Origin of the sequence: Nocardia sp. NPDC020380 (assembly GCF_044386975.1) — a bacterium.
Lineage (GTDB): Bacteria > Actinomycetota > Actinomycetes > Mycobacteriales > Mycobacteriaceae > Nocardia.
This window is the reverse complement of the sequence record NZ_JBIRVQ010000005.1, coordinates 227734-284403: the sequence shown is the minus strand read 5'-3', so window position 1 is coordinate 284403 and position 56670 is coordinate 227734. Positions and strand designations below refer to the sequence as shown.

Here is a 56670-nt window from a genome sequence, read left to right as displayed (position 1 = left end):
TCCGATTCCGTGATGCATCATCATCTCGGTCCTCCACACCCGCACGTGAGCTCTGGCGATGAAGAGAATGGTCCGTCCACGGGGGCACGGGAACCAGTGGGCCGCAGCAGAATTAGCACAGGATTTACACCGCGCCGGCTAACTCGGCGAACCGGTTGGTACTACTCGGCCCGCGCCAACAGGCGCGGGCCGAGTGGCGGGGGTGGAAGGTCCCGGTTATCCCGTTACGCTGGACCGATGACCGATTGGAAGGCTTTCGACGTCGAGAGCAAGGACCACGTCGCACAGGTGACGCTCACCGGCCCCGGCAAGGGCAATGCCATGGGCCCGGACTTCTGGCGCGAGCTGCCGCTCATCTTCGGCGAACTCGACGCCGACCCCGAGGTGCGGGCCATCGTCCTCACCGGAGCGGGCAAGCACTTCTCCTACGGCCTCGACCTGCCCGCCATGAGCCCGCTGTTCGGCCCGCTGCTGGCCGACAAGGCGCTCGCCGGGCCGCGCACCGATTTCCTGCGGCACGTGCGCACCATGCAGGACTCGGTCACCGCGGTCGCGAACTCGCACAAGCCCGTCCTCGCCGCCATCTCCGGCTGGTGCATCGGCGGCGGACTCGACCTCATCGCGGCCGCCGATATCCGGCTGGCCAGCGCGGACGCCAAGTTCTCGCTGCGCGAGGCCAAGGTCGCCATCGTCGCGGACATCGGCTCGCTGCACCGGCTGCCGGGCATCATCGGCGAAGGCCACCTGCGCGAACTCGCCTACACCGGCAAGGACATCGACGCCGCCCGCGCCGAGAAGATCGGGCTGATCAACGACGTCTACGCCGACCAGGAGGCCGTGCTGGACGCCGCGCACGCGCTGGCCCGCGAGATCGCGGAGAACCCGCCGCTGGTGGTGCAGGGCATCAAGGACGTGCTCGACCAGCCCAAGGCGGGCAAGGTCGCGGACGGGCTGCGGTATGTCTCCGCCTGGAATGCGGCCTTCCTGCCGTCCGAGGATCTCACCGAGGCCATTCAGGCGGTCTTCGAGAAGCGGCCGCCGCGCTTCCAAGGGAAGTAGCAGCTCGGAGTCGGTCGCTCGCCCAGCGTAAAAGGACCACGGACCTCCGCTTATCGGCCTATCGTGAGGCGGGTAAGGCTGGAGGTTTGGGCCATGGCTACTTCAGAAGTGGGCGAGTCGACCGAAACCGGTGACTTCAGCCACCGGGAAATATTGGTGATACTCAGCGGTCTGCTGCTGGGCATCCTGCTCGCCGCCCTCGATCAGACGATCGTTTCCACGGCGATCCGCACCATCGCGGACGATCTCAACGGCTACTCGCTCCAAGTCTGGGCGACCACCGCGTACCTGATCACCGCGACGCTTGCCACCCCGCTCTACGGCAAGCTGTCGGACATGTACGGGCGCAAGCCCTTCTATCTGGCAGCCATCTCGCTGTTCCTCGTCGGCTCGCTGCTCTGCACCACCGCGCAGTCCATGTACGAGCTCGCCGCCTTCCGCGCCCTCCAGGGCCTCGGCGCGGGCGGACTCATGTCCCTGGCCCTCACCATCGTCGGCGATATCGTCAGCCCCCGCGAAAGATCCAGGTACCAAGGATATTTCCTGGCCGTCTTCGGCACCTCCAGCGTGATCGGACCGGTACTCGGCGGACTGCTCGCCGGGCAGCACCATATTCTCGGCATCGCAGGGTGGCGGTGGGTGTTCCTGGTGAACGTGCCCATCGGGCTGTTCACGCTCGTCGTGGTCACCCGCGTGCTGCGGCTGCCGCCGCGCGAGCGATCCACCGATCGCGTGGATTATTGGGGCACCGCCATTCTCGCCATCGGCATCACGCCATTGCTCATCGTCGCCCAGCAGGGCCGCGAATGGGGTTGGCTCAGTGCGCGATCCATTCTCTGCTACGTGGTCAGCGTGGTCGCCATCATCGGATTCGTGCTGGTGGAAGCCGCGCTCGGCGATGCCGCACTGGTTCCATTACGCATATTCAAGAATTGGACGTTCGCGCTCGGCGTGGTCATTTCGTTCGTCGTCGGCGCGGGCATGTTCGGCGGAATCCTCTTGCTGCCACAGTATTTGCAGGCGGTACGCGGTGCGTCCCCCATGCTCGGCGGCCTGCAAATGATCCCCATGGTCCTCGGCATGATGATCGGATCCATCCTGTCCGGCCAATTGATCTCCAAGACGGGCCACTATCGCGCCTACACGCTGATCGGCGCGGCCATGATCACCCTCGGTCTGTTCCTGCTGCACTATCTGAAGGCGGACACGGACTTCTGGATAGTCATGCTGTTCATGCTCTGCGTCGGCTTCGGGCTCGGCAATCTCATGCAGCCGCTGATCGTGGCCCTGCAGAATGCGCTGCCGCCCAAGGACATGGGAGTGTCGACCGCCGCCGCCACCTTCTTCCGGCAGATCGGCGGCACCCTCGGCGCGGCCGTATTCCTGTCCGTACTGTTCGACCGCCTCACCCCGAATATCAGCTCGCAACTGCGTGCGGCAGGACAGAATCCGGCGTTCCTGCAAGCCGTGGCCAAAGGCGCGCACGACGGTAATCCCGCGGATATGGCGCTGTCGCAAGGCTTCCTTAGCCACAATCTGTCGGCGGTGCAAGGCGTCCTGAACGACAGTTCGGTAATTCAGAAGCTGAATCCCGTACTGGCACATCCGTTCAAGGTCGGATTCGCGGAATCCCTGTCCACGGTATTCCTGATCACCTCCGGCGTGACCCTGCTGGCCTTCGTGCTGGTGCTGTTCTGGAAAGAAGTGCCGCTGCGCACGACGGCCGGACTCACGGCCGCCGCCGCGGAAGGCTGAGAAACCGTCCGCGTAATCGAAAGCGGGTGGCGCGCAAGAGCGCACCACCCGCTTCGCGGTATCGGGGACCTCAGTGGCCGCCCTGCTCCTTCAGGCGTGCGTACGCCTCGTCGACCAGGGTTTCCGCCTTCTCGCGGCCTTCCCAGCCCTCGACCTTGACCCACTTGCCGGGCTCCAGGTCCTTGTAGTGCTCGAAGAAGTGCGCGATCTCCTTGCGCTGGAACTCCGGAATGTCCTCGACATCCTGAATGTGGTTCCAGCGCTTGTCACCGGCCGGTACCGCCACGACCTTCTCGTCGCCGCCGGCCTCGTCGCTCATGATGAGCACGCCCACCGGACGCGCCTCCACCAGCACACCCGGGAACACCGACTCCGGCAGCAGCACCAGGCAATCCAGCGGATCGCCGTCGGAACCCAGCGAATCCTCGATGTAGCCGTAGTCGGCCGGGTACATCATCGGCGTGTACAGGTAGCGGTCCAGCCGCACGCGCCCGGTCTTGTGATCTACCTCGTACTTGTTGCGCTGACCCCGGGGGATCTCGATGGTGACGTCGAACTCCACGTCATCTCCTTCTTCGGTGGGCGGTATGGCTGCCGACTCGCCAGCTCGTTCGGGGGAACGACTGCGCAACGAGGATAGTGTGGAACCCGGGCGCGTGGGTTCGGCAGGGACGCCCGGGCCGTCACCAGCCGAGGTGCCGCCCCCACCACACGGTATTCAGGAGACAGCGGCAGGTGTTTGGTCGGAACAAGCAGAACATCGGTGGTCTGGAGGCCAGACGGCGGCGCAGAACCTGGATCGTGGTCGCAACAGGCCTGGTCGTGGTGCTCGTCGGGGCGACAGCGGTCGTCCTCACCGTGAAACCGTGGACCGAGGAATTCCGGCACGGGGGGTTGACCATCGCCGCCCCGCCCGCACCCGTGAAGGCCATGCCACAGGTCGTGCCCGCACCCGCGTCCGCGCCCGCGGCCGGCAAGAACGGGCTCGCCGCAGCGCTGGGACCGGTCGTCGGCAACCCCGATCTGGGCGCCTTCGCGGCCTCGGTGACCGACGGCGACTCGGGCAAGGTGCTGTGGACCCAGGACGCCGACAAGCCGATGATCCCCTCGTCCACCGGCAAGATCCTCACCATGGCGGCCGGACTGCTGGTCCTGCCCGCCGACCACAAACTCACCACCAAGGTGGTGGCCGGATCCGCACCCGGTGAGATCGTGCTGGTCGCCGCCGGCGACCCCACCCTCACCGCGCAGCCCGACGGCAACGGCTACTACCCGGGCGCACCGAAACTCTCCGACCTGGTCGCGCAGATCAAGGCCACCGGGCAGCAGGTCGACTCGATCAGCGTCGACACCTCCGTCTACAGCGGCACCAACTTCGCGCCCGGCTGGGATCGCTCCGACATCGCCGGCGGCTCCATCGCGCCCCTCGACCCGATCATGATCGACGGCGGCCGCATCGACCCGCTCGTCGAATACTCACCGCGCGTGGACGATCCCGCCCTCGACGCCGGCCGCAAACTCGCCACCGCCCTCGGCGTCGACCCGGCCCGCGTGAAACTCGGCACCGCACCGGCCGGCGCCACCCAGCTCGCCGCCGTGCAATCCGCGCCCCTGCGCGACCGGATGCTGCAGGCCATGGTGCACTCCGACAATGTGGAAGCCGAGGCCATCGGCCGCGAAGTCGCCATGGCCACCGGACAGGAAGCCTCCTTCGCCGGCGCCGTCAAGGCCACCGCCACCGCACTGCAGGCCGCCGGCTTCGACCTCACCGGCCTCAGCATGATGGACTCCAGCGGGCTATCCACCGACGACCACATTCCGCCGCGCCTGCTCAACCGCATCCTCACCGTCGCCGCCCTCCCGGACAACCCTGCGGCACAAGCCAATTCGAGCGTCGACCCGGCCGCCACCGGACCCACCGGCTCCCCGCTCACCCCCATGCTCGACTTCCTGCCCATCGCCGGCGCCACCGGCTCCCTCGCCGACCGGTACACCGTGCGCAACCACGACGCCGCCGGCTGGGTGCGCGCCAAGACCGGAACTCTTTCCGTCTCCAGCGCGTTGGTCGGATATGTGCTGGACCGTGACGGGCGCGTACTGACCTTCGCGCTCATGTCGAACGATCGGCCGCCGGAAGTGAGCCGGCCGGCGTTGGACGCGGTCGCGGACGCACTGCGCAACTGTGGATGCTCGTGACGGGTGGATGAACATGACCGGACCCGAAAACCCCTCGGCCCCAGCCGATCCGCACGGAACCGACCTGTCCCGGCCACGGGAACAGGTGCTGGTCGACCCGGCCACCGGTGAACTCACCCGGAAACCGCGCACCCCGCTGACCGGCGCCGTCGACTGGAACATGGCCGCCCGCACCGGTTCCGCGCTGGTCCCCGCCGGACCCCGCACCAGCCGGTACTCCGCCGAACAGGCCGTCGCCGAACTCGCCGCCGCCTCCAAGCACGCCGAAGGACCCGTGCGCGAGGTGAGCCGGCTCGTCGACGGATCCGTCGTGCCCGAAGCGCTCATCGTGGACCGGCCCGGCTGGATCCGCGCCGCCGCCGACTCCATGTCCCAGCTCACCGGCAGCGGCGTCGACGACGCCACCGACCGCGGCAAATTCGCGGGCAAACCCGCGGGCCTGCAGGCCGGGGCCATGCTGGCCTTCCTGTCCACCGCCATCCTCGGCCAATACGACCCCTTCACCGGGCCCAACGGCACCCTGCTGCTGGTCGCGCCCAACATCATGGCCGTGGAACGCGCACTCTCGGTGCCGCCCAGCGACTTCCGGCTCTGGGTCTGCCTGCACGAGGTCACCCACCGGGTGCAGTTCTCCTCCGCGCCCTGGCTGTCCGACTACATGAAGAGCAATGTCGAAACCCTGGGCGACACCGGCGACGAACCGCTCGCCGACATGCTCGGCCGGCTCGTCGAAGCCGTCAAGGAACGCCGCCGCGGCATCGAGGACCCGGCCGGCGGAGTCATCGGACTGCTGCGCGCCACCCAGGCCGAACCACAGCGCGACGCCCTCGACCGGCTGCTCATGCTCGGCACCCTGCTGGAAGGCCACGCCGACCACGTCATGGACGCGGTCGGACCCGCCGTCGTGCCCTCGGTCACCCGCATTCGCGCCGCCTTCGACCAGCGCCGGAAACGGCCCGCCAACCCGATCCAGCGGCTGCTGCGCGCCCTGCTCGGCATGGACGCCAAGGTCGCGCAATACGTGCGCGGCAAGAAGTTCGTCGACGAGGTCGTGGGCACCGTCGGCACGGACCGCTTCAACACCGTCTGGACCGACGCCGAAACCCTGCCGCGCACAGACGAAATCGCCGACCCGCAACGCTGGGTGCGGCGCGTCCTCGGCTAGCGCCGCGTAACGCCTTGCGGCGTGAGTGTTCTCGGACGTGCGGGCACGCCCGGCACCGGTCGCTGGGACGGCAGCCCGCGCGTGCGACGATCGGGGGCGTGAACGATCGGCCCAGGCTGCCCGAGACGCGCGCCGCGCTGGAGATGCGGCATGCGGTGCGGGAGTGGCTGGGTGCGTACGCGTCTGCCGGAGTGGTGGCGGTCGGGCTGTCCGGGGGCGCGGATTCGCTGGCGCTGACCGCGGCCGCCGTCGCCGAGGCCGATGCCGTGGACGCGCTCGTCGTCGATCACCGGCTGCAGGACGGGTCCGAGGTCGTCGCGGCCGGTGCCGCGGCCGCAGCGATGCGGCTGGGGTGCCGGAGCGCGCGGGTGCTGACCATCGAGGTCGGCGGGGAGGGCGGGCCGGAAGCCGCTGCCCGGCGGGCCCGATACGCGGCGCTCGATCAGGCGCGGGACGGGCTGCCGGTGCTGCTCGGGCACACCCTCGACGATCAGGCCGAAACCGTGCTGCTCGGACTCGGCCGCGGATCCGGGGCCCGATCCATCCAGGGCATGGCCGAATTCGACGAACCATGGGGACGGCCGCTGCTCGGGGTGCGGCGGGCGACCACCCGGCAGCTCTGCGCGGACCTCGGAGTGGACCCGCACGAGGACCCGCACAACAGCTCACCCGAATTCACCCGGGTACGCCTGCGCACCGAAGTGCTGCCGCTGCTCGAGGACGTACTCGGCGGTGGTGTCGCGCCCGCGCTGGCGCGCACGGCAGCCCACTTACGCGAGGACAGCGCGGTCCTCGATGAGCTCGCTGAGAAGTTGCTGGACAGTGCGCGAGACGATGACGGACTGCGGGTAGAGACGCTCGCCACTGCCGCGCCCGCACTCCGCCGCCGCGCCCTGCGCGCCTGGTTGCTGGAACGTGGCGCAAAATCATTGACGGACAGCAATTTACGCGCGGTAGAGGCCCTCGTCACACACTGGCGCGGACAGGGCGGGGTCGCGGTGGGCGGTTCGCTCAACGGGACCAGGTTGGTTGCCGCGCGTGAACATGGCAGGCTCATACTGGGCTCGGACCGGACCGGACCCGCACGGGGACGGCATCACTGAAGGGAAACCAGCGGACGTGTACGGGGACGACATCGCGTCGGTGCTGATCAGCGAGGAACAGATCTCGGACAAGGTCGACGAGCTCGCGGATCTGGTCGCCAAGCGTTATCCCGCCGATGCGCCCGAGGGCGATCTGCTGCTGGTGGGAGTACTCAAGGGCGCCATCTTTTTCATGACCGATCTGGCGAAACGGCTCACCGTGCCGACCCAGATGGAGTTCATGGCCGTTTCTTCCTACGGATCCTCGACCTCGTCCTCGGGCGTGGTGCGGATCATGAAGGACCTGGACAAGGACATTGCCGGGCGCAATGTGCTGATCGTCGAGGACATCATCGACTCGGGGCTCACGCTGTCCTGGCTGCTGCGCAACCTCTCCAGCCGCAACCCGGCCTCCCTCGAGGTCGTCACCCTGCTCCGCAAGCCCGACGCCCTGCGCACGCAGGTCGACGTCATGGCCGTGGGCTTCGACATCCCCAACGAATTCGTGGTCGGCTACGGCCTGGACTACGCCGAGCGCTACCGCGACCTCCCCTACATCGGAACCCTCGACCCGAAGGTCTACGGCGGCTAAGACAACTCTCGTAACTCGCGGCTCCACCTCCCTGCGCCGGGGCAAGCCCCTGAAACCCCACAGGATCGGGGCGGGGCGGAAGCCCTGAGAGTCGCCGGGGTTTTGGGGCGTGAGCGCCCGAGAGGGGGTTCGGGGGCTTGCCCCCGAGAGCCTCCGAGAGTTGGTCCAAGCCGCCTTTCCTGAGTGGGGGAGGCGGCTTTTTCGGGTCGTTGTGACGAAATTCACTCATCCCTCTGTTTAGGTGTCGGGGCCTGGGAGGGGGTGTGTTGCTGGATGTTCGGTGCGGGGAAGGTGTTGTGGGGGTGGGGGTTCGGGGTGATTGCAGTTACTGCTGGTCACATGTCCGTATCAATGGGCGGACGGCGGGGCCGAGGCAGAAGCGGGAAATTCGCGGATCCGGTTAACGGAAAGTTTCGGGGCCGTCCTATGCTGTGCTTAACAAACCTGACGGCTGTTTTCCGACTTCGTTGCAAACTTTCGGGTCGGATACGGCTGGTAAATCAAGACCGATTCTGATAGCAAGGGGCTATGGACCCGCATTTGCGCGACCTGCGGTATTTCGTCGCCGTCGCTGAGGAACTTCACTTCACCAATGCCGCCCAGCGGCTGCACATCGCACAACCCACCTTGTCACGACAGATCCGTCAGCTGGAACGCCAGCTCGACGTCGTGCTGTTCGACCGCAATCAGCGCAGCGTGGCCCTGACCGTCGCCGGCAAAGAACTCCTCGAAGGCGCCCGGAAGATCCTGGAACTGTGGGAGGTGACCAACGTCGCCCTCCAGGAGGCGGGCGAGGTGCTGCGCGTCGGCATCCAGTCCTCCATCGGGCGCGGCCTCATCACCGACCTGGAGAGCGCCAGCGGGCACCGGCTCGCCCTGCACTCCGCGTCCTGGACCGACCCGTCCAGCGGCCTCGCCGGCCGCCAGGCGGACCTGGCCCTCATGTGGCTGCCCGTCCCCGACACCAGCCGCTACCGGTGGCAGGTGCTGCGCACCGAACCGCGCTGGATCCTGCTCCCCGAGAACCACGCCCTCGCCAACCACGAGAGCATCGACTTCGCCGACCTGGCCGATGAACCGTTCATCGCCATGCCCGCCGAAGCCGGTGCGGCCCGCGACTTCTGGCTGGGCGCCGACGCCCGCGGCGGCCGTCAGGCCCGCATCGGCGCGGAAGCGGCCACCGCCGAGGAACGCCTCGAGGCCGTCAGCCTCGGGCTCGGCGTCTGCCTGCTCGCGGAGAACAATGTCCCCATGTACCGCTGGCCCGGCCTCACCGCCCGCCCGCTGACCGGCCTCGCCCCGTGCGAACTCGCCGTCGCCTGGCGTGCCGACGACGACCGGCCCACCATCCTCGAGTTCGCCGCCCGCGTCCTCGACGGCGGTTTCGCCGACACCAAGGAACCGGTCGCCGCCGCACAGTAACCACCGGGCGGCGGCACGGGTCGGAGGGTGCCGCCACCCACCGCGCACGCACCCGCCGGGTGCCGCACGGTCCTGCGACAGCAGCCCCGCATCACGAGTGATGCGGGGCTGCTTCGTATTTCACCGGTCTGCGCGGCGGCCATGGTCGCCGCTGCGCGGATTCCGCACGGGGGGCAGGTCGATTGCGTGATGCGTCCGCTTCCGAGCAAGGCCGGTCCGGGATGCCGTGCAGTCCGGCCGCGCGTCGCGGGCCGGCCCGCCAGGAACGCTCGTCAGGCCGCCGAGGAGTCTCGCTGCCGAGCCCGGAAGGCGTTGCCGCCCAGAGGCGCCGCTACTGGGGGATCGGGGCGATGCGTTGCCAGGGGTGCGCGGCCTCGATTTGAGCGGCCAGGCGGAGCAGGGTGGATTCGCTGCCGGGCGGGCCCGCCAGCTGCGCGGCGACCGGGGTGCCGGTGCGGGGGTGGATGCCCATGGGGATGGAGAGGGCGGGCCAGCCGATCAGGTTCCAGAGGGGCGTGAAGGGGGAGAAGCGGGCATTCGCCGTGACATTCGCCAGCCACGGGCGACGGTACCAATGGCGGGCGCGCAGGGCCGGGGTGGCCAGCGTGGGCGTGATGACCACGTCGTAGCGGTCGAAGTAGTCGAGCAGCCTGGCCTCGACCCGATCCACCTGGGCGGGGCGCAGCAGGCCGGTCTTCAGGACCCACTGGCCGAGGGCGATATGGGTGCGGGTGCGGCGTTGCAGCCGATCCGGATGCGCGACGGCCGCGGCCTCGCGCGCCGCATTGCCGAGCCAGCGCAGCAGCAGCGCGAATGTCGCACCCTGGTAAGGCAGTTCGGCCAGACCCACCGTATGCCCCGCGGTCACGGCGGCGGCCGCGGCCTTGTCGGCGGCCGCGGTCCAGGCCAGGTCCACCCGGGTGCCGGGCAGCGGCGGGCGGGTGGCCAGGCCGATGCGCAGCTGCTTCGGCGACTCCAGTTCGGCCAGCGCCGGACGGTCGGCGAGCACCGACAGCATGAGGGCCGCATCCGCGACAGTCGTTGCGAGCACCCCGTTTTCGGTCATGCCGCCCCACGAGTCGACGCCCACCTCCGCGGGCACCAGACCGCGGCCCGGCTTCAGGCCGACCACGCCGCAGCAGGCCGCCGGAATGCGCACCGACCCCAATCCGTCGTTGCCGTGCGCGACCGGCACCATGCCCGCCCCCACCGCCGCGCCGGAACCGCCCGACGACCCGCCGGCGCTGTACCGCGGATTCCAGGGACTGCGGGTGATGCCCGCGGGCGAATCGGTGGCCCCCCACAATCCGAATTCCGGAACCGTGGTCAGGCCGACGACGATCGCGCCGGCCGACCGTAGCCGGCGCACCACCGGATGATCGGCGGTGGCGGCCTCGTCGGAGCCGGCGAGCGAACCGGCGCGGGTCACCTCACCCGTCACATCGATATTGTTCTTCACCACCACCGGCACCCCGGCCAGCGGCAGCATGTCCAGGTCGGGCCGTTCGGCCATGGCCCGCGCCTCGGCGAGCGCGGCCTCCTCGCGAACCACCGTGAACGCGTTCACCTTCCGGTCACGGGCGCGGATCCGGTCGAGGGCCGCGGCGACGGCTTGTTCCGGGGTGAGCAGCCCGCTCTGTACCGCCGCCGCGGTCCCGCCGGCGGTGCCGAGGTCCGGGCGGGTCCCGGCCGTGTCGTCGGTGTCCACCGCCACCTCCGCCGCCATGTCGTCGGTCAGCGTGCTGCCCTCGTCGTACATGCTGGTCTGTCCCCCGTCGCCTCGTGTCGAAATCGGGTGATCCGGTCGTGAGCCGCAAGTTATCATTCCGGCAATTGGTCGGGGATGATGGTGTCGGGTGTGGCGGATTTTCTCCGTCGCATCCCCGGATCGAGAGTGCGGATTCCACGGTATCCGTGCCGAGCCAGATGGGTGCGGACATGGCTTCTGGTTCCGACCACCGCTCCGGGCCTTACTCGGCCGGAACGGAATTCAGCGCGGTCACGGCCTTCACGGCAGCGTGGGACGCGGGTGGCTCGCCGCCGCGCATCGCCGATTTCCTGCCCGACGCCACCACGCTGCGGCTGACCGCGCTGATCGAACTGATCCGCGTGGACATGCGGCATCGCTGGCTGCGCCGCCCCGGCCTGCCGCCGGGCCGTAGTGGCGTCCCGCCCGGCCGCTCGCAGCCGAAACGGCTCGGCGACTACTGCACGGAGTTCCCCGAACTCGCACCCCACGAGCTGCCCGCTGGGCTGGTGTACGAGGAATTCGTCATCCGCCGGCACAGCGGCGAACGCGTCGACCCCCGCGACTGCCTGCGCGAATACCCGCGCCAGGCCGCCGAGCTGCGCGAACTGCTGAACGCCGACGACGAGGACCAGAGCACCCGGCGCAGCCACTTCGACGAATCCACCCGCAGCGGCAGCACCGTCACCGACGAAACACTCGGCCGCAGCGCGGCCGCACCGGACACGAGCACCGGTGCGCGGTTCGACGAGACCATCCGGCACCCCTCCGGCGACACCGCCACCGGTGTCGGCGAGACCACGCACGTGCCCTCGATCGGCGAGCTCACCGTGCACGCCGACGCACTCCAGCAGACCGGTCTCGCCGCTCCCGCCACCACCGGCAAGGCCGCCGACGAGGTCGGCGATCTGCTCGACAGCATCGAGATCGGCCAGCGCATAGACGATTTCGACCTGCTCACCAGCCTCGGCAGCGGCGCCTTCGCACGCGTGTTCCTGGCCCGGCAGCGCTCCCTGCAACGCCTGGTCGCGGTGAAGATCTCCGCCGACCACGGCACCGAACCGCAGACCCTGGCCCAGCTGGACCACGATTACATCGTGCGCGTCTTCGACCAGCGGCTCATGACCGGCGGGCACACCGACTCCGGGCGCCGGCTGCGGCTGCTGTACATGCAGTTCCTGCCCGGCGGCACGCTGCTGGGCGTGTTGCGCTGGGTGCGCGCCACGCCGCCCACTGAACGCAGCGGGCAACTGCTGCTCGACGCCGTCGACGCCGCCATGGAGGAGAAGGGCGAGATCCGGCCCACCGATTCCAGCGTGCGCGCCGAACTCGCCGGACTGTCCTGGCCGGAAACCGTTGCGTGGCTGGGCCGCCGGCTCGCCGAGGCCCTCGACTACGCGGACGGGCACGGCGTGCTGCACCGCGATGTGAAACCCGCGAACATCCTGCTCACCGCGGAAGCGGCGCCCAAACTGGCCGATTTCAACATCAGCTTCAGCCGCACCCTGGACAGCGCCAGCCCCGTCTCCTACTTCGGCGGATCCCTGTCCTACATGTCGCCGGAACAGCTGGAGGCCTGCCATCCCGGGGTCGCGCGCACCGCCGCCGACCTGGACACCCGCGCCGACATCTTCTCCCTCGGCGTGGTGCTGTGGGAATTGCTCACCGGCGCAAAACCTTTCGACGACAGCACCGCCGGACCCGGCGATCACGGCGACCGCACCACCCTGGAAGCCATGCTGGAACGCCGCCGCGGCGGCGTGGAAGCGGCCGCCCTGGACCGGGTGCCGCCCGATTGCCCGGCCGCGCTGCGCCGCGTCCTGCTCACCTGCCTGGCGCCCGACCGCGAGGACCGCTGGGCGGACGGCGCCGCGCTCGCCAAGCAATTCGAGCTGTGCCTGGACGCCCGCGCCCGGGACCTGGTCGACCCGCCCCCGCACAGTTGGCGGCGGCGCCTGCGGCCGTGGATGATTCCGCTGGTCGGCCTGGCCATCGCGGTACCGAACGTACTGGCCTCGCTGTACAACATCGCGCACAACCGGGCGTTCATCATCAGCCATCTGTCCGACGGCGCCATGCACACCTTCGCGCTCACCACGGCCACCGTGAACCTGGTGTTCTTCCCGCTCGGGGCCATCGCCATCACCTACCTGTGCCGGTATGTGCTGGTGGTGCCGCGCGGCCTGCGCCGGGGCCGCGACTACGACCCGGGCATGCTACGCCGCGCCCGCGCCGACGTTCTCCTTGCCGGAGAACGGATCTCGTTCGTGGTGTTCTCGCTGTGGGTGCTGGCGGGCATCGGGTTCCCGCTGGTGCTGCGGCTGACCGCGAAGGACCTGCCGACCAGCGGCGTCGTGCATTTCCTGGTGTCGCTGGTGGTGTGCGGGGCGATCGCGGTCGCCTACCCGTTCTTCCTGGTCACGTTCTATCTGGTGCGGTGCATCTATCCGATGTTCCTGCGGCACGGCGATATCAGCGCCGAGGACGCGGTGTGGCTGCATCGGCTCGGCCGCCGCTGCAACAACTATCTGGCGGTGGCCGCGGCGGTGCCGCTGCTGGCGGTGGCGGGCGTGACCTTCCTGCCGCCGGAGGACATTCCGCGGGTGATCGTCGCCGTGCGCGTGCTCAGCGTCGGCGGCATTCTCGCGTTCGTGGCCGTGTACATCATGTTCCGGGCCCTGGAATCCGATCTCGCCGCCCTGGAACGCGTGGTGTCGCCGGGCCGTCCGGTGCGCGATGACACAGAATCGCTGACTGTGCACGAGGACAACGGGACCGGTGCCGGATCGTGAGTGAACTGCCGGAGGAGGCCGTCGCCCGGTTCACGGCCGACTGGGAATCCACGCTGCGCGGCGACCGCACCGAACCGCCGCGCCTGGACCGCTACGTCCCCGACGGCCGCGAGGCCCGGCTCACCGTCCTCGCCGACCTGGTGCGCGTCGACCTGCACCGGCGGTGGCGGCGCGCCGGCCTGGAGAAGCGGATCACCGAATACCTCCGGGAATTCCCGGAGGTCACGCAGAGCCCGCAATTCGCCGACCTGGTGTGTGAGGAATACCTGGCGCGCAGCCGCTACCGGCCCGTCGACGTGGACGACTTCACCGCCGAATACCCGGACGTCGCCGCCGAGATCCGCCGCCGCCTCACCGGCGACGCACCCCTCCCCGCACCACCCACCCTGCCGGACGGTATCGAAATCGGCCGCCGCCTAGACGATTTCGACCTGCTCACCGACCTCGGCGGCGGCGACCACAGCCGCATGTTCCTGGCCCGCCAGCTCTCCATGCAACGCCTGGTCGCGGTCCGGGTCGAAGCCGGCGCCGACAGCGATACCGACACCGTCGCCCAGCTCGACCACCCGCACATCGTCCGCGTCTTCGACCAGCGCCTCATCGCCGACGGCAGCACCGGAAAACCCTTGCGGCTGCTGTACATGCAATACCTGCCGGGCGGCGCCGTCCAGGAACTGCTGGCCGCGTTCGAGGACGCCGGCGACCCGCGACCGCGGAGCGGCGAACTGCTGCTGCGCGCGGTGGACGCCGCCATGGAAGCCCGCGGCGAGATCAGGCCCTCCGGCTCCTCGGTGCGAGCCGAGATCGCCGCCCTGAGCTGGCCGGAAACAGTGGCCTGGGTGGGGCGGCGACTGGCCGGAGCATTGGATCACGCGGCGCGGCAAGGGGTGCTGCACCACGACATCCGGCCTGGGAATGTGCTGTTCACGGCCGAGGGCGTGCCGAAGCTGGCGGATTTCATGCTGGGACCGGTGTATTGGACAGCCGGGAACCTGAACGGGCACGGCGCGGTCGCCGGCGATCCCGCCGCACTGCGGTACCGCTCACCGGAAGTGCTTGCGGCACTGCTGAACCCGAACTCCGCCATGCCGGACGAACGCAGCGACATCTATTCGCTCGGCCTGCTGCTGTGGGAAATGCTCACCGGCACATTGCCTTTCGATGATTCCTCCGGCGCGACGGGACAGTCTGACGCGGCGACCGGCGTCGGGCAGCGCCGGCCGGAAGATCTGGAATCCGACCGTTCGGCGGTAGCGGACATGCTGGCCCAGCGGCAAGCCGGAGTACCACCGAAAGCCCTCGAACAACTGCCCGCCGATACGCCCGCGGCCCTGCGCCGGGTACTGCTCGAATGCCTGCAGCCCGATCCCGGCCTCCGCTGGCAGCACGGCGCCGACCTGGCCGGTCAGCTGGATCTGTGCCTCGACCCACGGGCCCGGGACCTGGTGGATCCGCCGCCGGGCCGCTGGCAGGCGCGGCTGCGCGGCTGGCCGGTGCCGATCGCGGCCATGTGTGTCGGGTTGCCGAACGCGCTGGCCAGTCTCTACAACATCCGCATCAATCAGAGCCTGATCGTGGACGAGTTGTCGGTGGCGGATCAGCACCGGTTCGCGACGGTCGCACTGGTCAACAATGTCGTCGCCTTCCCGCTGGTGGCGGTGCTGTTGCTGTGGCTGGCGCGGCGGCCGCTGACCGTCTCGTACCGGCTGGCGCGCGGACATGCGTACAGTCCCGCGGAACTCGCGCGGGCCCGCGCGGACACGTTACTGATGGGGGAGCGGGCGGTCTGGTTACCGTTCGCGGCGTGGGTGATCGCGGGTGTGGCGTGGCCGCTGACCCTGCAGGCGATGGGAGCGGACCTGCCGCACAATGCTTTCCTGCATTTCTTCACCGCACAGCTGGTGTGCGCGGCGATCGCGCTCGCGTATCCGTTCTTCCTGATCATGGTGTACGCGGTGCGATCGCTGTATCCGCAATTGCTGGCGCGCGGTTCCGTCGGCCCCGCGGATCGGCGGCAGCTGGCGGCCTTGGCGCGGCGCAGCAATTTCTATCTGGCCGCGGCCGCATTGGTGCCATTGCTGGGCGTCGCGAGTGCGACCTTGGTCGATCAGCACGACCTCGGCCTGGTGATCGTGCCGCTGCGATTCCTGAGTGTCGGCGGCATTCTCGCGTTCGTCCTCACCTATCGATTGTTCCGGCTGCTGGAAGCGGATCTGGACGCGCTCATGCGGGCGATACCGCGGGCGCCAGGTAACCGTTAGGGCGCGCCCGCAACGAATCCCGGTGCGAGTCCGTAGGGTTGATGCGGTGGCGACCCGCGGCAGTGTCGAAACCTCCCTGGCGGAGCTGGCGGCGCGCGTCCGCCGACGTGCGAACGGACAGCACGGCCGGTTCGTCCTGGGCATCGCCGGCCCGCCCGGCGCGGGTAAATCCACGCTCGCCCGCGGCATCCGCGACGAACTGAATCTGGCCGCCGGCCGCCGCCTCGCCGAGATCGCCCCGATGGACGGATTCCACCTCGCCGGCGAACGCCTGCGCGCCGACGGAAATCTCGAACGCAAAGGCGAGCCCGACACTTTCGACGTCACGGGCTATGTCGACGCCCTGCGCGAAGTCCGCTACACGCCACCCGGGCAACCCGTGCCGTGGCCCACCTATTCGCGCGAGCTACACGAACCCGTCCCGGCCGGAGTGGTGTTCGAGGAACAGACCATCGTCGTCACCGAGGGCAACTACCTGCTATTGGACGATCCGGGCCACCCGGGCTGGTCCGCCGTCCGGCCCCTGCTCGACGAAACCTGGTACCTCGACGTTCCCGAACTCGTCATCGAACAACGCCTGATCCGCCGCCACATCCGCGGCGGCCGCACCCCCGCCGCCGCGAAAATCAAAGTCGCGCACAGCGATATGCGCAATGCCCGGCTGGTCGAAGCCACCCGCCCGTTCGCCGATCTGATCATCAAGAAGGCCGGGCGCGGCTACCGCATCGACTGATCGCGCCGCTTCCGCAGATGCCGCATCCATTCCCTGGTGCCGACAAAACCGCAGGACAGCGTCGCCACCTCGGCCGCATGCGTGAGCGCCGTCGCGAAATCCTCGCCACCGGCATGGAAATGGCAGAACGCGCCGTGCAGAATATCGCCCGCAGCCAGCGTGTCCACCGCCCGGCTCGCGCGTACCGCGATCTCCCCGCGCCCCGCCGGCGCCGAATAGGCGATCGGATGATCGCCCCGGCTGATCGCGACCCGATCCGGACCCGCCGTATGCAGGAAATCGAAGACCGCAGCGAGTGAATCCGACTGCACACCAGGCGGTTCGAAAGCCGCGGAGCAAATCGCGATATCCACCAGCGGCAGCAATTCGGCATGGAGGGGCCGCCAGCGTCCCGCATCGAGCACCACCGGAATACCCGCCGCCCGGGCAGCCGCCGCCATCCGCAGCGCCGGCTCGTCGTAGTGCCCGTCCACGAGAACCATTGCGGCACCAGCCAACTGACCGGCAGCATCCTCGAGCACCGGCCGGATACGCGAACCGTCCAGCGACACAATGGTTCGCGTCGCCGCCTCCGTCGCCACGATGATCGACGACACCGGCGGCTGCCCATCCGCCTCGGGCGTGAGATCCACCGCCTCCACCCCGCACCGGTGCAGATCATCGCGGATCAGCTCGGCCAGCGCGTGTTTGCCCAGCGCCGTCACCAGTCGCGGCGTCCGCCCGGACAGGAACGCGTACGTCACCGCCGCATTCGCGGCCGGGCCGCCCGCACCCAGGAACAGGTCGTCGGCCTGGGTCTTGCTGTCCTCCGCCGGATAGCGGCCGACGGCATAGGACAGGTCGAGCGTCGCCAATCCGACGAATACCGCACTCGCACTGCCCATGCCGCCGACCCTACCTACGGCGTCACCCGCTAGTCGCGCACCCGCGACTCGTACGCCTTGCGCGCGTCGGAGTCCACATCGTCGAGGAACGCGGACTGCGCGCCCAGCGCCCGGCCCAGCGCATCGCTCACCGACTCCGGTAACAGGCCGAACAGCTGCGAGATGATCCCCGCCACCGCGGTCACCCGCACCTTCGACCGCGGCTGCACGATCAGCTTGACGATGGCGTCCGCGATCTCCTCCGGCTCGGCCGGTTTCAGCAACCGCGTCGGCGAACTCACGCCCGAACCCAGCTCGGTCTTCGTCAGCGTCGGCAGCACCGACGAGAACCGCAGGCCCGTCCCGCGATACTCCTCGCGCAGCGTGTCCGTGAAACCGAGCACCGCATGCTTGGACGCATTGTAGGTGGCCAGACCCGGAATATGCGTCTCACCCGCCAGCGACGCGATATTGATGACCTGCCCGCGCCCGCGCGGCAGCATGCGCGCGATCGCCAGCTTGGAACCCAGGATCACGCCGTACACATTGATGTCGAGAATGCGGCGGGTGATCTGATCCGGCTCGTCCACCAGCCGGCCCGTCGGCATGATCCCGGCATTGTTGATCAGCACATCGATCGGGCCGAGCCGGTTCTCCACCTCGTCGAGGAACCCCTCGAACGACTGCTGATCGGTCACGTCCAGCTTGCCGAACACCGCGAAATCGTGTGCCGCACCGGACTCTTTCACCGTCGCCTCGTCGATATCACCGATGGCGATCTTCGCGCCCAGCGCCTGCAGCGACTTCGCGGTGGCCAGGCCGATGCCGCGCGCACCACCGGTGATCACCACCACCTTGCCCGCGATCGAGCCGAAATCCGGCATCACAACCCCCGGACGGTCTTGATGATGGCCGGCACATTGATCCGGCGGATACCCCGCGTACCCGCCGCCCGCATGGCCGCCATGGCGAAGGTCAGCTTCGGCGGCGAATACGGGAACCACAACGGCTCCTTCGTCTGCGTCGGCAGGATCGGCTTGGTGATCGCCTGCTGCCGGCAGTACTTCCGCACCCCGTTCGGGCCACCCCAGCGCGCACCGGTGCCGGACAGGCCCCAGCCACCCATGGGCAGCGCGAAACTGAACATGTTCGCGAACACGTCGTTGATATTGACCGCGCCCGCATTCAACTGCCGCGCAATGCGTTCCGCACGATCCTTGTCACCGCTCCACACCGACGCGGACAGACCGTAGATCGAATCATTGGCCAGCCGGACGGCTTCCGCCTCATCGGCCACCTTCATGACCGGCAGGGTGGGACCGAAGGTCTCCTCGGTCATACAGGACATGGTGTGATCGACGTCCGCGAGCACGGTCGGCTCGAAAAGCGTTCCGACACCGGTGCGTTTGCCGCCGGTGGTGATCCGCGCGCCCGCCTTCACGGCCTCTTCCACGTGCCGCTGCACGATGTTCGCCTGGTTCTCGTTGGCGAGAGCGCCCATGTCGTACTGGGGTTTCCGGCCGTCGACGCCCTGGCGGACCTCCTTCACGGCGGCGGTCAGCTTCTTCAGGAACTCGTCGTAGACCGGCGCTTCCACGTACACGCGCTCCACGGAGATACACACCTGACCCGCATTGAACAGGCCGCCGAAGGCGATACCGTGCGCGGCGCGATCCAGATCGGCGTCGGCGAGCACGATGGCCGGATCCTTGCCGCCCAGTTCGAGACTGAACGGGATCATCCGCTCGGTGCACGCCGTCGCGATCCGGCGACCGGTCGCGGTGGACCCGGTGAACTGGATGTAATCGGCATTCGCGACCACCGCCGCACCCGTCTCACCCGCACCCGTGACCACCTCGAACACCGGCGGCGCACCGATCTCGCGCCAGCCGCGCGCCAGTTCGAGCGCCGAAAGCGGCGTCACCTCGGACGGTTTCAGGATCACCGCCGCACCCGCGGCCAGCGCCGGAATCACATCGATGACCGGCATGGCCAGCGGGAAATTCCACGGCGTGATCACACCCACCACCGGGTACGGCCGGAACACGGTGGTCAGCGACTTCACCCGGGCCAGCGGGCTGTGCGGCGAAGGATGCTCGTCCGCAAGGAATTTCGCGGCGCGACGCGCGTAATAACCGGTCAGATCCACCGAGAACGCGGGATCGATGAGCGAATCCACCCGCGCCTTACCGGTTTCCGACTGCAGCACGTCCGCCAGGTGATCGGTATTGTCCACCAGCCAGTCCTGCAGCTTCAGCAGCCATTCCTTGCGGCCCTCGGGGCCGATGGCCTCCCACTCCGGCTGGTACAGGCGCAGTTCCCGCACCTTCGCCGCCACCGTATCGGCGGAATCGATCGGCACCGTGCCCGCGAGCGCTCCGGTCGCGGGATTGCGCACCTCGATCTCGGTCGGCGCCGCGGGCGGCTTCGGAGCCGCCTTGGTCGCGGCGGGCTTACGGGTCCCGGTCTTGCGGGGTGACCCCGCGGCAGGTTCGGTATTGGTCACGACGGCCTCTCCCACGTGCGCTGCATTGCGAACGGCGAGCTGTGCTACAGCTCACTGGTCTATGATCGTGACACAATTCCGGAACCACATTCTTGGCATATCGGGTCAATTGTTCCGGCCGGTTTTGTGCTTCGAGTACAAGTTCGGAGGAGTCAGTGGCGCCCACCGCACCCACCGCGGAAATCCGGCAGTGGATCGCCGACTTCGTCGCCGAAACCCTGCACACCGAAACCCTGGAACAGGTCGTCACCCGCCTCGACGAGGCCATCATCGCCCGCATCCCGGAACTCCGCGACCGCGATATCCGCCGCGACCTCGCCGCCAGCAGCCGCGCCCACGCCCTCGAAGTCCTCAGCGGCCTCACCCAGGACCGCTTCGACTACCCGGTTCCCGAGGAAGCCCACGCCTTCGCGCGCACCCTCGCCCGCCGCGGCCACGACGTCCGCCTGCTCCTGCGCGTCTACCACTTCGGGCAGGAAGCCGTCATCGACTACATGAGCGAAATCCTCGAGGAACGCCAACTCCCGCAGGACATCGAACGCGCCGTCCTGCTCCGCCTCTTCGACCGCACCACCCGCTGGATCAGCCACTCCGTCGAAGCGCTCACCGACACCTACATGGAAGAACGCGAACGCGGACTGCGCGCCGCTCTGGAACAACGCGCCGAACTCGTGCGCGGCATCCTCGACGGCCTCGACCCGGACCTCGAAAGTGCCTCGGCCAGGCTCGGATACCGGCTCACCCAGCGGCACCTGGCCCTCGTCCTGTGGACCGACGAGGACACCACCCCGCTCCGGCCCGACGGCAGCGGCCCCCGGCCCGACAACAGCGGCGACGCGGCCGGACTCCTCGAACGCGCAGTCTCCCGCTACACCGCCGGCCTGGGCAACGGCAGCGCATTCACCATGCCCGCGGGGGCTTCCGCCCTGTGGGCCTGGATCGGCGTCGACGGCGAACCACCGGACGCCACTGACGCGGCATGGTCGGTCGAGGCGCCCGTCCACGTCGCCATCGGCACCGCGGCCGCTCACCTCGCAGGCTTCCGCGACAGCCACCGCGAAGCCGTCGCCGCCCGCCAGGTCGCCGAACGCGCCCGGCCGGAACTCGCCCGCGCCGTGCACTATCCCGAAGTCGAAGTCGCCTACCTGACCGGCCTCGACGAAACCGCCATGCGGGCGCTCATCACTCGCGAACTCGGCGCACTCGCCACACCCGACCCGCACTCCGCGCGACTGCGCGAAACCCTGCACGCCTACCTGCGGGCGGGACGCAGCCCCGACGCGGCCGCGAAACTGCTCGGCGTGCACAAGAACACGGTCCGCTACCGCATCCAGCGCATAACGGAACTACTCGGTCACTCCATCGACCACCGCGGTCCGCGACTCGACATCGCACTCGACTGCGTGGCCGTCTACGGGGTCTGAACCGCGCTCTCCGGACCGCGGTTCCGCACCCGCGAAACCCTCAGCTCGCGTCTTCGACCACGGCCGTGACACGCGGCCTGCGCGTCGGCGGCTCGGCCTCGGAGGGCAACCGGCGTTCCGGCAACTCCGACAGCAGCTGCGTGGTGGCCGCGGCGATCGCCGCCACCGCCTTGTCCACAGCCGCCTTGGTAGTCGTCGTGAAACCGGACACCCCGCCGATCTTCCGCACGTATTCCTGTGCGGCGGCGTAGATTTCCTGCTCCGTTGCGGGCGGCTCGAGCCCACGCAGCAGGGTGATGTTCCCACTCATACCCGCACAGGTTAGCGCCCGATTACCTTGTGTGACAGGGCAAGATTCAGACAGTTGCTCGAGTAGGCCGCCGGCGCTCGCCCGAGCCCGCCGCCGGAGTTCGCCGTGCCTGCCGCCACACGGCATCGGCGAATAGTGGGCCACTCCAAGATCGATGGGGAACAATCGGTTGTATGCCCGCTCGCGACGTGCCATCGCTGACGACCTTCCCCTACCCGGAGCTCGATCAACGCGAGGAAGACCACTGGTCGGGTGCGCAGGTGAACGACGAGGAACTGCGCGCCCTCGCGCTCGGCGGCTTCTACTCGGCGCGCTGGGACGCCTTCCACGACGCCCTGCTGCTCGGACCGGAACGCCAGCATCCGCTCGGCGACCGCCGGGAACTCGCCATCGACACCCTCACCGGCGCCTGGGGCATCACCGACGGCACCGAAGCCATGGCCTCCATGGAACAACTCCTCGACGGCATGCACTCACCGCTCTACGCGCTGGTGCACCCGCTGGTCATGGCGGCCATCAACTCCTCCGAACGCGACCGCTTCGGCGAACGCGCCGACCGGCACCGCGCCTTCCTGCGGCAGGTCGGCTCGTTCCGCGGCATGGAGAATCCCGAAGCTCTGGTCCGGGACTACGACATCTGGTCGCAGGCCATCAAACTCGGCCTCACCGACCATCTGGTCCGGCCGCTGCCCACCGATATCCAGGCCTGGGACCTGGCCCGCGTGGTCGCCGTCGCCCGCATGGCCTACACCGCCGGCTACCTGGACGCCGATATCGCCTGGGACTACCTGCTGCGCGCGTTACCCCCGGCCCAGCGCAAATACCGCAACTGGCGGCAGTTCGGCGACGCGTATCTCGCCGGCTGGACCTACTGGCAGGCCTGCGAGGACCTCGCCGAACTCAAAACCGGCGGCGTGGACCGGCGCATGGAACTGCTGCGCCTCTGGACCCGCCCCACCAGCCCGTGGCGGCGCGTGGAGCTGCAACCCGACGAACCGGCCGTACCGACCGCCTGACGGCGCCTGCGCGCCGCACAACGGCCCGGAACGAGAAACGGCCCGCCTCACGAAGAGGCGGGCCGTTTCCCGATATCCGTCCTGGGCGATCCGCCGACTGATCAGTCCGGCAGCGAACGCAGGATCCCGCGCCCGTACCGCTGGAATTGCGCATCGTCCACCATGCCTAGGGAATGGCGCTCGACCAGCAACTCCCATTCCCCGTACAGCTTCGACACACCCGGATCGGCGGGCCCCGCGGAACCGTCCGCGGTTTCCCGCTGAATTGCGAAATTCAGTGCGCCCGTTACCCTTTCGGTGTCGGCGCGATCGGTTCCGCTGAAATACCAGGTGAGGTTTCCGTCGTTCAGCTCGACCCCGAATTCGCCCGGAGCGGCCGCGGACTCGTCCGCCGTACGCGCCCACAACAGCGCCGCGATCGGCAATTCGTGCGCGAATTTCTTCGACGTCCCGGTGGAAATGAAGATCAGGCGATTCGTGGTGATCGCCAGCAGGCCCGGCGCCTTCGGGGCAGGCGGCTGCGCGGTGACGAGCGCCGTCTCCAGCACGTACTCGTCCACGGTGGCGAACCGGTGCAGCGCGGCGACGGCCGCCTTGGCATCGCGCTTGGGCGACATCCGCCGGACCGCGCGATCCACATCGGCGCGCGTCGGACCGGTGCGGCCCCAGGACGGCGTCGGCGGTGTGAGATCGGGCGCACCGACCTCCAGGCGCTGGGTGGCCAGAATCTGATTGTTGATCCGCTCGACGATCACCGTCGCCGCGGGCACATCGTGCTCGGCGATCAGCACGGGTAGTGGAGTCCGATCGGCGGGAACACCGGTGAGCACGGGCGTCGGGTAGCGGAGATAGATCTCGATGACGACGGCGTCATCGGCGCGTCGGTTCAAGCGGACCTTCAGCAGGTCGCTGACCGGCACGTCGAGCACGCGCTCGCCGTCCGTCCCGGGCCGCAATACCGTCAACCGCCCGTTACCGTGACGCACAATCGCTGTGGGTGTCCGTAGCTCGACTATGTCCATACCCCCTGCGCTCTGTTGTGTCGTCACTCACGATAGGACGACCATGCCATGATTGTGACCACTCGGTCCGACACCAGGGGGTGATCGACCCGACGTGTTGCCGCAGATGGTCGGGGAACCACCCGCGTTCTCCAGCCGTTTACCTGTTGAACTGCACCAGCTGCCGAACTGCGCGATGTAACGACTAGACCGTACGCGGTAACGTGGCATGTCCGCATCCAATCGATGCGAACGGGCGAGCCCGTCACTCGATTGGTAACGACAAAGCATCGCAGGCAAACCGGATACACCCCCCGGAAAGGATTGGCCGCCGGCCGACGCTCTATGAACCGCAAGACTGTGTTCCGCAACCTGGCCATAGTCGCGGGCTTCCTGCTCGTGATCTACCTGGTCAGCTATTTCAGCAACGACACGCGCGGCTGGCATAGCGTCGATACCTCGGTGGCGCTCTCCCAGCTTCAAGACAAAGGCAATGTCTCGTCGGTCCAGATCGACGACAAAGAGCAGCAGCTGCGCATCACGCTGAACAAGGGCAATGACGCCACCGGCGGCGATACGAAGATCATCGCCAAATACCCCGGTGGCGGCGAAGTGTCCCAGCAGGTGTTCCAGGCCGCGCAAGCCTCCGGCGCCAAGGTCAACACGACCGTCAAGCAGGACTCCTGGCTGAGCCAGATCCTGCTGTTCATGCTGCCCATGGTGGTGCTGCTGGGCTTGTTCATCTTCGTGATGGCCCGCATGCAGGGCGGTGGCCGCGGCGGCATGATGGGCTTCGGTAAATCGAAGGCCAAACTGCTGTCCAAGGACATGCCCAAGACCACGTTCCAGGATGTGGCGGGCGCCGACGAGGCCATCGAAGAGCTCTACGAGATCAAGGACTTCCTGCAGAACCCGGCCCGCTACCAGGCGCTGGGCGCGAAGATCCCCAAGGGCGTGCTGCTCTACGGCCCGCCCGGTACCGGTAAGACACTGCTGGCGCGCGCGGTCGCGGGCGAGGCGGGCGTGCCGTTCTTCACGATCTCCGGTTCGGACTTCGTGGAGATGTTCGTGGGTGTCGGTGCCTCCCGCGTGCGTGACCTGTTCGATCAGGCCAAGCAGAACAGCCCCTGCATCATCTTCGTGGACGAGATCGACGCGGTCGGCCGTCAGCGTGGCGCCGGCCTCGGCGGCGGCCACGACGAACGTGAGCAGACGCTGAACCAGCTGCTCGTCGAGATGGACGGCTTCGGTGAGCGCACCGGCGTGATCATCATCGCCGCCACCAACCGGCCCGACATCCTGGATCCGGCGCTGCTGCGCCCGGGCCGTTTCGACCGGCAGATCCCGGTGGGCAATCCCGACCTCGCGGGCCGGCGCGCGATCCTGCGCGTGCACTCGCAGGGCAAGCCCATCGCACCCGACGCCGACCTGGACGGTCTGGCCAAGCGCACGGTCGGCATGTCCGGCGCGGACCTGGCCAACGTCATCAACGAGGCCGCCCTGCTCACCGCGCGTGAGCACGGCAACCTGATCACGGGTGCGGCGCTCGAGGAGTCGGTCGACCGCGTCATCGGCGGCCCCCGGCGCAAGTCCCGCATCATCAGTGAGGAAGAGAAGAAGATCACCGCCTACCACGAGGCGGGTCACACCCTCGCCGCGTGGGCGATGCCGGACATCGAGCCCGTCTACAAGGTCACCATCCTGGCCCGCGGCCGCACCGGCGGCCACGCCATGACCGTGCCCGAGGACGACAAGGGCCTGATGACCCGCTCGGAGATGATCGCCCGCCTGGTGATGGCCATGGGCGGCCGCGCGGCCGAGGAGCTCGTCTTCCACGAGCCCACGACCGGCGCGTCCTCGGATATCGATCAGGCCACCAAGATCGCCCGCGCGATGGTGACCGAATACGGCATGAGCGCCCGCCTGGGCGCGGTCCGCTACGGCCAGGAGCAGGGCGACCCGTTCCTGGGCCGGTCCATGGGCATGACCCCGGACTATTCGCACGAGGTGGCCCGCGAGATCGACGAGGAGGTGCGCAACCTCATCGAGGCCGCGCACACCGAGGCGTGGGCGGTGCTCAACGACTACCGCGACGAGCTCGACTCCCTCGCCACCGCGCTGCTGGAACGCGAGACCCTGCACCGCAAGGATCTCGAGACCGTCCTGGAAACCGTCGAGAAGCGGCCGCGCATCACGGCTTTCAACGATTTCGGTGATCGCATCCCGTCGGATCGCCCGCCGGTGAAGACGCCGCGCGAGCTGGCCGCCGAACGCGGCGAGCCGTGGCCGGACGAGGTTCCCGAGGCCCGGCCCGTGCCGCAGCCCGCCAATGGCGGTTACCCGGTCGAGCAGCCCTACGGCGCCCCGCAGCCGTACGGCGCGCCCGGACCCTACGGTTATCCGGCGCCCGCACCGGCCGGTTATCCGGCGCAGCCGCAGCCCGGTTACCCGCGGCACGGTGGCGGCGGGACGCACGGTTCGCGCCCGGATTACGGCGCTCCGGCCGGTTGGTCGGCTCCGGGCTGGCCGCCGCAGGAAGATCAGCCCGAGCAGCAGCCGCAGGCGCCGCGAGGGGGAGCGCAGTCCTACGGTGGCTGGGCGCCTGCCGGTGGGCAGCGCTATCAGCCGGGTGGGCAGCCCGAGTACGGCCGTCCCGGTTACGCACCGGGTCAGGGGCCGGCGCGGGACGCGCAACCGGCGGCCGGGAATGACGAGGACGACAACAACGGTTGGGACGGACCGAACGGTCGTCGCTGACGACCGCACGGATACGCTCGAGGAAGTTCGCGGCCCCGGCTCGGGACCCGCTCGATTCGGGATCGTGCCTGCTCCGGCGGGTGTGATCCCGGGTGGCGGGCCCGGGCCGAGGGCGTCGCGAGCCGCCGCCCCACCGCGGCGTTTCAACACAGGAGGTGTCGATTGTCGGCCAACAACAGTGTCGTCTCCGGCCCGATCGCGCTCGACACCGGTCGGCCGTTCGATCAGGCGCGCGCGGAGGCTGCCGTGCGCGAGCTCTTGATGGCGGTCGGCGAGAATCCGGATCGCCCGGGCCTGGCGGATACGCCGGCGCGGGTGGCGCGGGCCTATCGCGAGATGTTCGCGGGCCTGTACACCGATCCGGCCGAGGTGCTCAACACCACGTTCGACGAGGGCCATCAGGAACTGGTGCTGGTGCGCGACATTCCCATGTACTCGACCTGTGAACACCATCTGGTGGCGTTCCACGGTGTCGCGCATGTCGGCTACATTCCGGGCGTGCACGGCCGGGTGACCGGCCTGTCGAAGCTGGCCCGCCTGGTCGATCTGTATGCCAAGCGCCCGCAGGTGCAGGAGCGGCTGACCTCGCAGATCGCGGATGCGGTGATGGCGAAGCTGGATCCGCGCGGCGCGATCGTGGTGATCGAGGCCGAGCATCTGTGCATGGCGATGCGCGGCATCCGCAAGCCGGGCGCCAGCACCACCACCTCCGCGGTGCGCGGTCTGCTGCAGTCCAGCGCGGCCTCCCGCTCCGAGGCCCTCGACCTGATCCTCCGGAAGTGAGCTGTGCTCAACTTGCCTCCGCTTCGCTACGGCGGGTTCGCGGCCCCGAAGTCTCGATTCTTCCCTCCCTCCGCTCCCCCGCTTCGCTCCTCCGCTCCACTCAGTCCAGAATCGAGCCGGCCGCGAACCATGTGGTGTGGAAGTGGAGGAACGCCGTGACATCACGCCTGCTGGAACCGCGTGGGGGGCGCTCCTGCGTGGTGATGGGTGTGGTGAACGTCACCAGTGATTCTTTTTCCGACGGCGGACGGTATCTGGACGCCGGTCTGGCGGTGGCGCACGGGCTCGAGCTGTACGAGCTGGGCGCCGACATCATCGATATCGGTGGTGAGTCCACGCGGCCGGGTGCGGTGCGCATCGATCCGGAAACCGAAGCGGCGCGGGTGGTTCCGGTGATCCGCGCGCTGTCCGCGGCGGGCGTGCCGACCAGTGTGGACACCATGCGCGCGAATGTCGCGGAGGCCGCGATCGAGGCGGGCGTGACCATGGTCAACGATGTCTCCGGTGGGCGCGCCGACGCCGATATGGTGAAAGTCGTTGCGGCCGCCGGGGTTCCGTGGATCCTCATGCATTGGCGGGCGGCGGCGGACTACCGCCACGCCGGTCCCGCCGAACAGTACGACGATGTCGTCGCCGATGTCTGGTCCGAACTGCGCGTGCAGGTCGACGCCGCGGTGGCGGGTGGCGTCGACCCCGCCAAGCTGATCTTGGATCCGGGTCTGGGTTTCGCGAAGAACGCGGAGCACAACTGGGATCTGCTGGGCGCCTTGTGTTCCGGTCCCGCCGGTATGCGCGAGGCCGGGTTCCCGGTGCTGATCGGTGCGTCCCGGAAGCGTTTCCTGGGCGCCCTGCTCGCGGACGAGCAGGGTCCGCGCCCGCCGGACGGCCGCGAGGTGGCGACCGCGACCATTTCCGCGCTGGCCGCCGAGCACGGTGCGTGGGGTGTGCGCGTGCACGATGTGCGCGCCTCGCTGGACGCCGTCGCGACCGCCGACGCGTGTATGCGTGCGGTGAACCGGATGCGGGAGAAGCAGATTCGTGTGCGGGAGGGAGATTTCCGGTGAATCCGGTGAGCACCGATCGGATCGAGTTGCGCGGTCTGCGTGTCTTCGGTCATCACGGCGTCTTCGATTTCGAGAAGCGGGACGGCCAGGAGTTCGTGGTGGATGTGACGCTGTGGACGGATTTCTCGGCCGCGGCGAAGTCCGACGACATCGCCGATACGGTGCATTACGGCGAGCTGGCGGATCAGGTCGCGGCGATCGTGGCGGGGGAGCCGCGGGATCTGATCGAGACGGTGGTGTCACAGATCGCCGACGAGGTGATGAACGATCCGCGTATCCAGGCTGTGGAAGTGGTGCTGCACAAGCCTTCCGCGCCGATCCCGCATACCTTCGAAGACGTCCGCGTAGTCACGTCCCGTCGTCGCGAATCGGAGGAGTAGGTGACCCGCGTAGTCCTGTCGATCGGTTCCAATCTCGGCGATCGGCTCGCGCATCTGCGCAGTGTGGTGGAGGCCTTGCGCCCGCGTCTGCTGGCGGTGTCGTCGGTGTATTCGACGCCGCCGTGGGGTGGGGTGCCGCAGCAGGATTACCTGAATGCGGTACTGGTGGCGGAGGATCCGGGGCTGGAGCCCAGTGACTGGCTGAAGCTGGGCCAGCAGCTGGAGCAGGCGGCCGGGCGGGTGCGCGAGGTGCGCTGGGGTGCGCGCACGCTGGATGTGGATGTGGTGTCGGCCACGCGCCGGCGGCCCGCGGGTGAGGTGGTGGTGCGCAGTGCGGATCCGCTGCTGACGCTGCCGCATCCGCAGGCGCACAATCGGGCGTTCGTGCTGATTCCGTGGCTGGAGGTGGATCCGGGCGCGGTGCTGGAGACGGCCGAGGCGGCGCATTCGCTCGGAGAGTGGTTGTCCGCGTTGGATGCCGGCGAGATCGCGGGTGTGCGGCGTACCGAACTCACCCTGGGGTGGACGACGGCATGAAGCCGACGCGGATTCTCGATCTGTGTGCGAATGTGCTGCTGGCGGCGGTCGTGGCCTGGTTGGTGACGAACGCGGCGTATTCGAGTTTTCCGGCGATCTCGGTGTTCTCGGGTGCGTCGCTGCTGCCGGTGGCGCTGCTGGAAGTGGTGCTGGCGTTCATGATTCGGCAGCGGGTGGAGAACCGGGGGATCGGCGAGGGGCCGCGGCAGTTGCATCCGATCACGGTGGCCCGGGCGGTGGCGCTGGCGAAGGCGTCGGCGCAGGTGGGGTCGCTGGTGGGTGGTATCTGGCTGGGGTTCCTGGTGTGGTTGCTGGCGCAGCGGTCGGATCTGCGGGCGGCGTCGTCGGATACGCCGGGTGTGGTGGTGGGTCTGATCGCGGGTGCGGCGTTGGTGGCGGCGGCATTGTGGCTGGAGTATTGCTGCCGGGCGCCGATCGATCCGCCCGATGACGCAGCTACCTCTTAGCTAACAGATTCATGATGATCGTTTACAAGGTGGCCGCCCTGGTCGCTAGTTCAAGCTACGCTGGCGGACATGGTTTCACCCGCCCGTAGCAGTACTTCCCGTCGACGGCGGGAGGACGCGGGAAAGTTCTTCACCGGCGCGCTGCTCCTCCTCGGTCTGATAGCCAGTGTTTTCCTGGTCTTCAGCGATAACGTACATATGATTCGCGTGGGTCTGGTCGCGGCGCTCTGGGCGGCCGCGCTGGGAGCCCTCGCCGTGACGCGTTATCGCAGGGAAGCGGCCGTCGACAAGGCGAAAGTCGGTGACCTTCAGAAGGTCTACCAACTGCAGTTGGAGCGCGAGGTTGCTGCCCGCCGCGAATACGAGCTCGGCGTCGAGGCGCGGCTGCGCCAGGAGGTCGGCGCGGACGCCGCGGAAATGGCCGCCCTGCGCGCCGAACTGACGGTCTTGCGCGAGAACCTGCAGCGTCTGTTCGACGGTGAATTGCCCTTCGAACGGCCCGCCCTGCGTGCGGATGCCGTCCGGGTGCAGGAACTTCCCGGTCGTGACCCCGCCATCAACCCGCCTGCGGCGAACGATAACTGGGATGACGCCGAGCCGTGGGATCCGTGGTCCTCCGCGGCCGACGACGACCCGCGCAGCCGCATCACCCCGGTCTTCGAACCCGATCACCCCGCGCCCCCGGCCTTCGCCACCCCCTACGACGACCCGGTGACCGCCGAAACCTCGGTGGTCACCGACGCGATGCGCCTCGACTACGAGCGCGCCGAGGCTCTCAAGGCCGAATCCCGCACCGCGCGGCCCGCTCCCGCCGCCTCCGCCGCGGAACCGCCTGCCGCCGAACCGGATTCGACCCCCGCCGCGCCGGCCCCGAACCCCGCGCCGGAACCGGCCTCGTCCGTCCACACCACCAAACTCACCAACCTGTCCGAGCCCGTCGGCTTCGGCGGCGACCCGCTCGGCGCGGACCCGCTGAACACGGTCCCCTGGTTCGAAACCGATCTGTCCCCGGCGGGCAACACCCCCACCGATCCCACCCCGCGCCTCACCCCGCCGGCCGCACCGTCCACGCCCATCGGCACCGCCAGTTCTCGCCGCCGTCGCCGCGCCGACGAATCCACCGACGACTCCGCCCCTCGCCTCTCGGTAGCCGAGATCATGGCGAATCTCCGCTCCGAAACAGACCGCTGACGAGAGTTCGCATCACTGACGAGAGTTGGATAGCCCACAGAGAATGGCTGTCGCGAATGGGTGGCGATATTCTCGGCGGGTAACGTCCGGTACCCGCATGGCGGGACTGGAACGACTTTCGAGAGGACGAAGTGACCTCGGACAAGGATGTCTGCGGAACGGATCCTGCGCCTGCACGGTTGACGGTGGGAATCGTCTCGGCGGGACGCGTCGGTTCCGCCCTGGGTGTGGCACTGGAGCGTGCCGGTCATGTGGTGTTCGGCGTATCCGCGATTTCGGATGCGTCGGTGCGGCGTGCCTCGACGCGGCTGCCGGATTCGCGGATCCTGCCGGCCGAGCAGGTGGCGGCGCGCAGCGAACTGCTGATCCTGGCTGTTCCGGACAGTGAATTGGCCGGGCTGGTGGCCGGTTTGGCGGCCGCGAACGCGGTGCGCCCGGGCACCATCGTGGCGCACACGTCGGGCGCGAACGGGGTGGCCGTGCTGGCGCCGCTGACCGCGCTGGGTGCGCTGCCGCTGGCGATTCATCCGGCCATGACGTTCACCGGGCACGACGAGGATGTGGCCCGGCTGGCGAATGCCTGCTTCGGCGTGACCGCCGCGGACGATATCGGCTACGCCATCGCGCAGTCGCTGGTCATCGAAATGGGCGGGGAGCCGGTGCGGGTGGCGGAGGAGAACCGCACCCTCTATCACGCGGCGCTCGCGCATGGCAGCAACCATCTGGTGACCTTGATCGTGGACGCGGTGGACGCCCTGCGCGCGGCGCTGGCCGGTCCGGGCTTGCTGGGTCAGCAGACCATCGACGAGCAGCCCAACGGCTTGGCCGAGCGCATGCTCGCGCCGCTGGCCTCGGCGGCCCTCGACAATGCGCTGCGGCGTGGGCCGGCCGCGCTGACCGGTCCGGTGGCGCGTGGCGATGTGGCCGCGGTGGCCGCGCATCTGGCCGCGTTCGAGGCCTTGGATCCGCGGCTGGCGGCGGGTTATCGCGCCCAGTCGCTGCGGGCCGCGGAACGCGCGCAGACCAATCCCGACTTGCTCGACCTGCTGGAAGGACCCTGATGGACCCGAAACTGCGTGGCAGCTACAAGCGCGGTGAGCTGACGGTGCTGCACGATCCAGCGACCGTGACGGCGGTGTCCAAGGCGCTGCGGACGGTGGGCCGTAAGGTCGCGCTGGTGCCGACCATGGGTGCGTTGCACGAGGGTCACCTGGAGTTGGTGCGGCAGGCCAAGCGCACCAATCAGGTCGTGATCGTCTCGATCTTCGTGAATCCCTTGCAGTTCGGCGCGAACGAGGATCTCGGCAAATACCCGCGCACGCTGGACGCGGATGTGGAACTGCTGCGCGGCGAGGGCGTGGAACTGGTGTTCGCGCCGAGCGCCGCGCAGATGTACCCGGAGGGCCCGCGCACCACGGTGCATCCCGGCCCGCTGGGCGACGAGCTCGAAGGCGCTTCCCGCCCCGGTCATTTCGCGGGTGTGCTGACGGTGGTGGCGAAGCTGTTCCAGATCTGCCGCCCGCACGAGGCGTTCTTCGGCGAGAAGGATTATCAGCAGCTGACACTCATCCGGCAGCTGGTGCGGGATCTGAATTTCGATCTGAAGATCGTCCCGGTCGCCACGGTCCGCGAGGCGGACGGCCTGGCGCTGTCCTCCCGGAACCGTTTCCTGGATGCGGAGCAGCGGGAGCTGGCCACCACCTTGTCGGCGGCGCTGGCGGCGGGCCGGCACGCCTCGGGCCTGGGCCCGGAGAAGGTGCTGGAGGCCGCGCAGTACGTGCTGAACACCGCGCCCGCAATCGAACTCGATTATCTGGCCCTGCGTGGTTCGGATCTGAGCGCGGATCCGGCGAGCGGGAATGCCCGCCTGCTGATCGCGGCCCGTTTGGGCGCGACCCGGCTGATCGACAATATGCCCGTCACCATCGGCGTCCCGATCGACGGTCATCCGACCACTCCCGACCGGCCTGCCCGGGCAACTCTGTAGGAAGGCGACGACGATGTTGCGCACCATGATGAAGTCGAAGATCCACCGCGCCACGGTGACTCACGCGGATCTGCATTATGTGGGTTCGGTGACGGTGGATCAGGATCTGCTCGATGCGGCGGATCTGCTCGAGGGTGAGCAGGTCTGCATTGTCGACATCGACAACGGCGCTCGCCTGGAGACGTATGTGATCGCGGGGGAGCGGGGTTCCGGTGTGATCGGAATCAACGGCGCCGCAGCGCATCTCGTGCATCCGGGGGATCTGGTGATCCTGATCGCCTACGGCATGATGGACGAGGCCGAGCTGAAGGAATACAACCCGCGGGTGGTGTTCGTGGACGACCGTAACCGTCAGGTGGAGCTGGGTTCGGATCCGGCGCACGCCCCGGAGGGTTCCGGCCTGACGTCGCCGCGTTCGCTGTCTTTCGCACGATGAACCGCCGCGGCGGGAACGGAGAATCAGCGCGGTCATGCTGCTGACCATCGATGTCCGCAATACCAGTATCGAACTGGGCCTGTTCACCGGCAGCGGTGAGCATGCCGAGCTGGCGAAGACCTGGCGGACGCACACCAATCCGCTGCTCACCGCGGATGAATTCGCCCTGCAGGTGCGGGGTTTGATCGGCGCGGATGCCGAGCAGGTGATGGGTGTGTCGGCGTTGTCGACCGTCCCGCCGGTACTGCGGGAGTTGCGGGAAATGATGTCCCGTTATTGGGGTCACGTTCCGCATGTGCTGGTGGAACCCGGTGTGCGGACGGGTATTCCGTTGCTGGTCGACAATCCGAAGGAGGTCGGCGCGGACCGTATCGTGAATTGTCTTGCGGCATATCACCGTTTCCGGTCGCCGGCCATCGTGGTGGATTTCGGCAGTGCGATCTGTGTGGATTTGGTTTCCGCCAAGGGGGAATTTCTGGGCGGCAGCATCGCGCCGGGTGTGGAGATTTCCACGGAGGCGCTGGTTGCCCGTACGGCGCTGCGCCGGGCGGAGTTGACCCGGCCTCGTTCGGTGGTCGGTAAGAACTCGATGGAGTGCATGCAGTCGGGTGCGGTGTTCGGTTTCGCGGGCCTGGTGGACGGGCTGATCGACCGTATTCGGGATGAATTCGACGTGTTCGCCGGCGACGATGTGGCGATCGTGGGAACGGGCCCGTCGGCGCCGCTGATCGTGCCGGAGTCGGAGACCATCGAGCATCACGAACCGCACCTGACGCTCGAAGGGTTGCGGTTGGTCTACGAGCGCAACCAGCAACGCCGGACCAAATAGTTTGTTTGTGACGCAGTCCTCCCCGGGGGCTCTATTGCTTCCCGGGGAAGCGCTGTTAGACTCGCCGACGTGTATTTCCGCGTGACCACCCAGGAGTGTTGTCGAGGCTGACCCGCCTCGGCTGTTGTCGAGGCTTCGTATAGCCCTCGACCATCCACATTCCTTGGAGTTTCGCTCATGCGGTCCTCTGTTCTCTCCCTTTCCGTTTCCGGGCACCCCGAGCCCACCTCCCGGCTGCTGCCCGAGGTGACCGAGCGTGCCACCGCGTCCGCCCTGCCCACCCGGCTGCGGCCCGCCGACCTGCTGCGCCTGACCGATGAGGGCGCCCAGGACGTGCTGGAGGGCCGCTACGACCACCTGCTGCCCGACAGCGGCCTCTGGCCTGCCGAGAACCGCTGGGCCACCAGGCTCATCGCGGACGACGAGGTGGATGTGTGGCTGATCAGCTGGGTCAAGGACAAGTACACCGAATTACACGATCACGCAGGCTCATTGGGCGCGCTGACGGTATTGTCCGGCGCCCTCGCCGAATACCGCTGGAACGGCACCGAGCTGCGCCGCCGCACCCTGGTGGCCGGTGATCAGGCTTCCTTCCCGCTGGGCTGGGTGCACGACGTCGTCCGCGCCCCCGACGAGGAGGCCGGCCTCACCGGCCCGCTGAATCCCACGCTCAGCGTGCACGCGTATTCCCCGCCGCTGACGGCCATGTCCTATTACGAGGTCACCGGCCACGGCACCCTGCGCCGCACCCGTTCCGTTCTCACCGACCAGCCCGAAGGTGACCTCGAATGACCCACTTGACGATCGACGGCATGCTCGATCACGCCCGGCGGCAGCTGCGTCGCCTGCTTCCCATCGAATTGCCGCAGGCCATCGCGCGCGGCGCCATTCTGGTGGATATTCGGCCGCAGGCGCAGCGCCTGCGGGAGGGCACCCTGCCGGGTGCGCTGGTGATCGAACGGAATGTGCTGGAATGGCGGCTGGATCCGTCGAGTTCCGCGCGGCTGGCGCTGGCTACCGACCATGACATCGAATGGATCATCGTCTGCTCGGAGGGTTACACCTCCAGTCTCGCGGCGGCTTCGCTGCAGCAGCTGGGCCTGCGCCGGGCGACCGATCTCGAGGGCGGTTATCAGGCGTTGAAGACGGCCGGGCTGCTGATGGTCGCGCAGACCGCCCCGCATTTCGAACGTGAGGTGGCGACGCTCGCCTGGGTCTGAACCGGCCCTTTCCGCGCTCTTACGCCCGCCCTCGAACGTCCGGTCCGGGGGCGGGTTTCCGTTTGCCCGGGCGGCGGAAAATTGAATTTCCGCCGCAGGATAGTCTTGAGTCCCGTGAGCACCCCCCACCCCCCTTCTCCCTCCGACACCACGCCTCCTGCCGAGAAAAACCGTGGTGTAGCGCCTGCTGCCGACCAAGACGTCCCGGAGCAGATGCGGATTCGCCGGGAGAAGCGCGAGCGGTTGCTGGCGGAGGGCCGCGAGGCTTACCCGGTGGTGGTGGACCGCACCCACTCGCTCGCGGAAATTCGCGCGGCATACCCGGATTTGGCGCCGGATACGCAGACGGGGCTGATGGTCGGCATTGCCGGTCGCGTCATTTTCGTCCGGAATAGCGGCAAGCTGTGTTTTGCGACGCTGCAGGAGGGTGACGGCACCCAGTTGCAGGTGATGGTCAGCCTGAACGGTGTCGGTGAGGACGCGCTGGCGGCCTGGAAGGCCGATGTCGATCTGGGTGACTTCGTGTTCGTGCACGGTGAGGTGATCTCTTCGCGCAGAGGCGAATTGAGTGTCATCGCCGATTCCTGGTCGATGGCGGCCAAGTCGCTGCGCCCGCTGCCGGTGCTGCACAAGGAGATGAACGAGGAGTCCCGGGTCCGGCAGCGTTATGTGGATCTGATCGTGCGCCCGGAGGCCCGTGAGATGGCCCGCACCCGGGTCGCGGCCGTGCGCGCGCTGCGGAATGCGTTGGAGCGCAGGGGTTTCCTCGAGGTCGAGACGCCCATGCTGCAGACCATTCACGGTGGCGCCGCGGCGCGTCCGTTCGTGACCCACTCGAATGCGCTGGACATGGAGTTGTTCCTGCGTATCGCGCCGGAGCTGTTCCTGAAGCGCTGTGTGGTGGGCGGCATCGAGAAGGTCTTCGAGATCAACCGGAACTTCCGGAACGAGGGTGCGGACTCCACGCATTCCCCGGAGTTCGCAATGCTGGAAACCTACGAGGCGTACGGCACGTACGACGATTCCGCGAAGATGATGCGCGAATTGATCCAGGAAGTCGCGCAGGAAGCCTTCGGCACGCAGGTGGTGACACTTGCCGACGGTACCGAATACGATCTGTCCGGCGAGTGGGCGACGGTGGAGATGTACCCGTCGCTCTCGGAGTCGATCGGTGTGGACGTCACGCCGGAAACGTCCGTCGAGGAATTGCTGGCGCTGGCGGATCGAGTCGGTCTGGAAATTCCGTCGGGCAAGGGCTACGGTCACGGCAAACTGGTCGAGGAACTGTGGGAGCACGTGTACGGCGACAAGCTGTACGCGCCGACTTTCGTTCGCGACTTCCCGGTGGAGACCTCCCCGCTGACGCGTCAGCATCGCAGCAAGCCCGGAGTTACCGAGAAGTGGGACCTGTACGTGCGCGGGTTCGAACTGGCCACGGGCTATTCGGAACTCGTGGATCCGGTCATCCAACGCGAAAGGTTCATGGATCAGGCGCGTTTGGCCGCGGCGGGTGACGACGAGGCCATGCGGCTGGACGAGGACTTCCTCGCGGCGATGGAGCACGGTATGCCGCCCACCACCGGAACGGGTATGGGTATCGACCGTTTGCTGATGGCCCTGACTGGTCACGGAATCCGGGAAACGATACTCTTTCCAATTGTGCGTCCGGCTGCTCGATAGAGTTGTGGGATTGCATTACCGAGGCCCGTTCTGGGACTATCGGAATTAGCGGTATTGTGGCGTCGGGTAATCGGCCTGACTATGCGGGTCGCACGATTTCGAGAGGACGTTCATCTCATGGCAAAGAAGGTCACCGTTAGCTTGATCGACGATGTCGACGGTGAGTCCATCGCGGACGAGACCATCGAGTTCGCTATCGATGGCGTCTCGTACGAGATCGACTTGTCGACGGCGAATGCGGCCAAGCTGCGGGATGGGTTGGAGACCTGGGTCGCGGCAGCTCGCCGGGTGAGCGGGCGTCGCCGGACCAAGGTGGCGGGTGCGCCGACCGCAGGCCCGAAGAACCGGGTCTCGATCGATCGCGAACAAAGCGCGGCCATTCGGGAATGGGCGCGGCGTAATGGGCACAAGGTGTCGGCTCGTGGACGTATCTCCGCGGACATCACCGAGGCTTACAACAAGGCTGCTGCGAAGAACTAGTCGCCGATTCGACTGCCGTCCGGGTGTTCGTGCGAACCCGGGCGGCAGTGGTTTTCATACGCTTTGCGTATAACTCGGAAGGAACTCCGGGGGCCTTCGGGGGCAAGCCCCCGAAACCCCCTGGACCCGCAACTTCGTGCGATCTTGCTCGCGCCGGTGTGTGCGTGCACCATTGAATCTGTGCGGACGAAGTCACTGGCTGGAACTAGGGGAGAGGTATCGGCGCAGTGACCGCATTCCAGGGTTCATTCCTCCGGGTGAAGGATCACGAGGGCCGGCAGCACGAGCTGATGTTGTCGCCTGACCAGCCACGTATCACCATCGGCCGCTCGCCGCAGGCGGATCTGTCCCTGGCGTGGGATGTCGAGGTGTCCCGGTTGCACGCTACCGCTGAATATCTGGGTGCGCACTGGACAATTGTGGATGACGGGCTTTCGCGCAATGGCACTTTCGTAAATGGAGACCGACTGGTCGGTCGTCACCGCCTGCAGCCCGGCGACGTCATCCGCATGGGCACCTCCCGCGTCACCTTCCACGACTTCAGCGGCGCCGCAGGCGATATCACCCAGACCTCCACGGGCGGCCTGCCAACCCTGCGCTCGCTCACCGAGACTCAGCGTTCGGTCCTGATCGCCCTGTGCCGCCCGCTGCGCGGCAACGACGGCTTCGCCTCCCCGGCCTCGAACCAGCAGATCGCCGCCGAGCTCTTCCTGTCCGTGGACGCCATCAAGACGCACCTGCGCGCCCTGTTCGCCAAATTCGGCGTCGAGGACCTGCCGCAGAACCAGAAGCGGGTCCGGCTGGCCAATCTGGCCATGCAGTCCGGTGTCATCTCCGAGCGGGACCTCTGACTCACTCTCAGGAGTGAGACGCGCGCGGATGTCCCCGAGCTTCTGAGCGATGTAGGTCGCGACGCCGCTCCTGTTGACTGAAATCAGTGTTCACCCAGGCATTCTCCGGGTGGCGGATCCAGTCAGGAGAGAACGATGTTTGCACTTCGCACGGCCTCGCTGGTGGCGGCGACGCTGACGACCGGACTGATCGCCGGCGTGTTCTTCGCGTATGCGACCTCGGTGATGACGGCCCTCGGCCAGGGCGACGACCGCACCTTCGTGGATGTGATGCAGCGGATCAACGTGGTCATCATCAATCCGTGGTTCATGTTCGCTTTCATGGGCGCGGTGGGGTTCACCGTGCTGGCGGCGGCCCTGCACCTCGGGAAGGGCACGCGCACCACGCTGCTCTGGATCGCGGTGGCGCTGCTGCTCAATGTGATCGCCTTCTTCGTGACCTCGGGGGTGAACGTGCCGCTGAACAATCAGCTCGCGAATGCCGGCGATCCGGCGCACATCGCCGATCTGGCCGCGGTGCGCGCCCACTTCGAAACGTCCTGGGTGCGTTGGAACATCGTCCGGGCGGTGATCCACACCCTGGCGTTCCTGGTGCTGATGGGTGCGCTGTTCATGGCCGGCACGCAGCATGCGAAGGCCGCGGTCACCGAGTCCGCCCAGTCGGCGCGGCCGGCTCGGCCGATCTACCCGGCTCAGCAGGCGCATCCGGCCCAGCAGGTGTGGGCGCCGGTGCAGCAGCCCGGATTCCCCACGGGCCGACCGTAGTTCGCGGTTCGATCCGGCGGTGGCCGGGACCCGATGTGCGGCAGCACAAGCCGCCTGCGGGTCCCGGCCATCGCCATTTTCCTGTATTGGAACGAGTTGCAGAACTTACCCGCCAGTATTCCATCCTCCGTGCTTGTTTCCGTTTACGTTGTCGGAACGCGTTCTAGTTTGGGAGGGAACATGCGACGGATACTGCTGCGCCGATCGCCGGGATCACTGCTGCTCATGATCATCTTCGCGGTCCTCACGGCCGCGGCGAGCGGCACCGCGCACGCGGAATACCCGGTCACATACAACTTCTTCTCGGGCATTCCGAACGAGCTGCTGAATCCCGGTGGCTCACTGCCCGGTTCGAACGACTGGAACTGCAAGCCGACCGCCGAACATCCCGATCCGGTGGTCCTGGTGCACGGCACCGGCGGTGGCGCGCAGACCAATTGGGGCGTCTACGTCCCGCTGCTCGCCAATGAGGGCTACTGCGTCTACTCGCTCACCTACGGCGCGCTGAACGTGCCCTGGCCGCTCTCGGCCATCGGCGGCATGCGCCCGATCGAGGAGAGCGCCGCTCAGCTCACCGGCTTCGTGGACCGGGTGCGCGCCGCGACCGGGGCCGCGCAGGTCGACATCATCGCCCATTCGCAGGGCAATATCGTCGCCGATTACTTCATCAAGCGGCTCGGCGGCCGCGGCGAGGTGAACAAGTTCGTCGCCATCGCGTCGCCCTGGCTGGGCACCTACGGGAATCAGATGGGCACGGTCCGCGCCTTCGCCGCCCAGCTGGGCATTTCCGGCGACACCGTGGACAGCGCGCTCGGCGCGGGCATCTGCCTGGCCTGCTCGGAGATGCTGGGCGGTGGCCGGTTCATGACCGCTCTGAATGCCGACGGCGTCTACGATCCGTCGGTCACTTACACCAATATCGAGACCGCCTACGACGAAGCGGTGGTCCCGTACACCGTCGGCCTGGTACCCGGTCCGGGCGTCACGAACATCCTCGTGCAGGACGGTTGCGCGAGCGATTACTCGGAGCATGCCGGCATCGCGGGCAGCCCGCGGGCGGCCGCCTTCGCGCTCAACGCGCTCGATCCGCAGCATCCGCATTCGGTGCCGTGTGAGTTCATTCCACCCCTCACCGGATAGGGGTTCCGAATCCGAACCGGGGTCCGGCCACCGGCCGGGCCCCGGGTTTCGTTCCGCTGACCGGCGTGTTCGCTGTGGGCGTAGCCGAATCGGAAACGGTCTGCGCAACTGCCCCGTTATGAGTGAATGAGTCGTACTGTCGCCGCTTCGCAATAGGGTGGACGGACGACGGGCGAGACCCCTGGCAACTAGAGTGGAGGCCAGGGGGATGCAACCCCAGGGCTTCATGGCAGGCTGGCGACCAGAAGGGCAGCACAGGGTCTGAAGCGCCGGATGCCGTAGTAGGCGGAGCAGGAGAGTGAGGGAGCGATGTTCGAGAGGTTCACCGACCGCGCGCGGCGGGTCGTTGTCCTGGCCCAAGAAGAGGCCCGGATGCTCAACCACAACTACATCGGCACCGAGCACATCCTGCTGGGCCTGATCCACGAGGGCGAGGGTGTCGCGGCGAAGTCGCTGGAATCCCTTGGCATCTCGCTGGAGGGTGTGCGGTCGCAGGTGGAGGAGATCATCGGGCAGGGCCAGCAGGCGCCGTCCGGTCACATTCCCTTCACCCCGCGTGCCAAGAAGGTGCTGGAGCTGTCGCTGCGGGAGGCCCTGCAGCTCGGCCACAACTACATCGGCACCGAGCACATTCTGCTCGGTCTCATCCGTGAGGGTGAGGGCGTCGCGGCGCAGGTGCTGGTGAAGCTGGGCGCGGATCTCAACCGCGTGCGTCAGCAGGTCATTCAGCTGCTGTCGGGCTACCAGGGCAAGGAGCCGGTCGAGGGTTCGGGCACGCGTGGTGAGGCGGGAACTCCGTCCACTTCGCTGGTGCTGGACCAGTTCGGCCGCAACCTGACCCAGGCCGCGCTCGAGGGCAAGCTCGACCCGGTCATCGGCCGCTCGAAGGAAATCGAGCGCGTCATGCAGGTGCTGAGCCGCCGTACCAAGAACAACCCGGTCCTGATCGGTGAGCCCGGCGTCGGTAAGACCGCCGTCGTGGAGGGTCTCGCGCAGGCCATCGTCAACGGTGAAGTGCCGGAGACGCTGAAGGACAAGCAGCTGTACACCCTCGACCTGGGTTCCCTGGTCGCGGGCAGCCGCTACCGCGGTGACTTCGAAGAGCGCCTGAAGAAGGTGCTCAAGGAGATCAACACCCGCGGCGACATCATCCTGTTCATCGACGAGCTGCACACCCTGGTGGGTGCGGGTGCGGCCGAGGGCGCCATCGACGCGGCCTCGATCCTGAAGCCCAAGCTGGCTCGCGGTGAGCTGCAGACCATCGGTGCTACCACCCTCGACGAGTACCGCAAGTACATCGAGAAGGACGCCGCCCTGGAGCGCCGGTTCCAGCCGGTCCAGGTGGGCGAGCCGACGGTCGAGCACACCATCAACATCCTCAAGGGTCTGCGTGACCGCTACGAGGCGCACCACCGGGTTTCGATCACCGATGGCGCTCTGGTCGCGGCGGCTACCCTCGCGGACCGCTACATCAACGACCGCTTCCTGCCGGACAAGGCGATCGACCTGATCGACGAGGCCGGCGCCCGGATGCGTATCCGTCGCATGACCGCACCGCCGGACCTGCGCGAATTCGACGACAAGATCGCCGAGGCGCGCCGGGAGAAGGAATCCGCGATCGACGCGCAGGACTTCGAGAAGGCCGCGCGGTTGCGCGACAAGGAGAAGCAGCTCGTCGCCAAGCGGGCCGAGCGTGAAAAGCAGTGGCGCTCCGGCGATCTGGATGTCGTGGCCGAGGTCGACGACGAGCAGATCGCGGAAGTGCTGGCCAATTGGACCGGTATTCCGGTGTTCAAGCTCACCGAGGAGGAGACCACCCGTCTGCTCCGCATGGAGGACGAGCTGCACAAGCGGATCATCGGCCAGGAGGACGCGGTCAAGGCCGTGTCCAAGGCGATCCGCCGTACTCGCGCCGGTCTGAAGGATCCGAAGCGTCCGTCGGGCTCGTTCATCTTCGCCGGTCCGTCCGGTGTCGGTAAGACCGAGCTGTCGAAGGCGCTCGCGAACTTCCTGTTCGGCGACGACGACGCGCTCATCCAGATCGACATGGGCGAGTTCCACGACCGCTTCACCGCCTCGCGGCTCTTCGGTGCCCCTCCGGGCTACGTGGGTTACGAGGAGGGCGGCCAGCTCACCGAGAAGGTGCGCCGGAAGCCGTTCTCGGTGGTGCTGTTCGACGAGATCGAGAAGGCCCACCAGGAGATCTACAACACCCTGTTGCAGGTCCTCGAGGATGGTCGTCTCACCGACGGTCAGGGTCGCACGGTCGACTTCAAGAACACCGTGCTGATCTTCACCTCGAACCTCGGTACCTCGGACATCTCGAAGGCGGTCGGCCTCGGCTTCGCCCAGAGCAATGCCGAGGGCTCGAACTACGAGCGGATGAAGCTCAAGGTCAACGACGAGCTGAAGAAGCACTTCCGGCCCGAGTTCCTCAACCGCATCGACGACGTGATCGTGTTCCACCAGCTGACCCAGGACCAGATCATCCAGATGGTCGACCTGATGATCGGCCGCGTCGCCAAGCAGCTGAAGAACAAGGACATGGAGATCGAGCTGGCTCCGCAGGCGAAGAGCCTGCTGGCCAAGCGTGGTTTCGATCCGGTGCTCGGTGCCCGCCCGCTGCGGCGCACCATCCAGCGCGAGATCGAGGACCAGCTGTCGGAGAAGATCCTCTTCGGCGAGATCGGTCCCGGCCAGGTCGTGGTGGTCGATGTCGAGAACTGGGACGGCGAAGGTCAGGGCGAGGCGGCGAAGTTCACCTTCAGCGCCAAGGCCAAGCTGACCAAGAAGACCGACGAGGCCGTCGAGGACAAGCCGGTCGCCGCCCTCGCGGGTGACGCCCCGGCTGCCGCCTCGGGCGAGTAGGCAGTACGAACGCAGGGCCCCGTTCCCCCTTGGGGAGCGGGGCCTTTCGCGTGCCGCGAGAAATTCGGTGGCGAGCGGCGGTGGCTCCCGGTCATTCTCGGAGCAGCCGATACGAAAGGACCGCATGCTCACCGACGATCAGGTCGCGGGTTTCATCGCCGACGGGTTCGTCCGCATCGAGGGCGCGTTTCCGCGGGACGTGGCCGATGCGGGCCGGGAAATCCTGTGGCGGGCAACCGGATGCGATCCGGACGATCCGGCCACCTGGACCCAGCCGGTCATCCGCCTCTGGGACCATGCCGAGGAACCCTTCGCGCACGCCGTCACCGCGCCCGTGCTGCTGGAGGCATTCGATCAACTGGCGGGTCCGGGCCGCTGGCTGCCGCGGAAGAGCCTGGGCAGCTGGCCGATTCGCTTCCCGAGCCCCGAGCCGCCCGGTGACACCGGCTGGCATGTGGATGTGAGCTTCCCGGGTGACGCCGCGGCGGACGACTATCTGAGCTGGCGGGTGAACGTCTTCTCCAAGGGCCGTGCCCTGCTCATGTTGTTCCTCTTCTCCGATGTCGGCATCGACGACGCACCCACTCGTATCCGGGTCGGCTCGCATCGCCGGCTCGCCTCGGTGCTGCGCCCGTTCGGCGAGGAGGGGACCACCATGTTCGATCTGCACGACTTCTACACGGCCGTGGACGATCTCCCCGAGGCCCTGGCCACCGGCAAGGCCGGCGACGTCTACCTCTGCCACCCCTTCCTGATCCATGCCGCCCAGCCCAATCGCATCGGCCGCCCGAAGTTCATGGCGCAACCGCCGCTGCTGCTGCGTGAGCCGTGTGTCCTGGATCGCCCGGACGGTGCGTATTCGCCTGTGGAGCAGGCCATCCGGCGTGGCCTGGAAAATGAGGAGGCGGTGTAGTCGCGCGCGGGTACGGTGGGGGTCGTTCGCACGAATCGACTCCGGGGGGAGCCACCACATGACGAATTCCGACCGCACTCTCATCGCGGTACTACTGGACCGTTCCGGGTCCATGCAATCCATCAAATCGGATACCGAGGGCGGTTTCGCCGCCTATATGGAGCAGCAGCGCGAGGTCCCGAAGCAGATCGAGGTCACCCTCGCCCAGTTCGACACCGAATATCAACTGGTATACGCGAATCGGCGCCTGACCGAGGTGCCGCCGCTGAATCTGCAGCCGCGTGGCATGACGGCCCTGTACGACGCGGTGGGCCGCCTGGTCACCGATATCGGCGCCGAATTGGCCGCGCGCGCCGAGGCGGATCGTCCGGGCACCGTCATCGTCGTGGTGCTCACCGACGGTCACGAGAACTCCAGTGCGGAATGGACGCACGAGGCCGTGAAGGCGCTGATCACGCAGCAGCAGGAAGTGTACAAATGGAATTTCCTGTTCCTCGGCGCGAACATGGACGCGGTCACGATCGGTACCCGGATGGGTTTCGCCCCGGGCGATTCGATCACCTACGCGGCGGCGCCCCAAGGCGTCTCGGGTGTGTTCCGGGCTGCGTCGGCGTATTCGGCGCGGCTGCAGGCCCCGCCGCCGCAGCCCGGCGCCCGTCCGCGGAAGCGGGGGTTCACCGATTCGGAACGTCACCAATCGAATCCGGGTGAATGACGCCGCCGTAGCGCGGGTTACTGCCAGCCGGGCCGGACCAGTCCCGACTCGTAGGCCATGACGACGAGCTGGGTGCGGTCGCGGGCGTTGAGTTTCAACAGGATTCGGCTGACGTGGGTGCGGGCGGTGGCGGGGCTCATGTAGAGGCGTTCGGCGATCTCGGCATTGGTGAGGCCTTCGGCGACGAGGATCATGACCTCGCGTTCGCGGTCGGTGAGTTCCGAGAGGGTTTCGGGTGGTGCGGGTTTGGCGTGGGTGGCGAATTCGGCGACGAGTCGCCGGGTGACGCTGGGGGAGAGCAGGGCGTCGCCGCCCGCGACCACCCGGACGGCCTTGAGGAGGTCGGCGGGTTCGGTGTGTTTGACGAGGAATCCGGTGGCGCCGGCGCGCATGGCCTCGAACACGTACTCGTCGAGTTCGAAGGTGGTCAGGACGACCACTTTCACCCCGGTGAGGGTGGTGTCGGCGGCGATGGCGCGGGTGGCGGCGAGGCCGTCGAGGACGGGCATGCGGATGTCCATGAGGACGACGTCGGGTTTGAGTTCGCGGGCGAGCCGCAGGGCCTGTTCGCCGTTGTCGGCCTCGCCGATCACGTCGATATCGTCCTGTGCGTCGAGCAGGGCCACGAATCCGGCGCGGACCAGGGCTTGATCGTCGGCGATGACTACCCGGACTGTCATGGTGCTCCCGTCTGCCGTGCTCAGGCGGCGGGTTCGGGGTGGGCGAGGTGGGTGGGCAGGCGGGCGGCGACGCGGAAGCCGCCGTCGGCCTTGGGTTTGGCGGAGAGCTGGCCGCCGAGGGCGCTGGCGCGTTCGGTCATGCCGGTGATGCCGTGGCCGCCGCTGGGGGATTGCGGTGCGGGTTGTTTCTCGGGCCGGGTGTTGTCGATGGTCAGCTGCAGGCGTTCGGCCGAATAGTGCAGGGTGACAAGCACACTCGCGCCGGGCGCGTGCCGCACCACATTGGTGAGGGATTCCTGCACGATGCGGGCGGCCGCGACGTCGACGACGGCGGGTAGCCGCCGGGGTCCGCCGGTGACCATGGTGTGCACCACGAGTCCGGCGGCGCGGGCGGGCGCGGTGAGGCCGTCGAGGTCGGTGATGCCGACGGTGGGGGTGGTGGGCGCGGCGATGATGCCGGTGCCGGCGCGGATGGAGCCGAGCAGGGCGTGTACTTCGCCGAGCGCGTCCCGGCTGGCGGTCTTGATGGCCGCGAGCGCGGTGGCGGCCTGCTCGGGTTTGCGGTCCAGGAGTTCCAGCGCCACCGAGGACTGCACGTTGATGAGGGACAGGCTGTGCGCGAGGACGTCGTGCAGGTCGCGGGCGATGGCGAGGCGTTCCTCGCTGGCGTGTTGTTCGCGTTCGGCGAGTTCGCGGGCCTGTTCGGCGCGTTCGCGTTCCCGCTGCGCCTGTTCGTTGCGCCGGGCTTCCTCTTCGCGTTGCCGGCGCGCGGTCATGGCGGCATTGCGTTGCCGGAGTCCTTCGGCGGCGGCGACCAGGACGACGAGCCAGGCGAGCAGCCCGAATTCCTGCCAGGAGCCGGTGTGGTATCCGCGCCAGTGCGGGACCGGCCACACCATGAGCAGATAGCCGACGGCGACGAAAGGATAGGTGTACCAGCGTGATCCGCGCAGGGCGGCGCTGAGGAACCCGATGACGAGGGAGATGAACACCGGCCCGTACCCGTATCCGACCAACAGGTATGCGACGGCGGCGGTCAGCGTCCCGTAGAAAACCGGTACGGGGTAGCGGTGACGCACCGCCAGGAGCAGCGGACCGGCCACGAGCAGCGCGTATCCCAGGGGGTCGAGTTCGCGCAGCACGTTCCCGTGCCGATTGGCCAGCGTCCCGCCCAGGAGCTGGATCGCGCCGACGGCGACGGCCGGCAACACGTCCCGGCGTATCAGCCATCCCCCGCGTATGTCCATAGCTGCACCGTAGCGCCGTATACCCGGAGTGGCACCGTGTCACGCCGAAATACGTGCGGATACGTACGCCGGATAGCGCTGTGCGGCGGATGTTTTACCGCGCCGCCACGCCGAGTCTTGTAGGTATGAGCGAGACAGCATCCGAGGCCACCGGCGACGCGATCGTGGCCACCGACCGGTTGACCAAGCGTTACGGCCCGCACGCCGCCGTGGATGCCGTGAGCATGCGCGTCCACCGCGGTGAGATCTACGGTTTCCTCGGCCCGAACGGGGCGGGAAAGACCACCACCCTGCGCATGCTGGTCGGCCTCATCCGGCCGACGTCGGGTGCGGCGCTGGTGCTGGGCAGGCAGCCGGGTGATCCGGATGCGTTGCGCCGCATCGGTGTTCTCATCGAGGGTCCGGGCTTCTACCCCTACATGTCGGGCCGCGACAACCTGCGGGTACTGGCCCACTACCGTGGCGCCGGCCGCCCCGAGGTCGAGGACGCGCTGGCCCGGGTCGCCCTCCACGACCGCGGGGACGACAAGTTCCGCACCTATTCGCTCGGCATGAAGCAGCGCCTGGGTGTCGCGGCCGCCCTGCTCGGCAGCCCCGACCTGCTGATTCTCGATGAACCCACCAATGGCCTGGATCCGGCCGGCATGGCCGAGATGCGGGAGCTCATCACCGGACTCGCCGCCGACGGGCACACCGTCGTGCTGTCCAGTCACCTGCTCACCGAAGTGCAGGAGATCTGTGATCGCGTCGGCGTCATCAACCACGGGAAGCTCCTGGCCCAGTCCACGGTGCGGGAATTGCGCGGCGCCGCAACGCTGCTGGTGCGCGCCGAGCCGATGGAACTGGCCCTGCCGGCGGTGCGCGCGGTGGTGGGGGACCGGTCGGCGCTGCTGACCAGCACCGGCATCAGGGTGGATGCCGGTGCGGTGCGGGCGCCCGCGGTGGCGCGTGCGGTGATCGAGTCCGGCGCGGACCTGCTGGAACTGCGCAGTGACGAAAAGTCCTTGGAAGAAGTCTTTTTCGAGATGACGGAGACGGCGAAATGACCGACCTGATGACGAGAGCCCGCACCGCCGCACCGGCGAACGCCTGGACCGGCCTGCTGGCGAGTACCCGCGCGGAACTACTGCGCCTGCGGAAGTGGCCCGCGTTCTGGATCGTGCTGGGCACCTGGATCCTGCTGAACCTCACCTTCGCCTACCTGTTCAACTATCTCGCGTACACCACCGGCAGCAGCACCCGCATGTCCGACGGCCAGCCCAAGGCCGTCCTGCTGCAGCAGATGCTGCCGGCGGCGGTCCCCGAGGTGTACACGCAGGGCATGGCCATGTTCGGTGGCGCGCTCATGCTGGTGCTGGGCGCGCTGGCGGTGGGCAGCGGCTACGGCTGGGGCACCTGGAAAACGGTGCTCACACAGGGCCCTTCGCGCTCCTCGGCGGTCGGCGCGGTGGTAGTGAGCCTGGCCTTGACGGTGATCGCGCTGGTGGTGACGGCCTTCGTGGTCGACACCGGCGTGGCGGCGGTCATCGCTGCGACACAAGGACAGTCGCTCGCCCTCCCGTCCGCGGGCCGCATCCTGCTCGGAATCGTCTCGGGCACCACCATTCTGGGCATGTGGACACTGGCCGGAGGCCTCGTGGGTGCGATCGCCCGCGGCCCGGCCCTCGCGGTCGGACTGGGCCTCGTATGGGTGCTCGTGGTGGAGAACCTGCTGCGCGGGGTAGCCGAGGTCTTCTCACCGATCAAGGCGATCACCGATCACCTCCCCGGCACGGCAGCGGGTTCCTTGGCCGGCTCGCTCCGCACGGTGAGCGGTGAATCCACGCCAGGAGTCCTCCACATCCTCTCCCAGGGCGAGTCGTTCCTCTGGCTGGCCGGGTACGCCCTGCTTTTCGCAGTGGGCACGGTGTGGTTGATCCGCCGCCGCGATATGGCCTGAGCCCGGCACGAACCGGCCGCCGCCGCAGTCCCCAATCCCGGGTGACCGCGGCGGCGGACGGTAGGGTGCTCGGCCATGGACGTTGCGCCGATCCGGCCCCCTGATCTTTCCGCGCGGCCGTTCTTCCTGGTCGCGGAGCGCATCATGGCGGCTTCGCCCGTCGAGTTGTATCGGATGGCGACCCAGCAGTTCGGGTTGTGGTTCGCCGATCCTGGTTCGGTGCTGATGCACGCCGCGGTGAATCAGCCGTTCTTCTTCACCGCGGGTGGTGGCGTCCCGCACTACGGGCGGTTCCTGCGGTTGGTGCCGGACAGCCTGGTCGAGCTGTCCTGGGTCACGCATGCCACCGAGGGCACGGAAACCGTTCTCACGGTGGAATTCTCGGCGCACGGTGCGGGTACGGCCCTTTTGCTCACGCACGCCGGCTTCCCGAGCGCGGCCGTCCGTGACCGGCACGAGAAATCCTGGCCCCGGATCCTGGAACGCTGGGATCATCGCGCCGCCGCGACCGTCTAGCGCGGGGTAGGTTCGAGGCCATACGGCTTCTCACCGAATCGAAAGGACAGTGATGCCTACACGTACCGCGCGCACCGCTTGGACCGGCGGCCTGCAGGACGGCTCCGGTCAGGTCGAGCTGGTCAGCTCCGGTGTCGGCAAGTACGACGTCTCGTTCCCGAAGCGCGCCGCCGACAATGCCGACGGCACCACCAGCCCCGAGGAGCTGATCGCGGCCGCGCATTCCTCCTGCTATGCCATGGCGTTGTCGGGTCAGCTGGCGAATGCGGGTGCGACGCCGCAGAGCCTGGACGTGACCGCGGATGTCACGCTGGGCCCGGATCCGGCGGGCGGCTTCCGCATTTCGAAGATCAAGCTGACGGTGGCGGGCCGGGCGACCGGTATCGACGCCGCGGGCTTCCTGACCGCCGCCGAGGCGGCCAAGGCCGGTTGCCCGGTCTCCAAGGCGCTCTCGGGTGTGGACACCATCGAACTGGATGCCACCTTCGAGGCGTAGTTCGCTGCCGCTAGCGGCGTAGTGCTCGTGGTCCCCGGCTGATCCGATAGTTAGCCGGGGACTAACTATTTCGGCTATTTCTGGCTGGAATTACCGATTTCCGCTGGCCGTATCTCCATTTGTGCCCATAGCCTGGCATTCATGGGAGCCGCGACCGCTGTGGAGAAATCCGAATCCGAGCAAGCCGGGAATTCGCTGCCGCGCATTCTCGCGCTCGATGCGGCGCGCGGTATCGCGGTGCTGGGCATGTTCGCCGTGCATGTGGGCCCGCCGCCCGAAGGCCCCGGATTCCACTGGTTGTCGCTGTTCGAGGGCCGTTCGGCGGCCCTGTTCGCGGTGCTGGCGGGGGTGTCGCTGGCCCTGCTGTCCGGCGGCGACCGCCCTCACACCGGTATCGCGGCCCGCCGCAGCGTGATTCGCATTGCGTCGCGCGCGGTGCTCATCTTCGTGCTGGGTCTGGCGCTGGCGCAATTGCATTCGGGTATCGGGATCATGATCATCCTGGCCTATTACGGCGTCTATTTCCTGCTCGCCCTGCCACTGTTGCGGCTCAGCGCGCGCACGCTCGCCGGGCTCGCGCTGGTGTGGGCGATCGCGGGGCCAATCGTGTCGTTCGTGATCCGAAGTCATATGGAGCAGAACCAGTTCGGCGGTCATCCGATGTTCGAGATGTTCACATCCCTGTCGGGTCTGCGGGATATGGCGGAGATGCTGTTGCTGACCGGCACCTATCCGGCCATCTCGTGGATGCCGTTCGTGCTGGCGGGCCTGGCGCTGGGCAGGCTCGGAATTCGTTCCCTGCGTGCGGTTCCGGTGGCCGCGGCGGGCGCGCTGCTGGCGTTGCTCGGCTACGGCGGGTCATGGCTGATCCAGCATCCCGGTGGCGGCCGCGCGCAGCTGGTCGACCTGCTCACGCAGGGCATGGCCGAGGCGGGGGTGACCGATTTCGATCCGGGGCTGCTCATCGACAACGGCGGTTTCGGCTCGGTGTCGACGGCGAGCTGGTGGTGGCTGACCGTGGCCACCCCGCACAGCGGCACCCCGTTCGAGGTGATCGGTGCGACCGGTACGGCCTTCCTGGTGATCGGCGTCCTGATGGCGGTGACCCGGTTCGCGGAGCTGCCGTTGCGTCCCTTGATCTATGCGGGTTCCTGCGCCCTGAGCCTCTACATCCTGCAGATGATCGCGGTCCGGGCGCTGGTGCCGATGCCGGTGGATCCGGATGCGCAGGTGCTGCCGGGCGGCCTGCACGGCCCCGGCCGGGAACTGCTGGCGCTGCTGGCGATCGGGTCACTGCTGCTGGCGACCTTGTGGCGCAGCGTCTTCCGCCGCGGTCCGGCGGAATGGCTGCTGCACAAGGTCACCCTGTGGCTCACCGACCTGCTGGCGCCGGTGCGCGCGTAGCGCGGCTCAGTTGTTCTTGGCCGCCACGTCGAGCACGACCTCGAACTCCAGCAGCGAGGCGCCCGTGGCGACCGGCTGCCGGGCCTGACCGGCGTGTGCCTCGCGGGCCGGGCCGTCCCGCCACGCGGCGAAGGACTCCTCGGAATCCCACTGGGTGACAACGAAATACCGGTTGTCGCCGGAGACGGGCCGGAGCAGCTGGAAGCCGAGGAACCCGGGCGAGTTCTCGACCGCGTGCGCTCGCGCCGCGAAGCGCTTCTCCAGCTCGGGGCCGGCGCCCTCGGGAATCTCGATTGCGTTGATCTTGACGACTGCCATGCGAGCGAATCTACCCCGCGGTGCCCGTCGTATCGTTCGAGGTGATGTTGTACGACGAAGGCGGCGCCGGCGTTCCGATCCTGCTGCTGCACGGTTTGATGGGTAGCGCCCGTACCTGGCGGAGCCAGCTGGACTGGATTCGCGAGTACGGGCATGTGTACACGTTCGATGCCGCGGGCCACGGCCGTCCCGCGCCGCGCGAACTGACCACCGAGGCCTTCGTGGCCGATCTCGCGGCGGCCACCGCGGAGATCACCGAACCCATGGTGGTGATCGGTCATTCGATGGGGGGCCTGCACGGGTGGATGTTCACCGCAGCGCATCCGGATCGGGTGCGGGCGCTGGTGGTCGAGGACATGGCCCCGGATTTCCAGGGCCGCACCGCGACTCACTGGGCGGCCATGATCGCCGCGTGGCCGCAACCGTTTCCGGACGAGGCGGCCATGCTCGAATTCTTCGGCCCGGTCGCGGGCCGGTATTTCATGGACTCGTTCACCCACGGCCCGGATGGTTACCGCCTGCACGGCGAGGTCCCGACCTTCCGGGACATCTCGGAGGAGTGGGGTACCCGCGACTTCTGGGCGCAGTGGAAGTCCCTCACGGTCCCGGTCCTGCTGCTCGAGGGCGAGCACACCATCACCCCGCCGGGTCAGATGCGGCAGATGGCCGAGGTGCATCCGGATGCCCGGCATGTGGTCGTACCGGATGCCGGGCATCTCGTGCACGACGATCGACCGGCCGCGTACCGCGCCGAAGTGGAAGGGTTCCTCACCCGCGTCCTCAAATGAAGGCGGCTGCCTTCAGTCTTCGGGGTGTGCCGTCGTATGCTCGGGCGCGACGCACCCCAATGACGGAATGGTGACCACGATGATCGACTTCTCGATACCTGCCGACCTCGCTGCCGAACGTGATCGGGTCCGGCAGTTCGTCATCGACAAGATCGTTCCCTTCGAGCGCGACCCGCGCCTGACCGCTCACGGCCCCAATGACGAACTGCGCCAGGAAATGGTCGAACTGGCCCGCAAGGAGGGCCTGCTGACCATCCAGGCGCCCAAGGAGCTCGGCGGTCGCGGTCTCACCCACGTCGAGCAGGCGGTGCTGTACGAGGCCGCCGGCTGGTCCACCCTGGGCCCGGTCGCCATGAACTGCGCGGCCCCCGACGAGGGCAATATGTTCCTGCTCTCCAAGATCGCGAACGAGCAGCAGGTGGAGGCCTACCTGCAGCCGGTCATCGACGGTCACCAGCGTTCCGTCTTCGCCATGACCGAACCGGGGGGCGCCGGCTCGGACCCGAATCAGCTGGCCACCGAGGCCACCTTCGACGGCGAGAACTTCACGATCAACGGCCGCAAATGGCTCATCACCGGCGCGGACGGCGCGAAGACCTGGATCATCATGGCCCGCCTGGCCGCCAACCCGCACCTGCCCGAGGGCCCGACCCTGTTCCTCACCGACGGCGGTCAGCCGGGCATCGTCATCGAGCGGATCATGAACACGATGGACCGCAATTACGTCGGCGGTCACGCGGTCGTGGAATTCGACAATCTGGTGCTGCCCCGCGAATCCGTGCTCGGCGAGACCGGTCAGGCCCTGCGCTACGCGCAGCTGCGGCTCGCGCCCGCCCGCCTCACACACTGCATGCGCTGGCTGGGTGCGGCGGAACGCGCGCAGGCCATCGCGGTCGACTACGCCAAGACCCGCACCGCGTTCGGCAAGCCGATCGGCGAGCATCAGGGTGTGTCGTTCATGTTGGCGGACAACGAGATCGCGCTGCATCAGTGCCGCCTCACCATCTGGCATGCCTGCTGGCTGATGGATCAGGGTCACAAGGCCCGGCACGAATCCTCGATCGCCAAGTCGTACGTGTCGGAGGAACTGTTCAAGGTGGCCGACCGCTGCGTGCAGGTGCTGGGCGGGATCGGCATCAGCGATGAGACGGTGGTGGAGATGATCTTCCGCGATATGCGGGCCTTCCGCCTCTACGACGGCCCGACCGAGGTGCACAAGTACGCCATCGGGCGGCAGATCTTGCGGGGATAACCGCTGTACCCGGGCGTGCCGTGGGTGGCATGACTAGGATTTACCGGCATGAGTTCGGAACTGCACGTGGATGTCTCCGGTGGCGTCGCGGTGCTCACGCTCAATCGGCCCGCCCAGCAGAACGCGGTCACTCCGGCCATGGCGTCGGATCTCGGTGCGGCGCTACGCCGTTGCGACAACGACGATGCCATCGGGGCCGTGGTCGTGACCGGAACTCCGCCCGCGTTCTGCGCGGGCGCGGATCTCTCGTTGCAGGTCGGTGAGGTCAGGGGCCTCATCGACCCGCCGCCCTTCAAGATCAGGAAGCCGGTCATCGCGGCGGTCAACGGGCATGCCGTCGGCATCGGCCTGGAGATCGCCCTGCAATGCGATATCCGGTATGTCGCCCGTGATGCCGTGTACGGCCTCAACCAGGTCCGGCGCGGCGCCCTGCCGGGCGGTTACGCGCACTGGACGCTGCCGCGCCTGATCGGCAGCGCCCGGGCCGCCGATCTGCTGCTCACCGGCCGCACCTTCGACGGTGAGGAGGCCAAGGCGCTCGGCCTGGCCAATGCCTGCCTGCATGCCGCCGAGGTGCTGCCGCAGGCCCTGGAGGTGGCGCACGATATCGCGCACGGTTCGGCGCCGCTGCCGGTGGCGCTGTCCAAGCGCCTGCTGTGGGAGGCGCCCACCATGGATCCGGAAACCGTGGGCCGCTTGGAAACCGAGCTCAACGACTACGTCGCCAAGAGTTCCGACGGTGGCGAGGGCGTGGCCGCGCTCAAGGACCGCCGGCAGCCGAAGTGGAACGGCAGCGTCAGTTCGGAATGGCCCGCCTGGGACGCGATCACCGGTTCGGACCCTCGCCCCGGCCTGGACTGAGCCGGTGCGGGCACGCTACCCGTGCCCGCCGATGGTCAGCAGCAGGGCCAGGATCGCGGTGCACACCATCAGGATGGTGCCGACGATCCCCAGAATGTGCCCGACCATGACCTGAATGCGGCCACCTTGTGCGCCGCCGGACGCGTCGATCTCGTTGAGGGCCCGCCGCCCCAGTACCCAGGCGATGGGCCCCAGGATCCCGCAGCAGAACACGCTGAGCGCCCCGAGCAGCAACACCGCCGTCGCATACTCGTGCTCGACGGGATTCCCGATGGGCTGCTGAGGTATGACCACCGCCCGATTTTAGGTCGCGGCCCCGCCCCGGGCACCCTGACGCGCGGTGTTTGCTTGCGCCACTTCACCGATGGCCCCGCGACACGCCCTCCGATCCGCCGTATTCGCCCACTTCGCACCCCGGAAACGCGAATGCGCGCCGCTGCCGTCAACGGCATTGGCGCGCAATCGTATTCACCGACCGGTCGGTCGACCCCGGAGCGGGCTCAGCGCCGGCGCTGGCGAGCCACCTCGCCGAGGACCACACCCGCGGCGACCGAGGCATTGAGCGATTCGACCGGTCCCGCCATCGGGATGCTGAGAATGGAATCGCAGGTTTCGCGGACCAATCGGGACAGGCCCTTGCCCTCGGAGCCGACGACGATGACCGTCGGTGCGGTGCCGTCGAATTCGTCGAGGGTGGTGTCGCCGCCCGCGTCCAGGCCGACGATCTGGTAACCCTTGCTCGCCCAATCCTTCAGCGTGCGAGTCAGATTGGTGGCGCGCGCGACGGGCAGCCGGGCCGCGGCGCCCGCGCTGGTGCGCCAGGCGACGGCGGTGACGCTGGCGCTGCGGCGCTGCGGGATCACCACGCCCTGCCCGCCGAACGCCGCCACCGAGCGGACGACCGCGCCCAGGTTGCGCGGATCGGTGATGTTGTCCAATGCCACCAGCAAGGCCTGCCCGCCATCGGCATTGACCCGGTCGACCAGGTCGTCCGGGTGCGCGTAGCGGTAGGGCGGCACCTGCAGCGCCAGGCCCTGGTGCATGCCGTTGTTGCTCATGCGGTCGAGGTCGGTGCGCGGGAGTTCGAGGATCGAGATGCCGGTGTCGGCGGCGATCTTCACCGATTCGGTGAGCCGGTCGTCGTTCTCGGTGCCGACGGCCACGTACAGCGCGGTGGCGGGCACACCGGCGCGCAGGCATTCGACGACCGGGTTGCGGCCGAGCACCAGCTCGGGTCCCTCGCCGTCCTTGCGCCCGACGGTCGGCCGGCTCGCATTGCGCGCCCGCGTGGTCGCGGTCGCGGCGTCGGCCTTGGCCCGCAGCTTCGCGCGCTTGGCGGCGGCGTGATAGGTCCGGTCCTCCGCCTTGGGCGTGGCGCCCTTGCCCTCGAGCCCGCGCCGCCGCTGCCCGCCGGACCCGACGACCTGCCCCTTCTTGGAGCCGGTCTTGCGGGTCGCACCGCGCCGCTGTGAATTGCCTGCCATTACTTCGCCTTCCGTGTCACGCGGGTAACCCGCTTCGCACCGGCCGCGGGACGCACCCGCTCCGATCGATCATGCGGGAGACCTGCCTCCGGTCGGCGCAGCAAACGGCTGCGCCCTGTCTTTTCCGTCGCACAGCGACGATCGGATTCCGCGCGCCCGAGGGCGGCACCATGAATTCCGTGTCCGTCTCGCCGGGGCGAGGCGGGTTCCGCCGAAGCGGAAGAGTTCACCTATTGTCCTTGGTCAGCGTCCACTCGGGACCCTGCGGGGTGTCGGTGACCTCGACGCCCGCGGCCTTGAGCCGGTCGCGGACCTGATCCGCGATGGCCCAGTCCTTGGCGGCGCGGGCCTGCTGACGGCGGTCGAGTTCGGCGCCGATGAGCACGTCCAGCGCGTGTTGCGCATTGGTGGAGTCCGTGGGGGTGGCCCAGTGCGGGTCCAGCGGGTCGACGCCGAGGACGCCGAGCATGGCCCGCACCTGGGTGGCGTGCACCCGGGCGGCCTCCAGGTCACCGGCTTCGAGCGCGCTGTTGCCCTCGCGCACGATGCGATGGATCTCGGCCAGCGCCTTGGGCACTCCGAGGTTCTCGTTCAGCGCGTCGGCGAAGGCGTCGGTCCAGGTGCCGACCGCCACCTCCCCGGCCCGTTCGATGGTGCGCTGGATGAACGCCTCGACGCGCTGGTAGCCGGCGGCCGCC

General features: G+C 68.1%; 55 protein-coding genes (2 of these 55 cut by a window edge). 41 read left to right on the top strand and 14 right to left on the bottom strand.

Translation table 11 applies throughout. The annotated features are described in order from the left end of the window. On the bottom strand, positions 1-24 hold the 5' portion of the coding sequence (locus ACH438_RS15255; RefSeq protein ID WP_397005394.1) for a 2-oxo-4-hydroxy-4-carboxy-5-ureidoimidazoline decarboxylase. 297 nt of this gene lie to the left of the window's left edge; 24 of the gene's 321 nt are visible here — the first part of the coding sequence; the start codon lies at positions 22-24; its stop codon lies beyond the left edge, outside the window. A gap of 213 nt (positions 25-237) precedes the next feature. Here ACH438_RS15255 and ACH438_RS15250 point away from each other — a divergent pair, with 213 nt between their 5' ends. Beyond that, on the top strand, positions 238-1059 hold the full coding sequence (locus ACH438_RS15250) for a crotonase/enoyl-CoA hydratase family protein (RefSeq protein ID WP_397005392.1): 822 nt from the start codon (positions 238-240) through the stop codon (positions 1057-1059). A 93-nt stretch (positions 1060-1152) separates the two neighbouring features. Beyond that, positions 1153-2814 carry an MDR family MFS transporter gene (locus tag ACH438_RS15245; protein ID WP_397005390.1) on the top strand — a complete coding sequence of 554 codons (1662 nt, stop codon included), beginning with the start codon at positions 1153-1155 and terminating at the stop codon, positions 2812-2814. 70 nt (positions 2815-2884) lie between these two features. Here ACH438_RS15245 and ppa read toward each other — a convergent pair whose 3' ends face one another. Next, the gene (ppa, locus tag ACH438_RS15240) at positions 2885-3376 is read right to left on the bottom strand and encodes an inorganic diphosphatase (protein ID WP_397005388.1); all 492 of its coding nucleotides are present in this window, start codon (positions 3374-3376) and stop codon (positions 2885-2887) included. Between the two features lie 197 nt (positions 3377-3573). Between ppa and dacB the strand changes: the two genes are divergently transcribed. The 5 genes from dacB to ACH438_RS15215 all read left to right on the top strand — a co-directional run bounded on the left by dacB (position 3574) and on the right by ACH438_RS15215 (position 9271). Continuing rightward, complete coding sequence (gene dacB, locus ACH438_RS15235) at positions 3574-5010, top strand: D-alanyl-D-alanine carboxypeptidase/D-alanyl-D-alanine-endopeptidase (RefSeq protein ID WP_397006015.1); 1437 nt, start codon at positions 3574-3576, stop codon at positions 5008-5010. Positions 5011-5170: 160 nt separating this feature from the next. After that, entirely contained in the window at positions 5171-6175 is a 1005-nt protein-coding gene (locus ACH438_RS15230; RefSeq protein ID WP_397006013.1) for a zinc-dependent metalloprotease, read from the top strand. Positions 6176-6318: 143 nt separating this feature from the next. Further along, positions 6319-7278, top strand: coding sequence for a tRNA lysidine(34) synthetase TilS (gene tilS, locus ACH438_RS15225; RefSeq protein ID WP_397006011.1), 960 nt, complete (start codon positions 6319-6321; stop codon positions 7276-7278). 16 nt (positions 7279-7294) lie between these two features. Then, complete coding sequence (gene hpt / locus ACH438_RS15220; RefSeq protein WP_397005386.1) at positions 7295-7849, top strand: hypoxanthine phosphoribosyltransferase; 555 nt, start codon at positions 7295-7297, stop codon at positions 7847-7849. Between the two features lie 528 nt (positions 7850-8377). Next, positions 8378-9271 carry a LysR family transcriptional regulator gene (locus ACH438_RS15215; RefSeq protein WP_397005384.1) on the top strand — a complete coding sequence of 298 codons (894 nt, stop codon included), beginning with the start codon at positions 8378-8380 and terminating at the stop codon, positions 9269-9271. Positions 9272-9602: 331 nt separating this feature from the next. Here the strand turns inward: ACH438_RS15215 and ACH438_RS15210 are convergent, their stop codons facing one another. Then, a complete protein-coding gene (locus ACH438_RS15210) occupies positions 9603-11030 on the bottom strand; it encodes an amidase (protein ID WP_397005382.1) in 1428 nt (475 codons plus the stop codon). Between the two features lie 179 nt (positions 11031-11209). Between ACH438_RS15210 and ACH438_RS15205 the strand changes: the two genes are divergently transcribed. The 3 genes from ACH438_RS15205 to ACH438_RS15195 are packed head-to-tail and all read left to right on the top strand — an operon-like array spanning position 11210 to position 16804. Next, positions 11210-13810, top strand: a complete 2601-nt coding sequence (locus ACH438_RS15205) for a serine/threonine-protein kinase (protein WP_397005380.1) — start codon at positions 11210-11212, stop codon at positions 13808-13810. Then, positions 13807-16071, top strand: a complete 2265-nt coding sequence (locus tag ACH438_RS15200; protein WP_397005378.1) for a protein kinase — start codon at positions 13807-13809, stop codon at positions 16069-16071. Before ACH438_RS15205 ends, ACH438_RS15200 begins: the two co-directional genes overlap by 4 nt. Before the next feature lie 46 nt (positions 16072-16117). Continuing rightward, positions 16118-16804 (top strand): nucleoside/nucleotide kinase family protein, encoded by a 687-nt coding sequence (locus ACH438_RS15195; RefSeq protein WP_397005376.1) that lies wholly within the window; start codon positions 16118-16120, stop codon positions 16802-16804. Here the strand turns inward: ACH438_RS15195 and ACH438_RS15190 are convergent. The 3 genes from ACH438_RS15190 to ACH438_RS15180 are packed head-to-tail and all read right to left on the bottom strand — an operon-like array spanning position 16789 to position 20173. Beyond that, the gene (locus ACH438_RS15190; RefSeq protein ID WP_397005374.1) at positions 16789-17688 is read right to left on the bottom strand and encodes a PfkB family carbohydrate kinase; all 900 of its coding nucleotides are present in this window, start codon (positions 17686-17688) and stop codon (positions 16789-16791) included. The genes ACH438_RS15195 and ACH438_RS15190 overlap by 16 nt on opposite strands. Before the next feature lie 29 nt (positions 17689-17717). After that, positions 17718-18551: an SDR family oxidoreductase gene (locus ACH438_RS15185; protein WP_397005372.1), complete on the bottom strand. Its 834-nt coding sequence runs from the start codon at positions 18549-18551 to the stop codon at positions 17718-17720. After that, positions 18551-20173: an aldehyde dehydrogenase family protein gene (locus ACH438_RS15180; protein WP_397005370.1), complete on the bottom strand. Its 1623-nt coding sequence runs from the start codon at positions 20171-20173 to the stop codon at positions 18551-18553. The genes ACH438_RS15185 and ACH438_RS15180 overlap by 1 nt, the downstream gene beginning before the upstream one ends. A 155-nt stretch (positions 20174-20328) precedes the next feature. Between ACH438_RS15180 and ACH438_RS15175 the strand changes: the two genes are divergently transcribed. Beyond that, positions 20329-21597: a PucR family transcriptional regulator gene (locus ACH438_RS15175; protein ID WP_397005368.1), complete on the top strand. Its 1269-nt coding sequence runs from the start codon at positions 20329-20331 to the stop codon at positions 21595-21597. A gap of 40 nt (positions 21598-21637) precedes the next feature. On the opposite strand, the gene ACH438_RS15170 is transcribed toward ACH438_RS15175, so the two are convergent. Further along, entirely contained in the window at positions 21638-21907 is a 270-nt protein-coding gene (locus ACH438_RS15170) for a DUF2277 family protein (RefSeq protein WP_397005366.1), read from the bottom strand. Between the two features lie 173 nt (positions 21908-22080). Between ACH438_RS15170 and ACH438_RS15165 the strand changes: the two genes are divergently transcribed. Beyond that, a complete protein-coding gene (locus ACH438_RS15165; protein WP_397005364.1) occupies positions 22081-22923 on the top strand; it encodes a DUF1266 domain-containing protein in 843 nt (280 codons plus the stop codon). A 101-nt stretch (positions 22924-23024) separates the two neighbouring features. Here ACH438_RS15165 and ACH438_RS15160 read toward each other — a convergent pair whose 3' ends face one another. Beyond that, a complete protein-coding gene (locus ACH438_RS15160; RefSeq protein WP_397005362.1) occupies positions 23025-23888 on the bottom strand; it encodes a hypothetical protein in 864 nt (287 codons plus the stop codon). Positions 23889-24269: 381 nt separating this feature from the next. On the opposite strand from ACH438_RS15160, the gene ftsH reads away from it, so the two are divergent. The 21 genes from ftsH (at position 24270) to ACH438_RS15055 (ending at position 44987) form a co-directional block, all read left to right on the top strand. Beyond that, positions 24270-26681 (top strand): ATP-dependent zinc metalloprotease FtsH, encoded by a 2412-nt coding sequence (ftsH, locus tag ACH438_RS15155; protein WP_397005360.1) that lies wholly within the window; start codon positions 24270-24272, stop codon positions 26679-26681. A 162-nt stretch (positions 26682-26843) separates the two neighbouring features. Next, the gene (folE, locus tag ACH438_RS15150; protein WP_397005358.1) at positions 26844-27464 is read left to right on the top strand and encodes a GTP cyclohydrolase I FolE; all 621 of its coding nucleotides are present in this window, start codon (positions 26844-26846) and stop codon (positions 27462-27464) included. A gap of 203 nt (positions 27465-27667) precedes the next feature. After that, complete coding sequence (folP, locus tag ACH438_RS15145; protein ID WP_397006009.1) at positions 27668-28528, top strand: dihydropteroate synthase; 861 nt, start codon at positions 27668-27670, stop codon at positions 28526-28528. A gap of 5 nt (positions 28529-28533) precedes the next feature. Then, a complete protein-coding gene (folB, locus tag ACH438_RS15140) occupies positions 28534-28908 on the top strand; it encodes a dihydroneopterin aldolase (protein ID WP_397005356.1) in 375 nt (124 codons plus the stop codon). Continuing rightward, positions 28909-29445, top strand: coding sequence for a 2-amino-4-hydroxy-6-hydroxymethyldihydropteridine diphosphokinase (folK, locus tag ACH438_RS15135; protein ID WP_397005354.1), 537 nt, complete (start codon positions 28909-28911; stop codon positions 29443-29445). After that, on the top strand, positions 29442-29912 hold the full coding sequence (locus ACH438_RS15130; protein WP_397005352.1) for a DUF3180 domain-containing protein: 471 nt from the start codon (positions 29442-29444) through the stop codon (positions 29910-29912). Before folK ends, ACH438_RS15130 begins: the two co-directional genes overlap by 4 nt. Positions 29913-29981: 69 nt before the next feature. Beyond that, a complete protein-coding gene (locus ACH438_RS15125; RefSeq protein WP_397005350.1) occupies positions 29982-31103 on the top strand; it encodes a DUF6779 domain-containing protein in 1122 nt (373 codons plus the stop codon). Between the two features lie 131 nt (positions 31104-31234). Further along, entirely contained in the window at positions 31235-32164 is a 930-nt protein-coding gene (locus ACH438_RS15120) for a Rossmann-like and DUF2520 domain-containing protein (protein ID WP_397005348.1), read from the top strand. Next, a complete protein-coding gene (panC, locus tag ACH438_RS15115) occupies positions 32164-33090 on the top strand; it encodes a pantoate--beta-alanine ligase (protein WP_397005346.1) in 927 nt (308 codons plus the stop codon). Before ACH438_RS15120 ends, panC begins: the two co-directional genes overlap by 1 nt. Before the next feature lie 13 nt (positions 33091-33103). Beyond that, positions 33104-33526, top strand: coding sequence for an aspartate 1-decarboxylase (gene panD / locus ACH438_RS15110; RefSeq protein ID WP_397005344.1), 423 nt, complete (start codon positions 33104-33106; stop codon positions 33524-33526). 34 nt (positions 33527-33560) lie between these two features. Further along, on the top strand, positions 33561-34355 hold the full coding sequence (locus ACH438_RS15105; protein ID WP_397005342.1) for a type III pantothenate kinase: 795 nt from the start codon (positions 33561-33563) through the stop codon (positions 34353-34355). Positions 34356-34532: 177 nt separating this feature from the next. Beyond that, the gene (locus ACH438_RS15100; RefSeq protein WP_397005340.1) at positions 34533-35147 is read left to right on the top strand and encodes a cysteine dioxygenase; all 615 of its coding nucleotides are present in this window, start codon (positions 34533-34535) and stop codon (positions 35145-35147) included. After that, complete coding sequence (locus ACH438_RS15095; RefSeq protein WP_397005338.1) at positions 35144-35575, top strand: rhodanese-like domain-containing protein; 432 nt, start codon at positions 35144-35146, stop codon at positions 35573-35575. The genes ACH438_RS15100 and ACH438_RS15095 overlap by 4 nt, the downstream gene beginning before the upstream one ends. A gap of 213 nt (positions 35576-35788) precedes the next feature. Continuing rightward, positions 35789-37255 (top strand): lysine--tRNA ligase, encoded by a 1467-nt coding sequence (lysS, locus tag ACH438_RS15090; RefSeq protein WP_397006007.1) that lies wholly within the window; start codon positions 35789-35791, stop codon positions 37253-37255. 117 nt (positions 37256-37372) lie between these two features. Continuing rightward, on the top strand, positions 37373-37735 hold the full coding sequence (locus tag ACH438_RS15085) for an Lsr2 family protein (protein ID WP_397005336.1): 363 nt from the start codon (positions 37373-37375) through the stop codon (positions 37733-37735). Positions 37736-37962: 227 nt separating this feature from the next. Next, positions 37963-38586 carry an FHA domain-containing protein gene (locus ACH438_RS15080; protein ID WP_397005334.1) on the top strand — a complete coding sequence of 208 codons (624 nt, stop codon included), beginning with the start codon at positions 37963-37965 and terminating at the stop codon, positions 38584-38586. 135 nt (positions 38587-38721) lie between these two features. Further along, the gene (locus tag ACH438_RS15075; protein WP_397005332.1) at positions 38722-39351 is read left to right on the top strand and encodes a DUF1772 domain-containing protein; all 630 of its coding nucleotides are present in this window, start codon (positions 38722-38724) and stop codon (positions 39349-39351) included. Positions 39352-39531: 180 nt separating this feature from the next. Then, the gene (locus ACH438_RS15070; RefSeq protein WP_397005330.1) at positions 39532-40491 is read left to right on the top strand and encodes an esterase/lipase family protein; all 960 of its coding nucleotides are present in this window, start codon (positions 39532-39534) and stop codon (positions 40489-40491) included. A 309-nt stretch (positions 40492-40800) separates the two neighbouring features. Then, the gene (locus tag ACH438_RS15065) at positions 40801-43359 is read left to right on the top strand and encodes an ATP-dependent Clp protease ATP-binding subunit (RefSeq protein ID WP_397005328.1); all 2559 of its coding nucleotides are present in this window, start codon (positions 40801-40803) and stop codon (positions 43357-43359) included. A gap of 124 nt (positions 43360-43483) precedes the next feature. Then, positions 43484-44272: a phytanoyl-CoA dioxygenase family protein gene (locus ACH438_RS15060; RefSeq protein WP_397005326.1), complete on the top strand. Its 789-nt coding sequence runs from the start codon at positions 43484-43486 to the stop codon at positions 44270-44272. Between the two features lie 58 nt (positions 44273-44330). Beyond that, a complete protein-coding gene (locus ACH438_RS15055; protein ID WP_397005324.1) occupies positions 44331-44987 on the top strand; it encodes a VWA domain-containing protein in 657 nt (218 codons plus the stop codon). 17 nt (positions 44988-45004) lie between these two features. Here the strand turns inward: ACH438_RS15055 and ACH438_RS15050 are convergent, their stop codons facing one another. Further along, positions 45005-45667, bottom strand: a complete 663-nt coding sequence (locus tag ACH438_RS15050; protein ID WP_397005322.1) for a response regulator — start codon at positions 45665-45667, stop codon at positions 45005-45007. 20 nt (positions 45668-45687) lie between these two features. Then, a complete protein-coding gene (locus ACH438_RS15045; protein ID WP_397005320.1) occupies positions 45688-46914 on the bottom strand; it encodes a sensor histidine kinase in 1227 nt (408 codons plus the stop codon). Positions 46915-47039: 125 nt separating this feature from the next. Between ACH438_RS15045 and ACH438_RS15040 the strand changes: the two genes are divergently transcribed. From ACH438_RS15040 to ACH438_RS15020, 5 genes are all read left to right on the top strand, one after another. Beyond that, the gene (locus ACH438_RS15040; protein ID WP_397005318.1) at positions 47040-47960 is read left to right on the top strand and encodes an ABC transporter ATP-binding protein; all 921 of its coding nucleotides are present in this window, start codon (positions 47040-47042) and stop codon (positions 47958-47960) included. Next, positions 47957-48853: an ABC transporter permease subunit gene (locus tag ACH438_RS15035; protein ID WP_397005316.1), complete on the top strand. Its 897-nt coding sequence runs from the start codon at positions 47957-47959 to the stop codon at positions 48851-48853. The genes ACH438_RS15040 and ACH438_RS15035 overlap by 4 nt, the downstream gene beginning before the upstream one ends. A 75-nt stretch (positions 48854-48928) precedes the next feature. Then, a complete protein-coding gene (locus ACH438_RS15030) occupies positions 48929-49369 on the top strand; it encodes an SRPBCC domain-containing protein (RefSeq protein ID WP_397005314.1) in 441 nt (146 codons plus the stop codon). 52 nt (positions 49370-49421) lie between these two features. Beyond that, the gene (locus ACH438_RS15025; RefSeq protein WP_397005312.1) at positions 49422-49865 is read left to right on the top strand and encodes an OsmC family peroxiredoxin; all 444 of its coding nucleotides are present in this window, start codon (positions 49422-49424) and stop codon (positions 49863-49865) included. A gap of 141 nt (positions 49866-50006) precedes the next feature. Beyond that, positions 50007-51269: a DUF418 domain-containing protein gene (locus ACH438_RS15020; protein WP_397005310.1), complete on the top strand. Its 1263-nt coding sequence runs from the start codon at positions 50007-50009 to the stop codon at positions 51267-51269. Between the two features lie 6 nt (positions 51270-51275). Here ACH438_RS15020 and ACH438_RS15015 read toward each other — a convergent pair whose 3' ends face one another. Beyond that, entirely contained in the window at positions 51276-51587 is a 312-nt protein-coding gene (locus ACH438_RS15015; RefSeq protein WP_397005308.1) for an antibiotic biosynthesis monooxygenase family protein, read from the bottom strand. Between the two features lie 44 nt (positions 51588-51631). Between ACH438_RS15015 and ACH438_RS15010 the strand changes: the two genes are divergently transcribed. The 3 genes from ACH438_RS15010 to ACH438_RS15000 all read left to right on the top strand — a co-directional run bounded on the left by ACH438_RS15010 (position 51632) and on the right by ACH438_RS15000 (position 54488). Continuing rightward, complete coding sequence (locus ACH438_RS15010; protein ID WP_397005306.1) at positions 51632-52375, top strand: alpha/beta fold hydrolase; 744 nt, start codon at positions 51632-51634, stop codon at positions 52373-52375. A gap of 79 nt (positions 52376-52454) precedes the next feature. After that, positions 52455-53627: an acyl-CoA dehydrogenase family protein gene (locus ACH438_RS15005; RefSeq protein WP_397005304.1), complete on the top strand. Its 1173-nt coding sequence runs from the start codon at positions 52455-52457 to the stop codon at positions 53625-53627. Positions 53628-53675: 48 nt separating this feature from the next. After that, positions 53676-54488, top strand: coding sequence for an enoyl-CoA hydratase/isomerase family protein (locus tag ACH438_RS15000; protein WP_397005302.1), 813 nt, complete (start codon positions 53676-53678; stop codon positions 54486-54488). A gap of 15 nt (positions 54489-54503) precedes the next feature. Here the strand turns inward: ACH438_RS15000 and ACH438_RS14995 are convergent, their stop codons facing one another. The 3 genes from ACH438_RS14995 to cysS all read right to left on the bottom strand — a co-directional run. After that, positions 54504-54782 (bottom strand): DUF4190 domain-containing protein, encoded by a 279-nt coding sequence (locus ACH438_RS14995; RefSeq protein ID WP_397005300.1) that lies wholly within the window; start codon positions 54780-54782, stop codon positions 54504-54506. Between the two features lie 206 nt (positions 54783-54988). Beyond that, entirely contained in the window at positions 54989-55972 is a 984-nt protein-coding gene (rlmB, locus tag ACH438_RS14990; RefSeq protein WP_397005298.1) for a 23S rRNA (guanosine(2251)-2'-O)-methyltransferase RlmB, read from the bottom strand. 226 nt (positions 55973-56198) lie between these two features. Further along, positions 56199-56670, bottom strand: the end of a protein-coding gene (gene cysS / locus ACH438_RS14985) for a cysteine--tRNA ligase (protein ID WP_397005296.1). Its footprint extends 929 nt past the window's final position; the window shows 472 of its 1401 coding nt (coding positions 930-1401); its start codon lies off the right edge, out of view — the gene reads right to left on this strand; the stop codon is at positions 56199-56201.

What these genes read in the sequence shown, in the direction of transcription:
- ACH438_RS15250 (WP_397005392.1), top strand. Translation starts at nt 238, where the DNA reads ATGACCGATTGGAAGGCTTTCGACGTCGAGAGCAAGGACCACGTCGCA.
- ACH438_RS15245 (WP_397005390.1), top strand. Translation starts at nt 1,153, where the DNA reads ATGGCTACTTCAGAAGTGGGCGAGTCGACCGAAACCGGTGACTTCAGC.
- ACH438_RS15230 (WP_397006013.1), top strand. Translation starts at nt 5,171, where the DNA reads ATGGCCGCCCGCACCGGTTCCGCGCTGGTCCCCGCCGGACCCCGCACC.
- tilS (WP_397006011.1), top strand. Translation starts at nt 6,319, where the DNA reads ATGCGGCATGCGGTGCGGGAGTGGCTGGGTGCGTACGCGTCTGCCGGA.
- ACH438_RS15215 (WP_397005384.1), top strand. Translation starts at nt 8,378, where the DNA reads ATGGACCCGCATTTGCGCGACCTGCGGTATTTCGTCGCCGTCGCTGAG.
- ACH438_RS15210 (WP_397005382.1), bottom strand. Translation starts at nt 11,030, where the DNA reads ATGTACGACGAGGGCAGCACGCTGACCGACGACATGGCGGCGGAGGTG.
- ACH438_RS15205 (WP_397005380.1), top strand. Translation starts at nt 11,210, where the DNA reads ATGGCTTCTGGTTCCGACCACCGCTCCGGGCCTTACTCGGCCGGAACG.
- ACH438_RS15190 (WP_397005374.1), bottom strand. Translation starts at nt 17,688, where the DNA reads ATGGGCAGTGCGAGTGCGGTATTCGTCGGATTGGCGACGCTCGACCTG.
- ACH438_RS15185 (WP_397005372.1), bottom strand. Translation starts at nt 18,551, where the DNA reads ATGCCGGATTTCGGCTCGATCGCGGGCAAGGTGGTGGTGATCACCGGT.
- ACH438_RS15170 (WP_397005366.1), bottom strand. Translation starts at nt 21,907, where the DNA reads ATGAGTGGGAACATCACCCTGCTGCGTGGGCTCGAGCCGCCCGCAACG.
- ACH438_RS15165 (WP_397005364.1), top strand. Translation starts at nt 22,081, where the DNA reads ATGCCCGCTCGCGACGTGCCATCGCTGACGACCTTCCCCTACCCGGAG.
- ftsH (WP_397005360.1), top strand. Translation starts at nt 24,270, where the DNA reads ATGAACCGCAAGACTGTGTTCCGCAACCTGGCCATAGTCGCGGGCTTC.
- folP (WP_397006009.1), top strand. Translation starts at nt 27,668, where the DNA reads ATGGGTGTGGTGAACGTCACCAGTGATTCTTTTTCCGACGGCGGACGG.
- ACH438_RS15130 (WP_397005352.1), top strand. Translation starts at nt 29,442, where the DNA reads ATGAAGCCGACGCGGATTCTCGATCTGTGTGCGAATGTGCTGCTGGCG.
- ACH438_RS15125 (WP_397005350.1), top strand. Translation starts at nt 29,982, where the DNA reads ATGGTTTCACCCGCCCGTAGCAGTACTTCCCGTCGACGGCGGGAGGAC.
- panC (WP_397005346.1), top strand. Translation starts at nt 32,164, where the DNA reads ATGGACCCGAAACTGCGTGGCAGCTACAAGCGCGGTGAGCTGACGGTG.
- panD (WP_397005344.1), top strand. Translation starts at nt 33,104, where the DNA reads ATGTTGCGCACCATGATGAAGTCGAAGATCCACCGCGCCACGGTGACT.
- ACH438_RS15105 (WP_397005342.1), top strand. Translation starts at nt 33,561, where the DNA reads ATGCTGCTGACCATCGATGTCCGCAATACCAGTATCGAACTGGGCCTG.
- ACH438_RS15100 (WP_397005340.1), top strand. Translation starts at nt 34,533, where the DNA reads ATGCGGTCCTCTGTTCTCTCCCTTTCCGTTTCCGGGCACCCCGAGCCC.
- ACH438_RS15095 (WP_397005338.1), top strand. Translation starts at nt 35,144, where the DNA reads ATGACCCACTTGACGATCGACGGCATGCTCGATCACGCCCGGCGGCAG.
- lysS (WP_397006007.1), top strand. Translation starts at nt 35,789, where the DNA reads ATGCGGATTCGCCGGGAGAAGCGCGAGCGGTTGCTGGCGGAGGGCCGC.
- ACH438_RS15085 (WP_397005336.1), top strand. Translation starts at nt 37,373, where the DNA reads ATGGCAAAGAAGGTCACCGTTAGCTTGATCGACGATGTCGACGGTGAG.
- ACH438_RS15075 (WP_397005332.1), top strand. Translation starts at nt 38,722, where the DNA reads ATGTTTGCACTTCGCACGGCCTCGCTGGTGGCGGCGACGCTGACGACC.
- ACH438_RS15070 (WP_397005330.1), top strand. Translation starts at nt 39,532, where the DNA reads ATGCGACGGATACTGCTGCGCCGATCGCCGGGATCACTGCTGCTCATG.
- ACH438_RS15065 (WP_397005328.1), top strand. Translation starts at nt 40,801, where the DNA reads ATGTTCGAGAGGTTCACCGACCGCGCGCGGCGGGTCGTTGTCCTGGCC.
- ACH438_RS15060 (WP_397005326.1), top strand. Translation starts at nt 43,484, where the DNA reads ATGCTCACCGACGATCAGGTCGCGGGTTTCATCGCCGACGGGTTCGTC.
- ACH438_RS15055 (WP_397005324.1), top strand. Translation starts at nt 44,331, where the DNA reads ATGACGAATTCCGACCGCACTCTCATCGCGGTACTACTGGACCGTTCC.
- ACH438_RS15050 (WP_397005322.1), bottom strand. Translation starts at nt 45,667, where the DNA reads ATGACAGTCCGGGTAGTCATCGCCGACGATCAAGCCCTGGTCCGCGCC.
- ACH438_RS15045 (WP_397005320.1), bottom strand. Translation starts at nt 46,914, where the DNA reads ATGGACATACGCGGGGGATGGCTGATACGCCGGGACGTGTTGCCGGCC.
- ACH438_RS15040 (WP_397005318.1), top strand. Translation starts at nt 47,040, where the DNA reads ATGAGCGAGACAGCATCCGAGGCCACCGGCGACGCGATCGTGGCCACC.
- ACH438_RS15035 (WP_397005316.1), top strand. Translation starts at nt 47,957, where the DNA reads ATGACCGACCTGATGACGAGAGCCCGCACCGCCGCACCGGCGAACGCC.
- ACH438_RS15030 (WP_397005314.1), top strand. Translation starts at nt 48,929, where the DNA reads ATGGACGTTGCGCCGATCCGGCCCCCTGATCTTTCCGCGCGGCCGTTC.
- ACH438_RS15025 (WP_397005312.1), top strand. Translation starts at nt 49,422, where the DNA reads ATGCCTACACGTACCGCGCGCACCGCTTGGACCGGCGGCCTGCAGGAC.
- ACH438_RS15020 (WP_397005310.1), top strand. Translation starts at nt 50,007, where the DNA reads ATGGGAGCCGCGACCGCTGTGGAGAAATCCGAATCCGAGCAAGCCGGG.
- ACH438_RS15015 (WP_397005308.1), bottom strand. Translation starts at nt 51,587, where the DNA reads ATGGCAGTCGTCAAGATCAACGCAATCGAGATTCCCGAGGGCGCCGGC.
- ACH438_RS15010 (WP_397005306.1), top strand. Translation starts at nt 51,632, where the DNA reads ATGTTGTACGACGAAGGCGGCGCCGGCGTTCCGATCCTGCTGCTGCAC.
- ACH438_RS15005 (WP_397005304.1), top strand. Translation starts at nt 52,455, where the DNA reads ATGATCGACTTCTCGATACCTGCCGACCTCGCTGCCGAACGTGATCGG.
- ACH438_RS15000 (WP_397005302.1), top strand. Translation starts at nt 53,676, where the DNA reads ATGAGTTCGGAACTGCACGTGGATGTCTCCGGTGGCGTCGCGGTGCTC.
- rlmB (WP_397005298.1), bottom strand. Translation starts at nt 55,972, where the DNA reads ATGGCAGGCAATTCACAGCGGCGCGGTGCGACCCGCAAGACCGGCTCC.